The sequence below is a fragment of the uncultured Kordia sp. genome (assembly GCF_947489565.1).
Classification (GTDB): Bacteria; Bacteroidota; Bacteroidia; order Flavobacteriales; family Flavobacteriaceae; genus Kordia.
Genome location: NZ_CANLEA010000025.1, coordinates 1 through 57,671 on the forward strand (window position 1 = coordinate 1; position 57,671 = coordinate 57,671).

Sequence of the window (57,671 nt, forward strand, 5' to 3'; positions counted from 1 at the left end):
TACAATTTTTTACAAAAATCACTCGAAAAGACGTTTTGAGTTTATAATTTTATTGAATAAATCCAAGAACAAAGCAAATCCAAAAGCAAAAGCGCTTCTAAGAGCGCGAGCAAGTCTAACAATCCAAAAGCAAAGCGCGTCTAAAAATCTATTTCTCCAACGTACAAAAGAAATCCAAAGTAGCTTCCGAATGTTCCGAAAGTGTATAATCTTCCAACGTAATACTATTGACCAAATCAGGATTTTTGTTCAACAACTTCTTACGATTCATACGATTGGCAACTTCATACGGAATTTGTAACATCCAAGATGGAACTCTGCGTTCTAACTTAAAAATATCATAGCGTAAAAAGCGTGCCACAGATTTTCTGTTTTTTTCATAATAGGCATCTGTTTTTTCATTGCCACGAACCGCTTGAATGGTGAAGTTTGAAAACGTTTTTCCAATCAAATTTGATAAATCTTCAAAAGTATATTCTTTATAATGCCAAGGATTTCGCGCAATGGTTTTCAGTGCATTAGGCGTAGAAATATAAGCTTTTCCATTTGGTTTTAACACACGATGAATTTCATCTAAATACAATGCAGCTTCTTTAATATGCTCAATCACTTGAAAAGAAACAACCACATCAAAACTATTAGATTCTAATTGTGTTAATGGTGGAATCTTCTCTTGAATAATCGTTGTATTTGGATATTTATTATTGATCAATTCGGCTGTGTAAGGCGACTTGTCAATCAATGTTAACTGATCGGCATTTTTATACAATAATTCAACACCATAACCTTCGCCACAACCAATTTCCAATACATTCCCATGAATGTGTGGAGCGACCAAATGGTACGCTTTCAATGTGCGTTGAAATAGCGGATTGTCTGATATAATTTTTGAAGAAGTAACTTCGGTTGAAAATAACATAGTTAGGGGAATTAGTATGGCCAGTTTCGTTTTTGCCATGTTTGAAACGATTCGTCAAAACTACGAAAGGTTTGTTCACTTACAGGCGCATTTTGTACACCACCTGGAAATTGTTGCATCATCTGAAAATACATGTTTTTTAATCGATAGGCATGACGTAAATTAATGATTGGATAGGGCGGATCAAAAGAAATCATCCATTGCAATTCTCCCCAAATATTTTGCATAGCCGTTTTACAAATTTCAGTTCCTTGTTGCACATTTCCTGCACGCACATATAACTTTCCAATTGCATACGCGTACTGTTCGAAAGGAACCGTTTTATTTGGGAAAATCTTAATACATTTATCTAATACTTCAAGAGCTTTTTTAGTGTTTCCTTCTTCCAATAAAGCTTGTGCTAAGAAGTAATAATTCTGGCGTAAAATTTCACGTGCATAGGTGACATTTTCATCGCGAATAAAAACGGAATCGTCATGCAAACCATCAAATTTTACAGTATTCATCACATACGGATACATCATTTCAGTATCTACAATCTTCGGATTTAGTTTTGGATTCTTACGTTGAATAGGCGCCAAAATATTGACCATACCATGCTGAATTAGATATGGTTCTAAACCGATTGTATGTTGTTTTTTTCCATTGATTACAAAACAAATTGGACGTTCATTAATATTATTCATCACCAAGTTCATCAACACAATTTCATTGAGTCCATAAAACTTTTTAGGATGTTGCCAAGTAATAGCAGATGTATAAGAAACATTCAGTTTATTGGTGTCAAACCACTTTTTGATACGTGTGGTATCAATAGGAAGTGAAAATGAAGTTGATGGAATATAATGTCGCATACGACCATTCCAGTTGGTACGTGTTTCCTTTTTCTTAAAAAACTCGAACAGAATAGGTAAAACGGCAGCTTCTTTTGTTTCCTCTTGAAGCGGAATCAGTTTTTCAATACCACTCACATAAAAATCTGGATGAAGATTAAATTTTATAGGTTTTGAATCGTATGAAGCTTTCTTTAAGTTATTTACATGTGTGTCAATATTCAATTGATCATAATTGATGACACGCACATCAGTTCGATATCCTTCTACTTGTTGTAAATACCAAAGAGGAAATGTCATATTATCGCCGTTGGTAATTAAAATTGCTTGTTCCGGACAGGCATCTAAATAGGCTTTTCCAAAATTATATGCAAAATTATCATGTCCCCGTTGGTGATTGTCCCAACCTTTCGCTAATAATTGTAATGGTGCAGCTAATAATACGATTCCTGCAATAACACTGGTCCTAATTTTAGGATTTTTAATCGCTGAAGCAGCTTGTGTCAAAAGCACGACAGAAAGTCCAATCCACAAGGCAAAAATGACGAAAGATCCTATAAAAATATAATCGCGCTCACGGATCAAAATACTTGTAGGAACGGGATTTACATAAATTGTAATTCCAATGCCAAAGGTTAAGAATAGGAGCAAGGTCATCCAGAAATATTGCTTGTGTTTTCGAAGTGCAATAATGCCTAGAATTCCTAAGATAAATGGTAGAAAATAATATCCATCATTTCCTTTATGATTCTTGTAATAGTCAGGAATCACAGCAGTATCTCCAATTCGATTTTTATCCAAAGCATTGATGCCGCTCATCCAATTTCCATCTTTGATATAACCTAAACCTTGATGATCGTTTTGTCTTCCAATAAAATTCCAAAATAGATAACGAGCATTCAGCCAAATCACTTGATAATTAATAAAAAAGCTAATATTTTCACCAAAAGTGGGTTTATTTATGGTGACCATTTCACCGCGCACAGGATAGTTGATAGGTTCTCCATAAATTGTAGTCCAAGCTTTGTACTTATCAGCATCGCCTTTGTCAAACATACGCGGAAAAAACATGGTAAACTCATCTGAATAATTTACTTCTTTAAGTTTCCCGTCATGTGTAATTTCATATTTCTCTGAGTTCTTATTGTAATTATAGACTGGTTTTCCATCAACAAAAGCTACATCTTTATCTAAAGGCGCATTGTATACAGGTCCCTTTAACAAAGGAATGGCACCAACGCCAAACTGCTCTGCACGTACATACTGCAACATTTTATTACTATTTTGCATGCTATCAGCGATCAATAAATTTACATTCGATCGTTGTAGTGGCATAAAAAATGAGCTCATTCCGACCAAGAAAAAAATCACACCAAGTGTCGCATGATGAAGTTGAGTTTTGTGTCTTTTTTTAGAAAGAATCAATAGCATAGTTATTGCTACAGCAATGAATAGTAATAGGACAATAACTCCTGTATTTAAAGGTGTTTCAAAGGAATTTACGAGCCATATATCTAGTGAATTGGCAAGTTTGATGAGTCCTTGTACGATGAATCCGTAAATAATAAAAAAAGCTGCACAACCAAGTATAATAGCAATACAAAACGTTTTCAATGTAAGTCCAAATTTTTTGTGAGCAATAATTACAGAAAACGGAATTACAATTGCAATCGTGATCAAATGGACACTCGTAGAAATCCCTAACAGTAGCGCAATTAAAAATGCATATCTAATTTCCTTTCTACGATTTGTAGTTTTTTCCCATAATAACATTAAATAAATCATTCCGGTCATCAATGCAAAAGACAAAGTGTAAACTTCAGCTTCTGTAGAGGCTGTCCAGAAACTATCTGAAAATGCGAGAGTTAATGAAGCAACTATTCCTGAAATAATTGATATTGTAGGTGTGGTATTACTTTTTGTTAAAGAAAGTATCTGGTTGCTGATATTTAAAGTGATTCTATATAACAATGTACACGTCAATGCTCCAAAAAATGCAGAAATCAAATTACTGATCAATGCCGCCATACTTGCAGGGAAAAATGATAGGATAACTTTACATAAAATAGTATAAAAAGGAGCACCTGGCGGATGCGATGCTTGCAAGGTATAATTACTAGCAATAAACTCAGGACTATCCCAGAAAGCAATGGTGTTTGGCGCCGAAATTGCATATATTAAAAATATACATTTAAACAGTATCCAGCTACTAAATTTTTCAGCTTTTGGCATGTAGAGTTAGGTTAATTTTGATTGCAATATAATAGAATTATTCAATCTAAAAACTACCATCTATAAATAAAAAAGTACTGACGATACATATTTTTAGAAAACACGTATATCTACGGGGAAATCTTAATGATTAGTTAATTATTTTTGGCTATATGTTAAAATTAAATTCTTTATATTTGGCATAACCATATAAAATAAACTAAACATCAATTCTATTATGAGAAAACAATTACCCCTCGTAGTTGTGTTTCTCCTGTGTATATTAGGGCTCACAGGAATGCAAGCACAAACTTTGAATGAGACTATGGGTACTGGTTCCGGAGTAAGTATATCTTCGGGAGACTTCAACACATTTTATGGAGATAGTACAGGTAGTTTTATTACCTCAGGATCAAGAGTAACACTATTTGGATATAGTGCAGGACGAAGCGTTACTACAAGTGAGTTAGTAGCGATTGGATATCTTGCAGGATACTCAAATACTACTGGTTTTGACAATACGTTTATCGGATACGAAGCAGGTCGTTTGACCATCAACGGTGGAGATAACACCTTCATCGGAGCTGAATCTGGAGAAAACAATACTACTGGTTATGACAATACATTCGTCGGAGAAGAATCAGGAGCAAACAACACCACTGGTTACGAAAACACCTTCATCGGAGAAGATGCAGGTTTTAGCAACACTACAGGTTATAAACAAACATTCGTAGGAAACGAAGTAGGTATTTCTTCTGATGTAGGTTACCGAAATACGGGTGTTGGTAGTGAATCTATGAGTGATGTAGATGATGGTCACCACAACTCTGCTTTTGGAGATTCAGCAGGTATTGATGTTGGAGACGGTATATACAATACATTTGTCGGAGCTGCTTCTGGTGTGGCTACAGAATGGGCAGATTATAACACATTCGTTGGAGCACAATCTGGTTGGGACAACAACCGTACAAATAATACATCTAATGCAAACCACAATACATATGTAGGATTCTCAGCTGGTTTTACAAACCGTGAAGGTCAGTACAATGTAGGTATGGGATCGTTGGCAGATTTTGATAATACTAATAGGTCAAATACGATGTTCTTCGGGTATAATATTACCGCAAGTAATAATAACGTAATGGGATTTGGTAACGATTCGTTTATAGACGGACAGTACTCAATCTCTATGGGTATTGATCACGATATTCGTGGAGATTACTCTGTTATGATGGGATATTTAGGAAATATGGGAACGCTAGCTGATTACTCAGTTGGTATTGGTGATCGTGTAAATGTGGCAGAAAATGATGCCGTTGGTATCGGACGTTCTGTAGATGTTGATAATCAATATGCAATTGCAATTGGTTCAACTACAATAGCACAAAACGATGGAGCTATTGTTATGGGATATCAAGCTTCTTCTACAGATCCAAGTGCTTTAGATCCTACAAATAACATTGCTATTGGTAATGCTGCAAATGTACAAGGAACAAACGCAGTTGCTATTGGTAATGCAGCAACAGCAGTCAATGACAATACAATGGTACTTGGTGGAGCAACAAATCCATTAAGTGTGGGTATTGGTACAGATACACCAAATGCAAACGCAGCTTTAGATTTAACAGGAACGGCTAAAGGTTTACACTTAAACCGTATGACAACCGCGCAACGTACAGCGTTTGGAAGCTCATTAGGAGCAACTGATGAAGGTATGGTGGTTTATGATACAGAAACTGATAATTCATTCTATTGGGATGGAACACAGTGGAAAGGTATGATGGACACTGATACTGATACACAAGATTTATCATTGGTTACAAATACATTAAGCTTAACAGATGGTGGATCAGTAGATTTAACTCCATATTTAGATAATACAGATGCACAGGCAATTTCTGTAGCTTCTGACATTTTAAGTATTACTGGAGATGCTGGAACAGTAGATTTATCACCGTATTTAGACAATACAGATGGACAGGCAATTTCTGTTTCTAGTGATATATTAAGTATTACAGGAGATGCTGGAACAGTAGATTTATCACCATATTTAGACAATACAGACAGTCAAGAATTATCTGTAGCAGCAAATGTGTTAAGTATTTCTGGTGGTATGACAACTGTTGATCTTTCTGGCTATTTAGATAACACAGATAGTCAAGATTTATCTTTAATGGGAACTACCTTAAATATTAGCGGAGGAACTGGAGTTGATTTAGCTTCTTTACAAGATGGAACAGGAACTGATAGCCAAGACCTATCTTTAATGGGAACTACCTTAAATATTAGTGGAGGAACTGGTGTTGATTTAGCTTCTTTACAAGATGGAACTGGTACAGATGCACAAGCAATTTCTTTGGCTACTAATACCTTAAGCATTACTGGAAATGCTTCAACGGTAGATTTATCTGGATATTTAGATAATACTGATAGCCAAGACTTATCTTTAATGGGAACTACGTTAAATATTTCTGGAGGAACTGGAGTTGATTTAGCTTCTTTACAAGATGGAACTGGTACAGATGCACAGGCAATTTCTTTGGCTACAAACACATTAAGTATTACAGGAAATGCTTCTACAGTTGACTTATCAGGATATTTAGATAACACAGATAGTCAAAACTTATCATTAGCAGGATCAACCTTAAATATCTCTGGAGGAACTGGAGTTGATTTATCTACTTTAGCAGATGGAACAGGAACAGATGATCAGGATTTAACTTCTGCTACATTATCTGGAAGTACATTAACAGTTGCTATTGAAGGTGGAGCTTCTGTAGACGTTGATTTATCTCCAATTTTAGGAGCGTTAGAAGCAGAAAATACTGCACAGCAAGCACAGATTGATGACTTACTTACAAGAGTAGCTGCCATTGAAGTATGTGCGTGTGACGGAACGTTATCTGTAGTAACTCCTGACAATGCATCAAGAAGTGGAGCGATTTTATATCAAAACATTCCAAATCCTTTCAATGATACTTCATCTATCCGTTATTTCATTCCACAAGAATTAACTGGAGATGCTGCTATTGTATTTGTAAATACTGCTGGACAAGTAATTTCTACAGTAGATTTACCACAAAAAGGAGATCAGGAATTAGATATCAATACAAGATCATTATCTTCAGGTATGTACTATTACACATTATATGTTGATGGTAAAAAAGTTGATACTAAGAAAATGATTATTGAATAATATATAGCAAGATTCAATTCTTAAATTCATAAGGAAAAGCTTCGTAGTCTACGAAGCTTTTTCTATTTTTAGACAATACGAAACTAGCTGAGAGGAACCGAATTGCATTATTTAGAATTCCATCCAACACACTAGCCAATTAAAAACCAACAGATGAAAACTGGAACTATAGACCTTTTAAATACAGGATTAATTGTACTCTCTTTTCTGCTTGCCTATTACTTGCCTTTTGAACTTTTTCTTTTTGCGTATGCAGTATTAGGACCTTTACACTATTTGACAGAAATTAATTGGATTCGTGACAAGAAGTATTTTATAGCGAGTAAACTTTGGATTTACTTAGTGATTGTTGCAGCTTTTCTAGTATCATTTCCGCCTTTAGTAGGCGTATTTGTCACAGAAGAATACGCAACATCAGAAACCCTACTGTTCATCAAAAATACGCTTCCAGCATATTTTAATAGTTGTTTATTTATTGCCATCATAGCAGCAGTAGCGTTTACCGTTTTCAAAAATAAATTATATCAATACATCGCATTGGCAATAGGTGTTATTTTAGCTTTCTTATTTCACACAATATCAGTATATCATCTTATCATCGGTATATTGCTTCCCACAGTAATTCACGTATACTTTTTCACCATCATGTTTATGTGGTATGGAAATTTAAAGTCAAAAAGTAGAATAGGATATTCTAATATCATACTGATGTTTGTCATTCCTTTTGTAATTATTTTTCTCTCTGTTGACTCGTTGGATTATGTATTGGGATTTGAAACTAGAGCAATTTATGAGAACAATGCATTCTACGTTTTAAACGCGAAACTATCACAAGTTATAGGTGTGACAGATGGAACTCAGTTTTCATTTCAAAGTGTATTATTTATCAAAATTCAAATATTCATTGCTTTTGCGTATACCTATCATTATCTCAATTGGTTTTCCAAAACCTCAGTGATCGGTTGGCACAAAAAGCTTACACAAAAACGATCGTTAACTATTTTACTATTGTGGATCGGTTCTGTAGTATTATACATCTATGATTATAAAATTGGATTTACTTTACTTTTATTCTTAAGTTTTGTGCATGTTTTTATGGAGTTTCCACTGAATGTCATTTCAATAAGAGCCGTTGGTCAATCCTTAATTCCTTCTAAAAAATCCTAACTATGCGTCATATTCTTTTCATTTTTGTAGCGATATTATTTTTTTCTTGTGAAGAAAAGAAAAAAGAACAAAAGCCAACTAAAAAGGCAATCTCTAAGGTAGAAATTACGCCTATCTTTAACGATTCTATCAGTATAAGAGCTATTGCCGTTACACCTACAAACGATCTGGTTTATGGAGGAAACAAAACGACAATTGGACATTACAACGCAATAGCTGGTCAACATACAAATCTGCTCAAAGGAAAAGTGTCAGATTCGCTAAATGTCAGTTTTCGCGCGGTGGCACATATCAATGAAACTACTTTTGGAATCAGTATTGTGAATCCTGCCTTATTGTATAAAATTTCAAAAAACGGAGACGTAAACTTGGTGTACACAGAAACCCATGAAAAAGTATTTTATGATGCTATTGCTTTTTGGAATGCAAATGAAGGAATTGCCATGGGCGATCAAACAGACAATTGTATCAGTATTATCATTACACGTGATGGCGGAAATACGTGGTACAAAATTTCGTGTGACGATTTGCCAAAAGCAAAAGAAGGAGAAGCCGCTTTTGCAGCAAGTAATACCAATATTGCCATTGTTGGTGATGAAACGTGGATTGCCACAGGAGGAAAGGCAAGCAGAATTCTGTATTCTGCTGATAAAGGAAAAACTTGGAAAGTATACGAAACACCTATTGTACAAGGAATAGAAACCACAGGAATGTATTCTATTGATTTTTATGATGCTCAAAACGGATTTGCCATTGGTGGCGATTATAGCAAAGCAGACATCAATGAAGCCAACAAAATTAGCACTTCTGATGGAGGAAAAACATGGAAACTCGTTGCCGAAAATACAAATCCTGGTTATCGAAGCTGTGTACAATACGTTCCAAACAGTAACGCAAAAGAACTAGTAGCAGTAGGTTTCAAAGGAATTGACTATTCCAACGATGCAGGAAATACATGGAAACACCTTTCTGATGAAGGTTTTTATACTATCAAATTCATCAATGATTCTACAGCATACGCTGCTGGAAAAAATAGGATTGCAAAGTTGTTGTTTAAATAGTATTACAACCGTTCCAACACACTTTTTACGCTATCATGTTTTAACATATACTGCATAAAGTCAAAAGCAGGAGCAGCCATTACACGGCTCATTTCTGGTTCAATAATGGTATTGGTTTCTGCCAAACAACCTTCCATCAAACTTTTTATATATCGATTGTTCTCTTTTATGATAGCAGCGATGTTTTTGACACATTCTGTATTTTTTATTTTTTGCCCGTACATCATCTGTACATCCGCCAAATCAAACTTATGAGGCAAGTATATATTCTCAAATGTAAAATGCTCGTATTTAGCATCTAAAAGCTTTAGTTTATCCTTTATATAACCCGGAAACATTTCGGTAGCAGCGACTGAGTTTAAGATTGCAGAAATTTCACTGGATTTATTGATCACACCGCCGTCACATTCCATCATAATGGAATCCATCACAAATTTGATATAAGCCGATTTATCATTGATGACATTAATAAACACCGTTTTCTTGTCTTTTGCGGTCGCATCGAGTTCATTGATAGCTTCATACAATTTGTACGCAGAAAGCAATCCCGAATTTTCATAGATTCCACCATCATTATATTGTCCTTCGCCTTCAATGGTTGCAGCTGGACTAATCAACGGAAAACGATTGGTCGTAGAAGCTGCATTATAAAAACTCAAGGTTTTGTTATTTCCTAACTCCAAAATATCATTGGCGCCTAAATACAATACTGATTTTGCATGACTTTTTTCCATAGGAATAGAAACGGCCATTCCTTGTCGCCCTTTAATATTTGTGGTATTGCTGATAAGAATTGGAAAACGATTGTTTCGCTTTGTATACATATTGTACCATTGTTGTCTGTAGGAAGTTGTGTTGAATTCATTGAGTGAAATATCATCATTTACATATTGTGCATACGTCCACATAGCAGCTGTAGAACGATCTTTACCAATTAAATTTACAGGAGCCAATACATGCAGAAACCAATCGCGACCTAACAAATGCGCCAAATCTAAAGACAAAATATTCTCAGTACCAATTTTTCGTATGATGGAATCCCGAAACTGTAAATCATCATTTTCATGCTTAATGGCAGAATAATTAATCAATCCCATAGTTCCTCCAGAAGCGCCCGATAAACACACTGTTTTATCATAGAGAGTTCCGTCTTTATCCAAAGCATTCAATACAGTCATAGTCCAAGCATTTGCTTTCATTCCGCCGCCATAACAGCCAATATAATAACGTGTATCAGGTAAATTTTGAATGTACTTTTCTAAGTCAATCGTTTCAGTAGTAACCGTTTTTTCTATTTGTCTTAACTCGAATAGATTGTTATTTTTTGATAGAAAATTCAAAATAAACAACGCCAATACAGCCGCATAAACGATAAAGCTGAAATTTGGTTTATTCCTTTTGGCAAAATCTTCATCTGACAAATTATAATACATAAAATGCTTTAAAATCACGACCACAATTCCATACAGTAAGAAAAAAGCAGAAAGAATAATAATCACAGCATTTACGTGCATGGCGTAGGTTGGCCAAATATTGAGTGCTAAGAAGAATAGTAAATTGGCAGCGCCGAAATAAGAAATCACTTTTAAAAAGATGATATTATTACTGGCAGCACCTAAGCTGAGGTTGCGAATTCTCAGTTTGGATAGTTTTTTGAAAAATTTGCTTTGTCCAAAATGATGATTCTTTTCAAACATTTTAATAATGGCTTCCTTTTTTTCTTCACGTGAACGTGTATCTTTTTCATCACTCATCAATGGAAAGCTATTGATAACCGCGTCATTATCTTTATTAAAAAACGCATATTTGAATAAGGTTCTAAACGTTCTGTAATACGTGTATGTAATGGCTTGAAGCGTAATGCATACTAAACTTAAAATTACGGTGGTATAATTATACGGATGTTCAAACCAAATCAATAAAAAGAGCAAGGCAAAATGTGCTAATAAGGTAATAATTAAGATGATTACGTAGGTATGAATAGGATTGTTGACCTTCTGTTCTTTTTCTTCTATCATATATAAATCATTACCAGAATCTTTAGCTTCCTGTAATCCGTATTTATAATATAGACGCCATTTATCTTTTTGATTTTTTAATACATACAACCAAATAATCAATCCAACAATGAGCAATCTAACAAATCCGCTCAATTCTACACCAAAACCAAAATTGGTATCTGCGGTATAAGCAAGCATATAAAATAAAGCCGCATAAAAGAAAACACCAATAACACGGCGTAAAAAACTTAAATTACTCTCATACGCAATGCTTTCTAGGTCGCTTTGAGCATCTTTATTCTTATACCAAACAATTCCAAAAATGCTGAACACTTTTTCAATACGCCAGTCTTTATCTTGAAATTTTCGATTGGATTTTGAGAGTAAAAAATAATTCGGATAGTGTGAAAGTACAATACAATAGATAGGCGCAAAACCTAGCAATAAGACGAATACAAACCAATATGGATGGTAATACAAGTCTACAATAATCGAATTCATTTGTGGTGCTTTCGGCAAGGAAAGTCCAATGATGAACAAGAACAATAAACTCATCCAGGAGGAATAGATAAATTCCTTAAGCAACACCAATCTATTTTTTAAAGAAAAGCGCATCCAGACGAGCAAAACGGTAAGAAATGCAGCGGCATAAAAACCAATTTTAATCATCACAATGGTTTTTGGGTATTCTTTATGCCATAAATAATAGAAATTCTCAGTGCAATCAAATGCATAAGCAAGACTCGCTAATACAAGAAACAGCTTAAAAACAATCTTGATATTATGCTTTTTAGTTTTGCTGTGAACGTACTTTCCAACAATATAAAATAGGAGGAAAGCCCATATAAAATCAAAGATGAAAAACAGCGTGAATAACAATTGTTGGTAAAAACTCGTGTGATTCATAAACCAAGTTCCTGTGACTTCTTCGTGAGTAAATTGCGGATGCGTCACCCAATCGTAAATATGAAACATTTTTCCGCACACAACCATCAAAATACTTAATATGATAAATAAAATCACATGAAATTTTGGGGCATTATGTCGTTCAAAATGTCTAAAAGAACTAAACTGTTGTGTATTTGCGAGATTCATCTGTGTTAATTTTCCTAAAACTACAAATGAAATTTGAAAATAAAAATACTAATCAATATGTATTTTTTTAGTTGCAGAAAAAAAAGAAAAAGGAGCACTATAAAATGCTCCTTTTTACCAATCACCAAAAATTATAAACAGTGATATGCATCACTTGTTATTATGCTATATCTTTTAGACTTTACTTTTTAAAAAAGGTTTAAAATAAAAAGAGCATTTCTTTTGAGGGAAGTGCTCTTTTCTAATCAATGTAGGATTTTGAATTTAAAAAAATTCTAGGTTTTTTAGGACATTGATCAATTTTTTTTATGCTTATTACGAAACTGCTTCATTAATTTTCTATTGAATTCATGTTCCGCTTTTTTCAAACGAATAATTTTTGTTGCCGGTAGAAATTTACGCAGCTTATTGGCTAAATCTCTAGTGTTTTCATACACTTGCTTTTCAATAGATTGAATTCTATCCAAAATTGATGCCGCTTCTGTTTCTGACATGTTTGAATTGGATTTTACATCTCTTTTGATTTTATTCAAGCTTTGTCGCAATTCATGATTTTTATCATCATATACATTGTATACTGGCCAAAACTGTTGTGCTTCTTTCTCTGTGAAATTTAAATTTTCAGTAAAATAAGCGATTTTAAGTTTCTTAATTTTCTCTTTTCCGCCGCCTCTTTGAGCTATTCCTGAGAAAAGCCCAAAACAAACAAGCAATATTGTAATGTATTTTTTCATGCTATTATTGTTGTTCCGTTAACAAATCGTATGGATCTGTTGTGTTTTCTAAATAATCTATCGTGTCTATTTCGTCTAAATTTACTTCAAAAGTGGTGGTAATATCTACATTTTCTTCTTCATACACCGCTATTAAATCATAATTATTCAATGCGATTAAATCATTTTCAATAAACTCATTAATTTCACTATTTACAACCTTATCAATGGTAAGATTGGCATCAGAATCTGTATTTATAAGATTGATCGCTACAAAAAATAATATACAAGCTGCCGCAGCATAACTTAGGTGTTTTAGATAATTTCTTTTTCGCTGTAGCGGAATTACCTTAGGTGTTTCTTCTGTGCTGAATAACTTTTTTGAAAGCGAATCTTCCAAACTGTCAAAATACGCGTCAGGTGTTGTAAAACCTGTTTCTTTCGGAATCACAGCTTCGGTTTTCATACGATCAAAAAGACGCTCTTCAAACGTGTTGAAGTAATCTTTCGGAGTGTTGAATCCTGTTTCTTTGTTATGTAATTCGTTATTGTTCACAATAGTTAGACGCTAATTTATACAAAAGGTTTAATCGGTTAAAAAAGTTTCTATTTTTTTTACTGCATGATGATACGAAGCTTTCAGTGCTCCTACAGAAGTATCTAAAATTTCACTCATTTCAGCATACTTCAAATCATCAAAATATTTCATATTAAAAACAATTTGCTGTTTTTGTGGCAACGTGGCAACAGCTTTTTGCAATTTTAGTTGAATTTCCTCACCTTCAAAATACACATCAGCAGTTAAATTGTTGACCAATTGTTCTTGCAATTCTTCCGAAGAAACTCCAGCTTTCTTTGCACGCTGATTGATAAATGTGATGGATTCGTTCGTTGCAATACGATACATCCAAGAATACAACTTGCTATCGCCTTTAAAATTGTGAATGCTTCTAAAAACTTTGATAAATGTATTTTGAAGCACATCATCAGCATCATCATGACTCGTTACCATTCTTCGGATATGCCAATACAAACGTTCCTTGTAGGTAGACACAAGTTGTCGAAACGCTTTTTCTTGCGTTTGCGGATTCTTTAAGTCATCAATGAGGCTTGTTTCTATGACGTTCAATTGCGTTTGTTTTATTCTAAGACTTTTGAAAAGAATAAAGGTTTAATCTAAAGATAAAAAAATAACAAGTATTCCGCAATTAATTGATTTGTAATTGATTAAATTTTAACTCAAGCTAAATCCCTAATATCATAGATACCTCAAGAAGCAACTTTCAAAAGTCAAATTCTCAACTTCAACTTTTCAAGTTCATCTTCAATTTCAATTTCAATTTCGAGTTCACCTTCAACTTCAACTTCGAGTTCAATTTCAACTTCAAAGACTAAATCGTCTGCATCTGAACCAACTTAGAATAGATACTATTATTGCTAATCAATTCTTCGTGTGTTCCTTGCTCTACAATTTCACCTTTTTGCATCACCACAATAACATCTGCATTTTGAATGGTAGACAATCGGTGTGCAATAACGATAGAAGTTCTGTTTTTCATCATATTTTCTAAAGCAACTTGCACCAAACGTTCGCTTTCAGTGTCTAGAGCAGAAGTAGCCTCATCCAAAATCATAATCGGTGGATTCTTCAATACAGCTCTTGCAATGCTTAAACGTTGTTTTTGTCCGCCTGAAAGTTTTCCTCCAGAATCTCCAACATTATGATCTAAAAGTTCAGGCAAATCCTTTACAAATTCCCACGCATTGGCAATTTTCAACGCTTCAATCACTTCTTCATCAGTCGCGTCTTGTTTTCCAAGTTTTACGTTATTTCGAATCGTATCATTAAAAAGAATAGAATCTTGTGTAACCAATCCCATCAAGTCACGTAACGAAGCTTTTGTGAGCGATTTAATGTTTTCGCCATCTACTTCAATGCTTCCTTCATTCACATCATAAAAACGCGTCACAAGGTTGGCAATGGTACTTTTTCCACTTCCTGATTGACCTACTAAAGCCACCGTTTTTCCTTTCGGAACTTTTAGTGTGAAGTTTTTCAAGACATTTGCTTCTTCATATCGGAATGTGATATTATTTAAAGTAACTTCTTTATGGAAACCTTCTTTCGTTTTTGCATCAGGCGCATCTGCAATTGGACTTTTGGTTTCTAAAATTTCTAACACGCGCTCTGCAGCAGCGTTTCCTTTCCGTACTCCATAAGTTGCTTTGCTAATGGCTTTTGCAGGTGTAAGGATATTATACGCCAATCCCATAAACGCTAGGAATTTTTTTCCATCCAATGCAGGAGTCACACCATCTGCTAACTTATCCACCAATACCATGTGTCCACCATACCAAAGCAAGACACCAATTACTAAAATTCCTAAAAATTCACTTGTTGGTTTTGCTAAGTTTAATCGATTTAAAAGTTTGTTGGAATACTTTAAGAAGCGTCCAGTAGATTCTTGAAATTTCTGATTAAAGTGTGGTTCGGCCACAAACCCTTTGATCACTTTTAATCCGCCTAGAGTTTCCTCTAAAAGCGACAGAAAAACACCTTGCTCTTGTTGTACACGGTCAGACTGTTTTTTTAAGGATTTTCCAATTAATGAAATTATATAGCCAGAAATTGGAATAAAAATAAAGACAAAAATTGTCAATTTCACACTAATGGTAAGCATGAATAGAATTGTGAATATGATAGTAAGTGGTTCTCTTACTACTAATTCTAGAATAGATAAGAATGAATGTTGAATTTCCAATACATCAGTTCCTATTCGTGCCATCATATCTCCTTTACGCTTTTCAGAATAGAAAGAAAGTGGCAAATCTACTGTTTTCTTATACAAATCATTTCGAAGATCTGTCAATACACCATTTCGCAAAAATGTAATAAAATACATAGCGAGGTAATTGAAAATATTTTTTAGAAAAAATACAGTTAAAATTAGTGCAATTACGAATGTTAAGACTAAAGGCACATTCGTTCCAGCCATTTCAGAAATGTTATAATTAATATACTTTTCAAAATAATCTGCGAATTGTGTAAATCCTTCGTAAGTTGGCTCTATAGTTACTTTTTCAGTGTCTTTATCAAAAAGAATATTCAACAAAGGCATTAATACCATGAATGCCAATGCTGAGAACAAAGCATATAAAATGTTAAAGAAGATATTTAAAGCTGCATATCTTTTATAGGGGCGAATATAATGCGCAATTTTTTTAAAATAATCCATTAGTCTAATTTCATTTCTTGAACGATGCGATCTATTTTAGCATCGAGTTGATTTTCTACAGCAGCAAAATCTGCTTTGTTTGCTAATGGCAGATTTACACTAAAGTAGAATTTAATTTTTGGTTCTGTACCACTTGGACGCGCTGCAATTTTAGTGCCATCGGCAGTGTAGTATATCAAAACATTTGACTTCGGAATGGAGATTTCAGACATTGTACCAGTCTCCATATCAGTCATAATAGACGCTTGATAGTCTTCAATTCGTACTACTTTAGAACCATCGATTGTCGTGAGTGGATTTTCACGTAAATCAATCATGGTTTGCTTGATTTCAGCGGCGCCATCGATTCCTTTCTTTACCAAAGAAATCAGTTTTTCTTTGTAAAAACCGTGTGCTACATACATATCAATTAGAGAAGCGTAAAAAGAGCTTCCATTGGCTTTTGTTTGGGCAGCAATCTCACATGCCAATAATGCAGCTGTTACTGCATCTTTGTCACGTACAAAGTCTCCTGTCATGAATCCGAAGCTTTCTTCGCCACCACCAATAAATTCCAATGCAGGAAAATCTTTGATCATTTTGGCAATCCATTTAAAACCAGTCAAACCAATTTTACATTCCACTCCGTAAGCATTTCCAAGTTCTGTCATCATTGGAGTAGATACAATTGTTGAACCTATGAATTGCTTTCCGTTAATTTTATCGTTGTTTTTCCATTGTTGCAACAAGAAATCGGTCATTACAACCATGGTTTGATTTCCGTTCAACAGGATCATATTTCCTTCCAAATCGCGGACTGCAATTCCCAAACGATCACTATCAGGATCGGTTCCGATCACAATATCCGCATTGGTTTTTTCGGCCAATTGCAAAGCCATTTCCAAGGCTTCCGGTTCTTCTGGATTTGGAGAAACTACTGTAGGAAAGTCTCCATCTGGTGTTGCTTGTTCTTCAACAATATGTACATTATTATAACCAGCACGTTTTAAAACTTCTGGAATCATCGTAATAGATGTTCCATGTAAAGACGTAAAAACGATGGTTAAATCATCTTTATTTTCTGCTTTAAAATCTGCATTGGCAACACTTGCATTGATAAAGGCTTCATCTACATCCGTGTCTACAAGGTGAATTAAATCATCATTGGCATCAAACTGAACTTGAGCAAAATCGAGCTGATTAATCTCGTTGATAATCTCACCATCTTGTGGAGGAACAATCTGTCCGCCATCAGTCCAATACACTTTATAACCGTTGTATTCTGGTGGATTGTGGGAAGCTGTTAAGACAATTCCACAATGACAATCCAAATATTTTACGGCAAATGACAATTCTGGTGTTGGACGCAAATCTGAAAACAAATACACTTCAATACCATTGGCAGAAAACACATTTGCAACCACTTGTGCCAATGACTTACTGTTATGTCGGCAATCATAAGCAATGGCAACTTTCAAAGACGCATTCGGGTAGGTCTGTTTGAGGTAATTACTAAGTCCTTGTGTGTTTTTCCCTAAGGTATACTTATTGATTCTGTTAGTGCCAGGTCCCATAACACCTCGCATTCCTCCAGTTCCAAAAGCCAAATTAGTATAAAAGCTTTCGGTTAATTCTTTCGGGTTTGTATCTATAAGTTTTTGAACTTTCGCTTGTGTATCAGTGTCGAAAATCGGAGTGAGCCATGCAGATGCTTTCTCCAAGATTTTAGCGTCAATCTTTGTCATTTATAGGTCTTTTAAGCAACAAAAATAATGAATTCATTTGGGTTTCTATTTTGATAGGCAAAATATTTTGAATAACTTTAATGACCGATTATACCGCTATGAAAAAAAATCCTCTAAAATTTTTTTGCATACTTCTATTTTTCATTGTCTCGGTACAGGCGCAACGGGAAACCGCTAATTGGTTTTTTGGTGTAAATGCTGGTTTAAACTTTAATTCAGGAATACCAACAAGTTTAGATACGGGACAAGTAGATACCTTAGAAGGATGCTCATCAATTTCTGATGCCAATGGTTCACTGCTGTTTTATACAGATGGTGTTACTGTATGGAATCGGATGCATCAAATTATGCCAAATGGAACCGACTTGGCTGGAAGTTTGTCCAGTACACAGTCGTGTATTATTATTCCAAATCCGGGAAACGCTAACCTTTTTTACATTTTCACCACGGATGTTGTAGACGCTTATAACGATACGAATACAGGACCAAGTAATGGATTTAATTATTCTATTGTAGACATGTCGCTCGGCGGCGGAATGGGAAATGTAACCACGAAAAATGTAAACTTATTGGTAAATGGTTCTGAGAAAGTATCAGCAACGATTAGTTCCGATGGAGATTATTGGGTAGTAACACATCGTAGTTCTCAGTTTTTTAGTTTTAAGGTGACTACGGCTGGCGTAAATGCCATTCCGATTGTATCAAATACATCCAATAGTGTTTCTGATTTTAGAAATATAAGAGGAAACATGAAAATTTCACCTAACGGTCAAAAACTAGCTATTGCACATACGTTATTTGAGCCAGAACAAGCAGGTTCGTTATACTTATACGATTTTAATCCAACAACAGGCTCTGTGAGTAATGGAGAATTCTTAGCTGATGATATTACATTTTATGGAGTTGAATTTTCTTCAAATTCTTCACGATTGTATACGTCTGGAAAATTCTTTTTAACGACTACATTATCCAATATTCAGATACAGCAATTTGATGTTACTTCCGCAGATGTTCCAAATACAAAATATATAGTTCATAATTATCCAGCAGCGCAGGTAACGCCATCATTAGCCGGAAGTTTACAACTTGGATTAGACAAGCGAATTTACCATTCATTGCCGTCTGCTAAACTATCTACAATCAATACTCCAAATTTGTTAGAAGCTGCTTGCGGATTTGACTATCAAAGTGTTGATTTAGGCAATAACTTTGCACGTTTTGGTCTGCCAGCTACGGTGCAATCTTATTATGAAAGTGTTGCTACGATTGAAAATTTTTGTTTGGGCGATCAAACTACCTTTACAGTAGCTTCTGAAAATACAATCACAGGCATAAATTGGAATTTTGGCGATTTGGCTTCAGGAACTTCCAATACATCCAATGCAATTTCTACCTCGCATGTGTTTTCAAGCGCAGGAACTTTTACCGTTACAGCAGATGTGTCTTTTTCAAACGCTCCCAATCAAGTATTTACAGAAATTGTAGTCATTCAAGAAATACCAAATATCGCACCTTTATTTACGATTGAACAATGTGATGTTGATGATAATGACACGGATGGTTTGTCAGTATTCAATCTGCAAGAAGCCATTACTGTCATTGAAGAAGACAATGGAAATGATGATATTGATGTCATGTTTTTTGAAAACCTGAATGATGCGCAAATGAATGAGAACATCATCACAAATGATTTTTATGCCAATACTGTAAACAATCAAATATTGTATGCGCGTGTATTTGCTTATGTAGACTGTTTTACCATTACGCAAGTGCGATTGAGTGTAAATCCAGGAAGCAATTTAGGTGTGTATGATACCATTGATGTTTGCGAAGTTGATGATACAAATATTTCCATCTCACAGATAGAAGCTTCTTTAGGAGAAGACTTCCCAAGCGCTACGATTAGTGTATATCCTACTAGAAATGATGCATTATTGTTAGAAAACCAATTGAACGATTTTTCATTTGTAGATGTCAATACAACAAGTGAATTATTTTTTAGAGTTTCGTATGGAAGCAATTGTGGATTTATAGGAAGTGTAACCTTAAATATTGTGGCTCAACCTACGGTGGAAGATCAACAAGCATTATTATGTGGAGATATTGGCTCTGCTGTAGAATTGGCTTTTGAAGAATCTTTTTCAAGCTATCAATGGTCAACCAATGAAACTACGCCTTCCATTATGGTTACAGAAACAGGAACGTATACTGTTGTGGTAACGAATAGTGCAGGTTGTGAAAAAGAAGTGAATTATATAGTAATTTCAGAACCGCCATTAACTATTGAAAATATTGATATACAAGACTTTCAAGATGTAAATACTGTTCGAATCCTCTTGACTCCAGATACAGAACCAGAAAATATTAGTTATTCGGTGAATGGAGGAAATACATTTTCAACATCCAATGAATTTGTCAACTTGTATCCTGGAGTGTATGATGTGGTTGTTCGACGTGGCGAATGCGATGCTGCCAACGAGACAATTTTAGTTGGAGGATTTCCGAAATTCTTCACGCCAAATGGCGATAATATTAATGATACATGGCAATTATTGCAAAAAGAATACTATCCGAATGCGACCATTGAATTGTACGATCGTTACGGGAAAAATCTCAATTACATCAAAGCCGACAGCGAATGGGATGGAACCTACAAAGGAGTTCCATTACCATCTGGAGATTATTGGTATAAACTAACTTTAGAAAGCGGAAGAACCGTTACAGGAAATGTAACTCTAAAACGTTAAATAACAAAACTCAAGCTAAGTTTTAGTAATGACTAGCGGCAGTTTTCATATAGTTTGTTGTAGGTAGTGTTTCTAGTTTTTTTCAAGTAAAGTAATTGCTGAAATTTCACTTATTAAAATTCGAGTTGTTGATTTATATTTATAACCTTTTCTTTCTGGACAAGTTATTTCAATATAATTTCTGCTAACTTTTGAAACATAATCTATTCTATTATATCCATCTTTAGTACAAGATGTATCTAGAAATTTTTCATTATTTTTAAGTTTAACGTTTACTTGTTCATTCAAGTATTGCTTCAAGTCTTGAGAAGAAAAACTCTTCGATGTTTGACTAAACGCAAAATTGGTAATGCAAAATATAGCGATTACTACGATTACTTTTTTCATGATCAATTTATTTGATTTTATAGATTGGACTCTTTTTGAACAAATATGTTACGTTTGGGAAGTAATTAAAAGCTTTGTGTTTTCTCTAAATGTTTTCTGTTTCACTGATTTTGTAACGTTCCTTGTCGCGTTTGCTTCGCAATATAATTTCGCCCAAAAAGCCAGCTAAGAAAAACTGCGTTCCAATAATCATGGTGGCTAACGAAATGTAAAACCAAGGATTATCTGTGACAAGAATAGCTTTTAAACCGTACGCTAATTTGTACAGTTTCATAATTCCGATATAACCCGCAGCAGCAAATCCAATAAAAAACATAAACACACCCAAAGCGCCAAATAAATGCATCGGGCGTTTTCCGAACTTAGACAAAAACCAAATAGTGATCAAATCTAAAAAACCATTGATAAAACGATCGTAGCCAAATTTTGTCTTTCCGTACTTACGAGCCTGATGTTGTACTACTTTTTCGCCAATATTTTGGAAACCTGCATTTTTAGCCAATACAGGAATGTATCTGTGCATTTCTCCATACACATCAACATTCTTTACCACAATGTTCTTATATGCCTTTAAACCGCAGTTAAAGTCGTGTAATTTTAATCCTGAAGTGCGTCTTGCAGCCCAATTGAATAGTTTGGAAGGAATATTTTTAGCAATTACGGAATCGTAACGTTTCTTTTTCCAGCCAGAAACCAAATCAAATTTTTTCTCGGTAATCAATTTGTATAATTCAGGAATCTCATCTGGACTGTCTTGTAAATCAGCATCCATGGTAATCACGACATCACCAGCAGCTTCTTTAAAACCTGCATGTAAGGCTTGCGACTTTCCGTAGTTTTGTAAAAAGCGAATTCCTTTGATTTCAGAATGTTTTTGAGAAAGTTCGTGAATGATGTTCCAAGAATTGTCTGTACTTCCATCATCAATAAAAAGAATCTCATACGTAAATTGATGTGCTTCCATGACACGGGCAATCCATGCATGTAGCTCTTGTAACGATTCTTCTTCGTTAAGTAGTGGTATAACTACAGATATATTCATACAGGATTCTTAGGGTTTGTAAATATCTTTGACTTAATAGCTAAAGAGGCTAGTAAAGAAAAGAAAAATCCGCTTAATAAACTTTTAAATACATTTTCTATAAAAATACTGAATTTAAAATTCGATTTAAGAAACTTGATACTTTCTTGAATCTTCTCATCTGTAAAATCACTGTTCTTTCGTAAATCATCTTCCGCAACAACGGCTAATTTATCTACAAAATCAGGTTCTATATACGTAGCATGAGTGATAATGTATACCCAAAGCATCAAACTTCCCAACAGAATAACACCAATTCCAGTTTTTAAACCTTCTCTGATAGAAAATGGCTCTCCATTGCGACTCACTTTGATAATGGCAAAAATCATAAACAGCGCCATTACTGGAAACATTGCTAAAGAATATACATTTTGTGGGTTCGTATGAACATTTAGTTTATATTGCAGTACGAAAGAGGTGATGAGGATAATTCCCAACGCAATTCCGAAATGTGATGTTTTTGAAAACATGAAAACGAATTTTATGTAGGACACAAATATAGAAATTCAAGCTTAGAAAATATCAAAAATATTTTTATTTTAATGTTGCACATTCGGAAATAATAATTAAATTTGCACCTCGAAAATTGAGAAAGTTATAAAAGAATACAAAAGATGAAACAAGGTATACATCCAGAAAATTATAGAGTAGTAGCTTTTAAAGATATGTCTAACAACGATGTATTTCTTACGAAGTCTACAGTAGATACTAAAGAAACTATCGAAGTTGATGGTACTGAGTATCCATTATACAAATTAGAAATTTCTAGAACTTCACATCCATACTACACTGGTAAGTCTAAGTTAGTAGATACAGCAGGTCGTATTGATAAGTTCAAAAACAAATACGCAAAATTCAAGAAATAAGAATTTTGATTACACTACACAAAATGTCTTTCAGGAAACTGAGAGACATTTTTTTTTGAAAAATAATCACATTCACAGATTCAAACGCAAAGTTTTTTTACATTTACAAAAATTCAGCAATCATGAACTATATTCTCTTTGATGGAACGGTACGCAACGCATTATTACCATTTACCTATACAAAACCAGTTGCCGATTTACGAGTTGGAATACTAACGATTAGAGAAAAGTGGGAAGCACATTTAGGCGGAACTACTACGACAATTACAGAAGAATATTTGTCTGACAAGTATCCAATGGTAGAGTTGGAAGAAAATGTAATGATCAATGCTTCTTTTTTGCCAAATGCAGAATTGGTAGCACTGATTCAAGGATTAACAGAAAAACAGGCTATTTTTTCAGGAGATGAAATTATAGCATTTCATGCCACAGATGAACAAGATGAGGTTGATTTTGATACTTATGATGTGATTTCGTACGAGGAAGATTGTTTGCGAATTGAGCATACTTGGGATATTTTCTCAAAGAATGCAGAAGCTATTCAGGCAGATTTTGATCTCATTACCAAAGATAGAACCTCACAACCCATTCCGGCAACAGTGAACGTAATTGCGCCAGAAAATATATTTATTGAAGAAGGAGCAACGCTTAACTTTTGTACGCTAAATGCAAGTTCTGGACCTATTTATGTCGGCGAAAATGCTGAAATTATGGAAGGTTGTGTGGTGCGTGGAGCATTAGCAATGTGTGAAAACTCCGTGTTAAAACTTTCTGCTAAGATTTATGGAGCAACTACATTAGGTCCATATTGTAAAGTTGGTGGAGAAGTGAATAATTCAGTATTAATGGGCTATTCGAACAAAGGACACGATGGATTCCTAGGAAATTCTGTCTTAGGAGAATGGTGTAATATTGGAGCTGATAGTAACAATTCGAACCTAAAAAATAATTATGCACCTGTGCGTTTGTGGAGTTATGAAACAGAAAACTTTGCCAAAACAGGATTGCAGTTTTGTGGACTCATGATGGGCGATCACAGTAAATGTGGCATCAATACCATGTTCAATACAGGAACAGTTGTAGGTGTAAATGCAAACATATTTGGCTCTGGTTTTCCAAGAAACTTTGTGCCAAGCTATAGTTGGGGAGGCGCAAGCGGATTTACTACGTATTTAACCAAAAAAGCTTTTGAAGTTGCCAAAGTCGTAATGGCAAGACGTAAGGTAGAATTTACTTCGCAAGACGAAGCTATTTTAACACATGTTTTTGAAAGCACCAAAAAATGGCGTAAAGACTAAAAAAATAATTACTCTTATTAAATATCAAAGCCGCTACTAAAAAGTAGCGGCTTTTGTATGTGTATATTTAGTATAAACTATAATAAAATTCTAAAGCTACCATTGGTAATTTGTATATTAGAACCTGGATTTGAAGCTTCTCTAAGTTCGCCTGAAAAAGTACCTTCAATCTTTTCTGAATTGTTTATGGTGACATTAATGGCAATTGTTCCATCGGAATCACTATAATCTACTCCGTTGTAGAAGACTCTGATTGGCAAATCAAAAAGAGCTGCATTAGCGCCAGTTTCATCGTCAATAATGTTTAAAAGAATCGTGTTGTTGGTAGTATCAGTATTAATAGTTCCTGTAATGGAATAGAGTATTGATGAACCGCCATTTGTAGTAGAAGTGCTATACCCAATAATGTCAGCATTTTGTTCTGCATCATCTATAGTCGCACGTATAAAAGATTCTTCAGGAGTAGGTTCTTCAATCGAATCATCTGAAGACGAACAAGAAGTGAAAAAAGCTGTTGCACATAGAAATAGTAATAAAATTGTTTTATTCATGATATAATTATTTGTTTTATATCAGATAGGGTATTATCGTAAAATATATTACCCAAATAATTGCAAAAAAAACCGTCTCAAAACTTGTTGAAACGGACTTAAAATATGATGCTATTCTTTAGATTAAAAATTGATCTAAAGAGTTTTAGTTTACACCTGGTATACAAACAAAAAGTAGTACATGGAAACTGCAAGAATACAGCCTACAATCGAAAATATAATAATTGTTTTTCGACGCGATTGACGATTTTGTTGTTGCATACGAGTTTTAATTGTATTCAATAAACGTTGAGAAACTTTCTTATCTGATGGTCTAGAAATCTTTGTACCAATATAAGCTCTAATACGATCAAATTTATTGATGCGTTTACGTTTATTGTTGCGTAAAGTACTGATAGCGAAAAATGAAAAACCAGACATAATAAAGTGTTTTAAAGGTTGATACTAATTTTAATAATGACGATTTAGAAATTTAAAAAAGTTCCCAATCTTAATATTCCAGAAATTATCCCAATAGTCAAGGGAATTGCAATGATAAAAGCGATAATAAGTTTGTCTCGCTCTTTGCGCTGTTGCTTTTTAATTTTTTCTCGAATAGCGCTTAATTGTATTTCTGTAATTTTTGGAGAATTACTTTTCTTCCTGTAGTCTTTGTAATAACGACGGTTCTTATTGAAAGGATTCCGTTTGTTACGCCGTACTCTTGTTCGGTATAAATCTCCATGAACGTAAAATGCTGCTCCTGATCCCATAATCTTCTTCTTTTAAATTCAACATATATACCATATTAGTATATAAAAGAAGAAAAATGTTACATATGTAACAATTAGTTTGTTTTTGAAACACGCTTTAGTTCTAGTAAATTCTGAGCATTGATGCCCAAACCTTGTACGTTTTTTTGGGTAAATCGTACGACTTGATCGTAGTATAAAGGAATTAATGGCGCTTCTGAAATTAGTAGTGAATCCATTTTAGTATATAGCTTTGCGCGAAGATTTGCATCCGTTTCTCGAAGTGCAGTTTCATACCATTCGTCAAACTGTGGGTTTTTAAAATGTGTATAATTTGGACCATTAGGCGCGAAGTTTTTACTATAGAAAAGTGATAAATAATTCTCGGCATCTGGATAATCGGCAATCCAACTAGCTCTAAAAATTGGCAATTCTCCTTTCGATCGTAATTCACGAATCGTAGAAGCAGGAATCACATTGACACTGGCTTTGATGCCTACTTTTTCAAGCTCTCGCTGAATGTACTCACAGAAGTTTAAATATTGACCATTGGTGGTAATAGCAACCTCTGGAGTTGTATTTCCAGTTTCTTCAATATATTGATTGACTAAATTTTTAGCGAGTTCTGGTTCATACTCAAACCCTTTGATATTGTCAAAACCAGGCAATCCTTTCGGAATAAAACCATGAATAGCTGGTGTTCCAATTCCGCTTCGCAAATACGTAATCATCTTTTTACGATCAAAACTGTAATTCATTGCCTTTCGTAATAAATGATGACTAGAAACATTGGTACTATCACCAATAAAAATTCCTAAATATTCTGTGTTTAAATACGGGCCAGAAATCATATTCACATCTTCAGCATATGTTGCACGTAAGTGTCCGGTAGCATTTAAAATCTCATCTTGGTATGAAGGATCAAGTGAATTTAAAAAGTCAATATTTCCTTGCACAAACTGCAAAAACTCACTTTGTTTATCAGGCAAAAAAGTAATGGCAACAGCTTCTAAATATGGAAGATTATTTCCAGCTTCATCTTTTTCAAAATAAGTAGGATTCTTTCGTAAAACCAGTTTTGTATTCTCTTCCCAAATCTTAAACTGAAAAGGACCTGTTCCAATTGGATGCGCTCTAAAATCATTGCCGTAATGTTCCACAATTTCTTTAGGAACTACCGAACAATATTTCATAGTAAGTAAACTCAAAAAAGCTGGAAATGGTTGTTTTAGCTGAATTTGAAATGTTTTTGCATCAATCGCTTTAAAACTTTTTACGCTTTTAAAAATCCAACGTCCGCTAGAAGCTAACCTGTCATCTAAAATTCGCCCAAAACTATATTCAAAATCCTGTGCAGTAACGATTCGTGTACTATCTTTCCCGAACAATTCATGTTTATGAAACTGTACATCGTCACGCAATGTAAAAACATAGGTCAAGGCATCATCGGATACTTTCCAAGAAGTAGCAATTGCTGGAATGACATTCAAATCGGAATCCATCTCAACCAAACCATTAAACAGTTGATGTACAGCCCAAATATTACGCTGATCTTTCGCAAAAGCAGGATCTAACGAAGTAATATTGGCATGCTCATTATAACGAAAAACTAAATGATCTCTACTTTCAGAAGTGTCTTGTTGGCACGAAAAAGAAATCAACAACAAACAAAGAATTGATATATAAGTGATTACCAATTTAAAATGTTGCATTGTTAATTTTATCATATTCTGAATTAATTGTAAATTTGCTGGCTTTTATAATAATTTTGTCAGTTCGAGCGCAGTCGAGAACAATTTGATAATTTCTGTTATTATAGAATCTCAACTGTGATCGATTTCACATCGTCGCACTTAAATAAAAGATACAATATCTTAATTGCTTTTTTGCTAAATTAAAGGTTTAAAAGTACATAATAAAAAACACAAATCGCTACCGTTTTGGTAGAAAAGTACAGGAATGAACGATAGAAAAAAAGTCGCTTTTTATACGCTAGGTTGCAAACTGAATTTTTCAGAAACTTCTACAATTGCACGAAACTTTCAAGAAGAAGGTTTTGAAAAGGTAGATTTTTCAGAACATGCCGATATGTATGTTATCAATACATGCAGTGTTACGGAAAATGCTGATAAACGCTTTAAAACGATTGTCAAACAAGCGCAAAAAGTTAATCCTGATGCGTTTGTGGCGGCCGTTGGTTGTTATGCACAATTAAAACCGGAAGAATTAGCGGCTGTTGATGGTGTGGATTTGGTACTTGGCGCGACAGAAAAATTCAAAATCACAGATTATATCAATGATCTTACAAAAAACGATTTTGGAGAAGTACATTCTTGCGAAATTGAAGAAGCCGATTTTTATGTGGGAAGCTATTCAATTGGCGATCGTACACGTGCGTTCTTAAAAGTACAAGATGGTTGCGATTATAAATGTACCTATTGTACCATTCCATTAGCAAGAGGAATTTCTCGAAGTGATACTTTAGAAAATGTATTAAAAAACGCCAAAGAAATCTCTGAAAAAGACATCAAAGAAATTGTGCTAACAGGCGTAAATATTGGTGATTACGGAAAAGGAGAGTTTGGAAACAAAAAACACGAACATACCTTTTTAGAATTGGTGCAAGCGTTGGACAAAGTTGAAGGTATTGAGCGTTTGCGAATTTCTTCAATTGAACCAAATTTGCTAAAAAATGAAACGATTGATTTTGTTTCAAAGAGTAACACATTCGTACCGCATTTTCATATTCCATTGCAGAGTGGAAGCAATACTTTATTGCGTTTAATGCGCCGTCGTTACATGCGTGAACTGTATGTAGATCGTGTCACGCAAATCAAAAAAGTAATGCCAGATGCCTGTATTGGAGTCGATGTAATTGTCGGATTTCCTGGGGAAACGGACGAGTTGTTTTTAGAAACCTATAACTTCTTGATGGAATTAGATATTTCATACTTACACGTATTTACTTATTCAGAGCGTGAAAATACCGTAGCTGCCGAAATGGAAGGCGTTGTACCTCAGAATGTGCGTAAAAAACGTAGTAAAATGTTACGTGGTTTGTCTGTCAAAAAACGTAGAGCGTTCTATGAAAGTCAAATCGGGAAAACGAAAACGGTTTTATTTGAAGGCGAAAACAAAGAAGGATACATTCACGGATTTACAGAAAACTATGTAAAAGTAAAAGCACCTTGGAATCCTGAGTTGGTCAATACACTTCATCAAGTAACATTGACTAAAATTGACGACGACGGAATGGTTCGTTTTGACTTTGTAGACGAAAAAGTTGCGTTTAGTTAAATGTCGAGAAGCATTCATATCACAAAGAAAAATTTTGAAGGTTTAACGAAAGCTGAACTTGACGAACAGGCAAATGACCCAAATTCTGAGCTGAATCAATGGGCAAAAAAAAGCGCATTAAAAAAAGAGGTAAAGAAGAGTCGAAGCAAAACAATCAACACATGAAATACTTAGTACGATTAGTATTCTCTTTGCTATTAATGTCTTGTTCAAGCGAGCAAAAAAGTAATATTGAAGGACTTATTATTGACCCAAATATCAAAAATGAAGTTGAAAAATATATTACGGAAGCTCCAGAGTTGGCTTCATTGAATCAAGACATGCAAGCGTATCACAATAGTTTTCACATAGAAAGTTATAAAAATGATAGCTTGGATGTTTCATCTACCGATTTTTCTAAAAAAGCACCTTTTAAATCGTTTTACTATTGGCATGATGGTTCACTTAGAATTGATGGCGCTTATGGTATTTTTGGTGGATTCGGATTTAATATTCAAATAAGTGATCAGAAAGCAACGTTATATCATATGCTGAGTTCAGACGACTTTGCAACGTATGCATATCAGGAAAATGATGACTTTATTTTGAGACTAGATGTACCTTGCACAGCTACAAAAATAGTGCTCTCTGAAATACCCGATTCATCAAAACAGCAATTGATCTATGGATATGTAGAATTTAAAAGTAATGACTTTTATTCCATGTCAGACTCTTCTACCGGAGAACGAAATAAGATAAGAAACAATATGAAAATCTATTTCAAAAGCGGTTTTGTCAATTTATAGTAAGCACATTTTCTTTTACAGCTTGATTAAAATTGATACGCAACAATACAGTTAACTGTTCCAAAAGTACTGTTGTCTTTCTGTAATTATGATTTCACGCAGTTTGAAGCGTCTTCTTTTGATGTTCATTCAGATTTTTCTAGTTTTAACAACATAAAAACTATGTTTTCCATAAACAAGTACAACGTTAAAACCACTAAATTATAATGAAAAAACTACTATTATGTACATTCGTAACGCTTCTTAGTTGTCAGATGTACTCACAAAAAATGCTACTTTCTTGGAGTCAGGCTACGATTGAGAATTACACCATAGAAATGTATGATGCAGCACAAAAACTTACTCAGAAAGAACTTCTAGAAAAGTGCTTGCAAGATGCCAGTTGGAGTGAAGTTTTCCTAACGATGAATGCTTCTGTAAACAATTATAAAGATAATGTGGAATATAAAAAAGCATTAGCTGCGCAAATAACAAATACAAAAGAAACCAAGTTAAAAGGCACTAGTAGATTGATTATTTGGGATAGAATTATCAATGGAGATATTACTTTTGAAGGAAAAGGCTTGGTCTTTAAAAATGATTTGTTTTTAGTGAGTGGAAGAGTCAATCAGTTACTTGAGATATTAACAAGTAAAAGGTTTGGTATTGTAACGAGCCGTTCGACAAGTGATGAATTACAAGCACTACAGAAAAATTGGCAAGATTATTTATCGGGAGAAACGGTAGAAGAATTTACACCAAAAACATATAAAAATGCGGAAATTCCAGAAATAACTAGTAAAAAAGCATTTCAGGCGTTTGTCATTTCATTACAAGACAATCCAGAAAAGGAAAGAATTACCAAAAAGTGTTTGAAATTGGTGTATAAACTAGATGAAATGCCAGAAGATGAAGAATCTATAGCGCACAATTGCAATCCTGATACGTATACGTTTACCTATTTAACGCTCTTAACGAAAGATGAAACGGTAGATAAAAAGAAAGATGCCAAATGGTGGTTAGATTTTTGGAATAAAAACAAAGATCGGCTAGTGTGGAATGATGAACTTGGTCATTTCGAAGTTTCAAAATAATGATATTTTATTGATAGATAGCTTGTGTGTTTACTGTTTTTAAAGATTAGAATACAATACACTTCACCGTTTTTATAAGCGTTTGGTACGATTCATGTAATTATGAGGGTATAACTATTTATAATTACAAATAGATACTTATATTTAACTATTAAAAATGCCCAGATACTATGAAAACAACACTACTCTCTATATTAGTTTTGACTTTGATAAGTTGTGATGCTTCTACCAAAGAACTTATTGGAAGTTCATGGAAGGTTACGGAACTTAAAACAAACGGAACTATTGCTAAAACCACAAATGATGTGATTTTAACCATTAAAAGTGAAACTGATTTTTCACTACAATTGGACAAAAATAATTGTTTTGGAACGTATGCAATCACAGGAAAAAACAACATTAAACTCGAAAGTATAGGCTGTACAGAAATGTGTTGCGATTCAGATTTTTCGATGGCTGTTGTGAATGCATTGTATAAAGTTTCCAACATTAATCTTAACAAAGATCGCGTAAGCTTATCTTCAGATGAGGTTGAAATTAAATTTTTAAAAGTGAAAACTTCATCAGAAAATCAATCTAAAACAATGAATACCAACGAAAAACTTTCAGGAAAAGAAAAAATTCCAACAGAAGAAACGACGAATGTTGGCATGTTTGAAAATCCAGATAAAACTCAGAATGCAAGTGATGACGTTCCAAAAGGTGATTATATCGAATTGTACAAATCGCCATGCAAAGGAAATTGTGAAGAGTTTACCATGAAGTTTTACGAAGATGGAACGGTATATTACACAGGGAAATTCAATGCGCAGGTACAAGGAAAACATTCTGTAAAGTTAACGACAAGCAAATCAAAATCGTTGTTCCAAGACTTTGAACAGTCAAATTTCAGTAGTTATCAAGATAAATATGATGATGAAAAGATTATGGATATCCAAAATACATACTTAACCTATAAAGGGAAAAAGATTCATATTCGTTACAAATACAATGCGCCAAAAGAATTACAAGCATTACTTGAAAAAGTAGAAGCACAGGCAAAAGAAGCATTGGAGAAACTGAAGAAGTAATAAAGAAACACACATTTAGACATAAAAAAAAGGGAACTGATTAAGTTCCCTTTTTACTTTTAGATTCGGACGCCTACAGGCAATAAATCTTTATACTGTTTGTTCTTGCGTAAAAAACTAGCAATCTTAGGACTAGTTGGTACGACTCTCAAATTTCGCTCTTGAATGCTATCAAGAACTGTTTTGATAAATGCGTTTTTAAAATCTACATCGTCGAGCTCCTCAGGAACGATTAATTTCGTTAAAAATATTTTACGTTCTTGTAATGAATACTCAATCTTAGCGATCCCGTGATCTGTCTTGTGTTCAAATTGACGTAAAAATTCGTTATCATTGATAACAATTGCATTGTCCATAGCAGTTTAATTTTAAATTAATCTTAAAAAAGTGGTGTGTTTAGAAGAAATGTTGATTTAACTTTGCAAAGATAAGAAATTTAGAGTAGATTTCCGAGTTTTTAATGTTACTATCTGTATGAATGTAAGTAAAATACAAGTTTATTTTATGCCCGGAATGGCCGCCAATCCTGCAATATTCAAGCACATCGTACTACCTGAAGACGAATTTGAAGTACACTATTTAGAGTGGTTTTTACCTGAAAAAAAGGAGACTTTGGCGCATTATGCAGCAAGAATGGTAGAAAAAGTGAAGCATGACAACGTGATTTTAGTAGGTGTTTCCTTTGGTGGAATCTTGGTACAAGAAATGGCACGCCTCATCAATGTAAAAAAGATTTTTGTGATCTCAAGCGTCAAAACAAAACGCGAATTACCTCGTAGAATGAAGTTTGCACGTGCTACAAAACTCTATAAACTCCTTCCTACAGGCTTAGTCAATAATATAGAAGTCTTGCGTAAAGTTGCTTTTGGAAACTTGGCAACGAAACGTTTGGATTTGTATGAAGAATATCTTTCAGTTAGAGACAAACACTACATCGATTGGTCTATTGAGCAAATTGTCAATTGGAATCAAGAAAAACCATTGCCAAACACAATTCATATCAACGGAGACAAAGATTTGGTATTTCCTATACAACATATTTCGGACTGCATTCCCATCAAAGGAGGCACGCATATTATGGTACTCAATAAATTTAAGTGGTTTAATGAAAATTTACCGAGATTGATCAAAGAATAAAAAACTTTCCTTATCTTAACAATAAAATACACAGATAGCAGGATGATTCAAAATCAGTTTGTTATTTTTGTAATCCCTATCCGACCATTTTTACAATCACAACCAATAGTTAACGAAAATCGATTACGAAAATTTAAAAACAAGATACCATGCGTAAAATTAAAAATGGATTTGCTTTTTTAGGATTAATTTTCCTCGGAGTTTTATTGATGAATGCGGTACAACAAGACAAAGTCTTAACAGCTGAAAATGATGCTGCAACTCCAAGTCAGGCGACAAAAGCGACAATGAATGATACAAATGATTACAATGTATACGCTTTGGAAGTTCCGGAAACCTTAGAATTTGCAGGAGAAAAAGTTCCGTTGCATTTACCAGACATTAAGGAACGTATGGACAGAGAATTGTTGGTAAATACTTATTGGCAATCCAATGGTTTATTATTGTTTAAACGCGCGAATAAATATTTCCCGATTATTGAACCAATTCTAAAACAATACGGAGTTCCAGATGATTTTAAATACTTAGCTGTGATTGAAAGCGGATTGCAAAACGTAACATCTCCAGCAGGAGCGAGAGGTTTTTGGCAAATTATGAAAACGACTGGACGTGAAAATGGATTGGAAATCAATTCAAATGTAGACGAACGTTACCATTTAGAAAAAGCAACACATGTTGCCTGTAAATATTTATTGGCTGCTAAAAAGAGATTTGGAAATTGGACATCGGCTGCCGCAGCATATAATGCAGGAAATGGAGGCATTGGAAGACGTATGGAAGACCAACAAGTAGATTCGTATTACGATTTATTATTAGGACAAGAAACAGGACGTTACATTTTTAGAGTAATTGCTTTAAAAGAAATCTTTAGCAATGCTAAAAAATATGGTTTCAACTTTAATGAAAAGCATTTATACAAGCATATCCCAACCTACAAAGTAGAAGTAGATACAGCAGTCACGAACTTTGCAAGTTTCGCGAAAAAATTCAATATCAACTATAAAATCTTAAAAATTCACAATCCGTGGTTGCGCGAAAACAAGTTGAACAATAAGTCAAGAAAATTATATAAAATCGCGATTCCTGAAAAAGGATACTATCCAACGAAGTAATTCTGAATTGAATAAATATATAATAACAAATCTCCCAAAAAGTCGAGTTAGACATTTTGGGAGATTTTTTAATGTATCAATCATTCCAATCCAGAGAATGCTCTATCTGCACCGCCAAAAATGACAAATGTATCTTTATGCATTACAATGCCAGCGCCATGTTCTGGATCCCAAGGACATTCACATTCAAAGCCAATGGTACCGTAAATATCATCGCCTTTTTCATGGATGTGTAATGTGTGAATTGCCAAATGTTTTTTGACATCATTAATATCGTTCAATTCAGGAAAAAAAGTGTCGTCAAATGCTGTTTCTCCATACAATTCCATCAGTTTAGGATATTCCTCAAGAAAACCTTTACACAAGGCGTCTAACACTTCTTTTTGATGTGTAAAAAAGTATTCTAAAGCGTTTTTATATTGTGCCGCGTATTCGGTTTCATAACAGGAAATATGAATATTCAACCAGCCATCCGAACGCTCATAGGAATCATCATGAACGGCTTCTGTATCCCGAAATTTTTTGATTTCCTCAAAACATGCTTCTAAATATCCTTCTTCGTCTTCTTCAAAATTTAAATCAAACATATATCATTTTTAATTATCGTAAATAGCTGTCCAAACTAGAACTTTTTGAGTCAATTACAAAATTGACATAACGTAAATCAGTAAAAAATAAAGAGTATAATAACGCAATCCAAAAGTCAAGTTGTTGCATTGAGCACAGTAGAAATGTAGAACTATCACATTGAACGAAGTCGAAATGCAACCCTAAAAATTGCTTCTTCCATATAATTTTCGTTCTTTTGAGTAGTTACCAACCAATACATACGCTGCATATTGCGCATTCAATCTCTTGAGCTTACAAAATAACATACTACAAACCATTCATCACTTACGTACTTCTGGACAATTTGTTTTATACACAAACAAGCCCAAAGTAAGTACAAGTGAACTGAATGATTTAGCCGATTTTTTAGAGCAAGAATATGAAAATGAATCACTTAACTATCCGTTTGCTGCGCCAGAATTTCATAAAGAAGCGGCAGTTTGGGCAGCAAAAACGATTTACTATGCAGCACAGTTTTTAGCACATCGTATGGAAGAACCGAAAAATCTTGGGAAGTTTTTTGAAGACTTTAAAGGTGAAATATCGCCATCAGTCATACTTTCTACAGATATCTCACTACGATTTTTGCCATTCATTATCAAAGAATTAGAACATATTGACTTTGAAGATTGGTTGGTAAAAATCCTTAAAAAACAATTACAAACCTTTTCATATTCTGCAATTGGACACGATATGAACGAGGAAATTCAAGAAGAAAAACTTGCGAAACTCTTTCAAAATGACTGCTTTCGAACACTATTTACAGACAGAGTCATCGCAAAAAAAGATATCAGTCTTACGGCACATAAAATCATTCAAGAAAACGTTGCCATTCAATTGGGAGAACATTCCAATCAATTTTGGAGAGCGTTTGTACCTGAAGCATAAATACTATGAACGAAACACAAAAAATACGAACCATACTCGATGAAATCAAAAATGTCTTTGTTGGAAAAGATGAGGTGATTGATTTGTTGGGAATTGGACTATTAGCAAGAGAAAATGTATTCCTTTTAGGACCTCCAGGAACGGCAAAAAGTGCCATTGTAAAACAATTGTCGAGTCATGTGATTGGCGGAATTAACTTTGATTATCTCTTAACGCGATTCACGGAACCAAACGAAATCTTTGGTCCGCTAGACATTCGATTGTTAAAAGAAGGAGAATTGGTCACCAATACAGACGGAATGCTTCCAGAAGCTTCTCTAGTATTTTTGGATGAAATTTTCAATGCGAATTCTGCCATATTAAACAGTTTGCTGATGGCGTTGAACGAAAAGATATTTCGTAGAGGAAAAGAAACCAAAAAACTACCTGCGTTGATGTTTATCAGTGCAAGTAACCAATTGCCAGAAGATGAAACCTTGGCAGCTTTGTTAGATCGTTTCCTAATCCGATTAAAAGTAGACAATGTAAAACCCGATCGTTTGGAAGAAGTATTGCAAGCAGGATGGAAGTTAGAACGAAAAGAGAAAACATCACAAACGCAAATCTCTCCAGAAGAAATCAAAGATTTGCAAAAACAAGTAAAAGAGGTAGACTTAGCGCCGATTCGCAGTTCGTATATTGAGTTAATTCACAGTCTGCGAAATACAGGAATAGAAGTATCTGACAGACGTGCTGTAAAAATGCAAAACCTAGTCGCAGCAAGTGCCATGTTATGTGATCGTGATGTGGCGATTTTATCAGATTTATGGGTGTTAAAATATATTTGGAGTACAGAAGAACAAATAGAAACACTGCAAGCAACGGTAAATGCATTGATAGAGAAGGAGCAAACTGAAGCAGCAGTGCATCCGCAAGCATTTTTCAACAAAGCGCCAAATCCAGAAGAATTGATGAATGAAGTTTCAAACTTGCAACTAAAATTTTCAAATGAAGAAATCTCGTTGCAAGAACTCAATGTAATCAAAGACAAATTGCGCTATCTGCAAAACAGAACAGATTGGGTAAAAGATCAACAGAAAAAACAATACATAAATACGGAAATTGATCAATTGTGGAAAGAGATCTTACACAAGGTGTAACCGAATATTGGTTGCGATTGCCTTCAAAATATAAAGAAAAATTAGCGCAAATTCGTGTGTGGAAATCATTGCGAATGTCGACTGATATGGACGATATTTGGGTACGCGGAATTGCACCAAGTCAATTAAATAGTCCAGAAATACGTAGCATTCCATTCAAAAAAATATACTTTCAACATGAAAATGCTTTATTTCTCTTAGGAGGAAATTTACCCGAAGAACGTTTAAAAACATCTTTGCTTTGGTCGCCAATTCACAAAGCATTGCCAGTAGAAACGCCTGAATATAATTTCAATTTTTTTGAGTTGGATGCAAAAATAGGATTCAATATGGTGCCATCAAGCCAAGAGCGATTGGCAGTTGCACAATTAATTCCTTTAGATGTACTAGATGAAATAATTCCCAAAATGCCCGCAATTCGCTTACAATGCCTGAATTGGGTTATTATTGAAGACAAGGCTTTGCTCATTGGTTCACCATTACTTTCCATACCCGGAAAAACCTATTGGCAAAATCAAAACTTTTTGTTGCCAGCAGGATACGATTTTGAACATCCAGAATTGAGTACTTATTTTAACAAAAAAGTCAATCAAAACGGGAATGACATGATCGTTATGCAAACGGATCATAGCTATTTTAAGATCACAAAAGAAAACATACAAAAACTCACAATCAGCGGATACCGATTGTCACGATAACTCATGAACGAAACGCAGTCAAAAGCCATCTATTATTTTCAATCATACCAAAACTATTTTTGGGAATGGGAAGTTGACCATATGTTTCACGGAAGTGTAATAGAGAGTGCACAAGATTATCATGGCGGTTACAATTGTATTAGCATTCCCGATGGAATGACCATTGCGTATAAAGAACAAATTACGGAAATCTTAAAGTTACTTTCAGACACAGGATTTCCACCATTTGGCGCATTGATCCTCACATTTTTGGCAACAAACTCTGGAGAAGTAAGCGCTGCCATAAAAGAAATATTTGAGGATATTTTAGAACGACATATAAATTTCCCAGCGGTTGATCATATTGACTTTGCAGCAGCAGAAACATTTTTAAAAACCTTAATTGCATTACCATCAGTATATACAAAAGGGAAAAATAGAATTGATTTATTTGTGTTTTTGTTTGAAACGGCAAATCACAGTTTATCTCCAAAATTCTCAGGAGAAATTTTAGATTTTATAGAAAATCATAGTTTTCAACTCAATCAATGTAGCGTAAAAAAGGAGATGACTGTGACGGCTCTGAGTAAGGATATCAATGCTTTGGCGTTATTACATCACAGATATCCTACCGTAGATGATTTGTTGACAGCATGGTTTAAAATGACGGAAGTTCCTGTAGATCCTGAAGATACAGAACTAGAACACTTTAGCGATGATCCAGATTTTATTCAAGAATTGATAGAAGACCCAAAAACGTTCTTTATGGGAAGTTTAATCAAGCGTTTATGGTCTGGAATTCAATTGCCAATGCATTATGTACATCCTGGAGAAATGCCTTTGGGCGGAATTTCGGATATTACCAACAAAGGAAAGTTTGACAATATTCTGATCTCTGAATTTGCCAATGACGATTTGATATTTTTACACAGAATAGCCAACAAAGAAGCCTTATTCATTCGCCGAGAAACCACGCCAGAAGAAGATTTACGCACACGTATATTTTTAATAGATACGACGATTAAAAACTGGGGAACACCAAAAATATTGTCATTTGCAACAGCTTTTTCATTCATTCATCATCCAAAAAATGAAATGAACTTTCAGCCGTATGCTTTAGGGGAAACCTATACGCCGTTGTACTTTGATGCCAAAGAAAAAATTATAAGCGGATTGCAACGTACATCGCCTTTGTTAGATGCTGCAGCAGCGATTGAACAGTTTATTGAAGAATGTAAAGAAGATACTATAGAAATTACCTTGTTTACAGCAGCTAAAACGCTGGAACATCAAAATATAAGACGTTTATTCAACGTACATCATAGCAAATTTGGAGGTGTCATTACATCGGACAGTCAAGGAAATATTGACGTGTATAAAATAAAGCAAGGTTCAAAACGCTTGACAAAGCATATTCAATTGCCGTTGGCTGAGTTATGGGCAAATCCACCGAGAAAGAAAAAGTTAAGACCGAAAAAAGATCCAAAAATTGATCCTAAAGTAATTAACTATCCTTTATTATATGGTTTTCCAACGCGAGGAACCATCAACTTTGCTGACGATACATACGCGTATGTATTACAGAAAAATGGAGATTTATTCCGTGCCGAAAGTCATAAAAAAGGGTTCAGAATGATCAAGCGTGACATTCGATTTGTGACAGGAATTAAGCAAAACAAATTAGCAGCCATGTACGAAGATGAGTTGATGATAGTGTATTGGACGACAGATCATCACATGATTTTTAAAACGACTTCGATGACCTGTAGTTATAAGTCAGATCTGTCAAAATATGAAAAAGCTGTTTTCAAACATCTCATCATTTATGACGAAAGTCTGTTTCTAGTGACCAAGAAATATTACAGTGACGAACCTTTATTTACCTATTTTGATTTTGATGATTATAGTTACTTTGATGTAGACAATCCAAATTCTGAACTCAAAAGAACATATCAAGCATATCTAAAAAATCAAGCCACTTATTTTGAAGGTTCGGTGTTTACTAAAATCAACGCAATAACCATTACCAAAGATTTAGAAATTGTATTCAATCATAAACACCGTTTAGACCTTATTGGAGAAACGGGTTATTTTGAAATGATTGATAGAGAAGCCGCTGGTTTGGATGAAGAATTTACCAAGCATCTTCACAAGCGAAATCAACGATTAGAATACATAGAAGGAAGTGTCATTACGATCGATAAAAATGGTATTATTACTTTTAAAAGTGGCAATCCAAACATTCCAACATTTTACCTGTCATCCTACATTGGGATTGGAATAGGGATTGCAACTGACGAAGAATTTGCTGGAAACGATTATTTTAAACCTGAAGACGCATCGCTGAAAAAAATAAAAGTATTTGAATTTGATGCAAAATACATGGAACCTTTCTTAGAACACATACTAAACACATGAAGTTAGCATTACAACATACCGATAACAGTCCGTACGCACGTTGCGGAATCTTTATCAAGCATGCTTCGCCAAAAGTATGGTTGGAAGAAATTACGCGGATGCAACTAAAGCTTTCAGAATGCAGATTATATCCATGTCCGGGAACGGAAGCAAATAGCATTTCGGGTGTTTTAATCATTTTTAAAACGGAACAGAAAAAAATAGATACGCATGCGAATGTATGTGTGCAAAAAGTTCAAACGGGCTTTTATATTCCTGAAAACACAAAGCTGAATATGGCGCTGACACAGGAAGAATTCACAAAATTATTGCAAGGAAAACCACATTTCTTTCATCATCAATATGGTTTGATAGAGCTGATCTCGGAAGTGCAATGGGAAACGATTATTCAAGTGCCTAAAGAACAATTTCCAGCAATAGAAACACCTGCAAAAGGCGTCAACATTCCAATGGAAGTCACAGCGTTTAGTGTAGAAATTGAAGAAAAAGAAACCGAAACAACGCTCGAAAACCCGTTTAGTGGTCAAGAAGTAAATCCGGAAGATTTGCCTTTTGATATGAAAAAAGTACTACAAGGGAACAACAAAGAAGTTGATAAATACTTAAGATACTTAGAAAAAAATCCAGAAGCCGCTTTAAAAATGGCAGTGCCGTTGGATATGATGGGAACTTCTCGCGGGAAAGCCTTTGCGAAGTATAAATTTAAAAGTAATTTCTTTGATAAAATTGGATTTGGAGATGTTTCTGAAGGAACAAAAACAAAGTTCAAAACAATCGTTGGAATCTTGGCAATCATTGCTATTTTTTGGGTTGGATACTATGTTGTTGATCAACACAAAAAACAACAAATAGAAGTAGTAAGAGGAAAAACACAAGTGCGTTCTCAAAACGGTACAGAGTTAACGAATGAGGATATTGTTGACGTAAACAATGAACTAGATTCAGAAACCTTGCTTACAGAAACAGAAATCAACGATTTTAACAATACTAGAAGAACAAGCAACAAAAATAGAGTAGCAGAAGAAACCGCCGACAACTATCTCACTAATGGTTTCATCATTTTTATAGCGCTTGTATTTGGATTTATTTTGTTTGGATATTTAATCACATCAAGAAAAAAAGTACGTTCAAAATCACAACCGCAAAATGATAATAAACCAAGTTCTTGGATGGATTTACCAGAAGAAAGCGAAGTATTCTCTTTTACAGATGAAGAAGCATCACGTGGCTCTAATTTTTATTTTGGAGGAAACGAATTATCGGCACAAAGCAAAGTACTCATTGTATTCATACTCATTGCTTTGTTGGCGTATCTTTTCTATCCAATGTTAACGACGCCAGGCATAGGAACCGTATTTTTTATCATGACTATTTTTATTGTGATTCGACTTTTATATTTATTAATCAGTAAAAATAAAACCATTCTAGATGACTAACACACAAGGAAGTAAGTTTCACGCAAAGCTGATGTACTTCATGATCTTTGTGTTATTCTTAAAATTTATATATCTCATTATAACCTCTATAGTTGCAGGTGATTTTCCAAGCTTTTTATTTGGAATCATCATACTTGGAATCGTGTTTTTTGTGCTTTCCTATATGATAAATTCATTGTTTGGAGAAACATTATCTAACAGAGATGGAGCAGGAGGAAGAACTTCTACCATTGGCGATAATCAGTTCAATAGTCTGATGCAGCGTTATGAAAAACTCACAGACGAATTCATAGAAAAAAAGCAATACAAAAAGGCAGCCTACATTCAACTAAAATTATTGCGAAACCCATACAGAGCGGCTAATATTTTAAAAGAAGGACATTTGTATAATGAGGCAGCACACATCTATCTAAAAAAATGCCATCGAAAAGAAGATGCTGCGGAATGCTATGAACTTGCACGTTCGTACACAAAATCTATCAAACTCTACAAAGAGTTGGAAATGAACGAAAAAGTAGGTGATATTTACTCAAAAATAAAAGATACAGAGAAAGCGCATCATCATTACCAAATTGTAGTGGACGATTATGTAAAAAACTATCAATACGTAAAAGCGTCATTGATGTTTCGTAAAAAAATGGACAACATACCAGCAGCCAATGAATTATTGCTACAAGGTTGGACAGATAATAAAGATGCGGTGAATTGTGCTAATAACTACTTTGCCAATTTCAAAGACAAAGAAAGATTGCAACAAGAACTCAATGAATTCAAAGAAAACCGTGTAAGTAAAGCAAACGAACGGAATTTCCTAAAAGCATTAACCTACGAATACAATAAAGACATTGCACCAAAAGAAGACGTGCAAAAAATGGCGTATGAATTAATCTCAAAAAATAGTCAAAACGATGAAATGATGTCGTTGCTAAAACATTTTGTAAATGACGATATGCAATTAACCAAAGACGTCTTGCGACACAAAACCAAGCGATAGACTAGATTTGCAGATAATATCAAACTTTGTATGTCATATCGAGCACAGTCGAGATATACTGTAAAATAGAAAATATCAAAAGATACTTTTCATTCAAGCAAGCACAAAAAAAAGCGACTCTCAAAAGTCGCTTTTTCAATTTTGTTATCTTCTTCGCATATTCTGACGATTGCCATAATGTTGTTTTGGAGCACTAGAAGCACGTTTCATTTGCTGCTCCATCATTTTAATCTGTTCAGAGAGCATTCCACGTTTATCCAAAGCCTTAGCTTCCTTCATTAAGTTCTTAGCTTCATTCTTACGGTTCTTCTGCGCTGCAATGCCTGCTAGGGTCATTTTTACCATTGCCATGTCGTGAGACATGCTTAAACCGAGTTTCTCCGCTTTGCGTAAATGTTTCTCTGCTTGTGTCAAATTACTTTGCGAAGCCATAATTCCGTGTAGGTAATAATAATATCCTTGTTGCTTTCTTGTCAAAGCAGTTGCCGGATTCTTAATTCTTCCTAAAATACGTTTGGCACCATCAAAATCTTGTTTACGTAACTTTAAGAATGACAATAAGATAAATTCGTTCTTAAAGTAAAATAAAACAAAAATGGCTGCCAATAAAATTAAAAAGATTCCATTACCTATTTCTCCATCGTAAAATTGGTAAATTGCGTAGGCAAAAATTCCTCCCGCTATAATGAGTTTGATATTTTTGTTGAACATAAAAACTGTATATATTTATAGAGGTTGCAAATGTATAAAAAACAATCGAAAATATTTTTTAAAATCTGTTTGTTAAAGTAAAAACTCTTTGTATATTTGCGCCGCACTTTTAGAAAGGAATCTCGCGTGCACTTACAATTATTTTCAAGAGAAATTAAAGATATAAAAAGTAATGAAAAGAACATTTCAACCATCGAAAAGAAAAAGAAGAAACAAGCACGGTTTCAGAGAAAGAATGGCTTCTGTAAACGGTAGAAAAGTGCTAGCTCGTAGAAGAGCAAAAGGAAGAAAGAAAATTTCTGTGTCATCTGAATTAAGACATAAGAAGTAATGATATAGATAATATATAGAAAAGGTGTTGTTTTTTTAAAGCAACACCTTTTTTGTACCCAAACGTTTTTTTATTTTTACGCAACACAACACACACACAAACTAATGCCAAAAAGAGAAGACTTAAAATCAATTTTAATTATTGGATCAGGACCAATCGTAATTGGTCAAGCTTGTGAGTTCGATTACTCAGGATCGCAAGCATTACGCTCATTAAGAGAAGATGGAATTGAAACCATTTTAATCAATTCAAACCCCGCAACTATCATGACCGACCCAACTATGGCGGATCATGTGTATCTAAAACCCCTTACAACGCGTTCTATTATTGAAGTGTTAAAAAAACACCCAAATATCGATGCTGTTTTACCAACAATGGGAGGACAAACTGCTTTGAACTTATGTATAGAAGCCGACGAAAAAGGAATTTGGGAAGACTTTTCAGTAAAACTGATTGGAGTAGATATTGAAGCAATCAACATCACAGAAGATCGTGAACAGTTTAGAGAATTGATGGGGAAAATTGGTGTTGGAATGGCACCACAAGCAACGGCAACTTCGTTCTTAAAAGGAAAAGAAATTGCACAAGAGTTTGGTTTCCCGTTAGTAATTAGAGCATCGTATACACTTGGTGGAGCAGGAGCTTCTATTGTATATGATCCAGCTGATTTTGACGAATTATTACGTCGCGGATTAGAAGCATCACCAATTCATGAAGTCATGATCGATAAAGCGATGATGGGTTGGAAAGAATATGAATTAGAATTATTACGTGACAAAAATGACAACGTAGTAATTATCTGTTCTATTGAAAATATGGACCCAATGGGAATCCATACGGGAGATTCTATTACCGTTGCACCAGCCATGACACTATCTGATCGTACGTATCAGAAAATGCGTGATATGGCGATTAAAATGATGCGTAGTATTGGTGATTTTGAAGGTGGATGTAATGTACAGTTCGCTGTAAGTCCAGACGATCAAGAAGAAATTATTGCCATTGAAATCAATCCACGTGTATCGCGTTCTTCTGCATTAGCAAGTAAAGCGACAGGATATCCAATTGCAAAAATTGCGGCAAAACTAGCTATCGGATATTCGTTAGATGAATTAGACAACCAAATTACAAAATCAACGTCGGCATTATTTGAGCCAACATTAGATTATGTAATTGTAAAAATACCACGTTGGAACTTTGATAAATTTGAAGGTTCAGACCGTGAATTAGGGCTTCAAATGAAAGCCGTAGGTGAAGTAATGGGAATTGGCCGTTCGTTCCAAGAAGCCTTACACAAAGCTACACAATCGCTTGAAATTAAACGTAATGGTTTAGGAGCTGATGGAAAAGGATATAAAAACTACGATCAAATCATTAGCAAACTTAGACATGCATCTTGGGATCGTGTTTTTGTGATTTATGATGCGATTCAGATGGGAATTCCATTAAGCAGAATCTACGAAATCACAAAGATTGACATGTGGTTCTTAAAGCAATACGAGGAATTATATCATCTTGAAAAAGAAATCTCTTCACACAACAAAATAGATAGTATTTCAAAGGATTTACTTTTAGAAGCAAAACAAAAAGGATTTGCAGACCGACAAATAGCACATATGTTAGGTTGTTGGGAAAGTGAAGTCTACAAAAAACGTGAAGATTTAGGAATTAAGCGTGTATACAAGTTAGTAGATACCTGTGCTGCTGAGTTTACAGCAAAAACACCATACTATTATTCTACATTCGAAGCTGAAATTGAAACTGCCGATGGAAACCGATATGTACATAACGAAAGCATCGTCACTGATAAAAAGAAAATTGTCGTATTAGGTTCCGGACCGAACCGAATTGGACAAGGAATTGAGTTTGATTACTGTTGCGTACACGGAGTTTTAGCTGCGGCTGAATGTGGATACGAAACAATCATGATCAACTGTAATCCTGAAACCGTTTCAACCGATTTTGATACAGCAGATAAATTATACTTTGAACCAGTTTTCTGGGAACATATCTACGATATCATTCGCCATGAAAAGCCAGAAGGTGTCATAGTACAGCTAGGTGGACAAACGGCGTTGAAATTGGCTGAAAAGCTAGACCGTCACGGAATCAAAATCATAGGAACTACCTATCAATCGTTAGATTTAGCGGAAGACAGAGGAAGTTTCTCAACCTTATTAAAAGAAAACAACATTCCGTATCCAGAATTCGGAGTTGCAGAAAATGCTGATGAAGCTTTGGCTTTAGCTGATGAATTAGATTTCCCAATCTTAGTACGTCCATCGTATGTATTAGGAGGACAAGGAATGAAAATTGTGATCAACAAGCAAGAATTGGAAGAAACGGTAGTTGATTTACTACGTAAAATTCCAAACAACAAACTCTTACTAGATCACTATTTGGATGGAGCTATAGAAGCAGAAGCAGATGCTATTTGTGATGGAGAAAATGTATACATCATCGGAATCATGGAGCATATTGAACCTTGCGGAATTCACTCTGGAGATTCAAACGCAACCTTGCCACCGTTTAACTTAGGTGAGTTTGTGATGCAACAAATCAAAGATCACACAAAAAAGATCGCCTTAGCGTTAAATACAGTGGGATTGATTAACATTCAGTTTGCTATTAAAGATGATATGGTATACATCATTGAAGCCAATCCAAGAGCTTCTCGTACGGTTCCTTTCATTGCAAAAGCATACAAAGAGCCATATGTAAACTATGCGACTAAAGTAATGTTAGGTGAGAAGAAAGTAACGGACTTTGATTTCAATCCGCAATTAGAAGGATACGCCATCAAACAACCTGTTTTCTCTTTCAACAAATTCCCAAATGTAAACAAGCGTTTAGGACCAGAAATGAAAAGTACAGGAGAAAGCATCTTATTTATTGATAGCTTAAAAGATGACGAGTTCTATAACTTATATTCACGAAGAAAAATGTATTTGAGTAAATAACATTTCGATAGCTTCGCTAGGTATTTTCAATCAAAATATATTTTGATTTTAATAATGCCCAATATAGCGAGTTACTCAAATCATTCTCACATATCAAAACTTCCCAAAACCTAATGGCTTTTGGGAAGTTTTTTTTGGTTTATATTTATAAAAAAATCTTAGAAACTATTCAACATTGAGCGAATTAAAAAAAATAATAGACGACATTACTGCATTTGGAGTGCATCCAAAAGTAACAATGACAACCAAACATGAGCATTTGAAAAAACTATTGGTACGAATGTATTCAGAGTTTTTAAATTTGAATCAACCGGAAGCTGATGATACAGATTATGGAGAAACACCTGATTTTGATTACGAAGAAATTCGGAAAAATGTAGTATCAAACTTTCCTGAATTGGGTTGGTATGGAACTGTTATTGAAATGGAAAATATTGACGAAAAACCTACATTGATTGGAGATGCTGTTGACGATTTGGCAGATATTATTAAAGATTTATTAGCCGTAAAATGGAGGTTTGAAAATACCAGCGAAGCAGATGCAATTTGGTATTTTAATTTTTTAATGTATGCACATACAGAGCAACATCTGGTAGACTTATTAAAGTATCTAAAGTATAAGTTTGGGTAAAATATTTTTATGCTTTAGTTAAGATTTAATTATCGACTCCTTAACAGCGATTCGTATGAAATAAAGATAGTTTAGTTGCCTAAAACAAACTATCTATGACTAAAAAACTACTTTTAACACCTTTACTTTTAGTACTTTTTCAAGCGGCAAGTTTCGCACAAACAGAACCCAGTACTGACACGAATGATAAACTAGAATTTTCAACAGGGTATACTTTTGGAAGTTTAAAAAATTTAGAATTCTCACCTGTTTCTCGATACGATTACAATGCTTTTACATACAAATTAGGATACGAACGCACCAGTAAAAATCATAATTTGTTTAACATACGATTAGCATATTTAACAACTACATTAAAATCGGATCGTATTCCAGCATTAAATTCTGATTATAGTAAAATTGGACTTAGTTTTTCATATCTAAAGCGGATATACAACAAAAACAAACTGTCAATTCATCTAGGATTACAATCGAACACCAATATTTCGTTTAGTGATGAAGGTGTAAATTCGTTTCCTATTTTCAATCAATCATTTGGCATTGCGAGTCAATTCACCTATCAAATCAATGAGAAGCATGCGTTGTACTCAAAATTGACCATTCCGATGCTATTATTTAGGCTTACAGATTCGAGTTCAGATACATTTACCTTAAAACGCAATCAGAGTATATTTTGGGAATTTGGATATAACTATTCACTCTCCAATGACTTTGATTTAAAAGCGAGTTATCAATTCAATTACGACCGATTGCAAATTCCAAATGCATTTCGCGAAGTTCAATATCAATTCAATTTAGGCGTTCAATACAAATTCTAATCACATCATGAAACATATTTACACACTTACAATCATTAGTATCATCCTATTTTCTTCTTGTACAGATGCTTTACTAGGCGATCAAGGAAAACAAGATGAAGACATTTACTTGAATTATCAAACCAAAACAGACTTAGAATTACCTTTTGAAGGCGAATGGTATGTTTCCGTTGGAGGACGAACACATGCGCAAGGTCAACATCACTTTATAACGCGCGGCACAGGACAACGTTATGCCTATGATATGGGTAAAATAGTAGACGACAGCTATTACTCAGGAAATGGTGGAGAAAACGAAGACACATATACATTTGGAGCACGTTTAAATGCTCCTGGAGCAGGAAAAATAATTGCGCTAGAAAACAATATTGATGACAACACTAGACCTGGCGTTTTAAATGATAATATTGACAATAGCAATCTTGGTGGGAATTATATTATGATAGATCATTTAAATGGAGAATACTCTTTCTTAGCACACTTAAAAAAGGGAAGTATCATTGTTGTTGTAGGAGACATGGTTGCAAAAGGACAGGAAATAGGACAAGCTGGAAATAGCGGAAACTCCTCGGGTCCGCACTTGCATTATCATTTACAAAACTCACCAAACTATTTAGATGCCATTGGACTTCCTGCGCAATTTACAAACTATTTAAAAAATGATGATCCTATAGACAGAGGAGAACCTGTACAAGGGCAATTGGTACGGAAGAATTAGGTTTTCTTGAAAAGAGTATTGGTATTTGTTTTGATTTCAGATTGTTAGCTTAAGCGTAGTCAAGATAAGATACAGTAAACTAAAAAACGCTCCCAAAAACCGTAATGGCTTTGTGAGAGCGTTTTTTGTTTTTAAGGTTTTCATCAACGTCTTCTTTTCTTCAATTTCAAAAAAGAATCCACCAACAAAAAAACTTCCACATAGTTTTTATACATTGTAGTCATAAGAAATATACTTATGAATCATACGCTACGCATTATTCTGTTACTATTATTTTTTGCTGTAATGTCTATGGTTGTCCATGCGCAAGAAAAACCTTTTGAAGTTGCTAAGCCCGAATCGGTAAAGATGTCAAGTGACAGCTTACAAAAGATGAATGCACATTTTCATAATTTAGTAGATCAAAGGCAATTGGCAGGCATTCAAACTGCGATTGTTCGGAATGGTAAACTTATTCATTTTGATTCCTATGGATATGCGAATCTTGAAGAGAAAAAAATATTAAACAAACAAAGTATTTTTCGAATTTTCTCCATGACCAAACCGATTGTCTCTGTAGCATTAATGCAATTGTATGAGCAAGGAAAATTCAAACTAGAAGATCCATTACACAAATACCTACCTGCGTTCAAAGAAATGCAGGTCTATACAGATTCAACACTAATTCTTGCCAAAAACCCCATTCGAATTATTGATCTTTTGCGACACACTTCTGGCTTTAGCTATGGAAGAACTCAACATGCCAAGTTGAACCAAATCTATGCCGAAGCGAATTTATACAGTTCTCAAAACAACAAGGAATTCGTAGCCAAACTAAGCAAACTTCCTTTATCCTTTGAACCTGGAACAGATTGGCAATACGGACTTTCAACAAATATTTGCGGGCATTTAGTAGAAGTCCTTTCAGGAAAATCGTTAAAAACCTATTTAAAGGATCATATTTTTACGCCGTTAGGTATGAATAATACCTATTTTCAATTACCCAAAGAAAAAATAGAACACTTTACTGTTGGCTATCGCTGGCAAGCAGAAACAGGATTATTCGTGTCAGAAAGTCAACGAAACAATAGTTATACGCAAGAAGTTAGCTTATACAATGGCGGCGGCGGATTGGTGTCAACGACTATAGATTATTTAAAATTTTGCCAGATGCTCTTGCAAGAAGGTACATTTAACGCACATGTTATTTTGCAAAAAGAAACGGTAAAGCTCATACTAAAGGATCATTTACAGGAAGTGAGACAGCACCAAGAACGATTTAGGCTTCCGTTAGGTGAATATGGATTTGGATTTGGATTTGCTATCAGAGGCACCAGCGAGACTGAACTTGACAATATATTTGGTTGGGGCGGCGCTGTTGGAACTTATTTTAAAATAGATACCGATCATAACATAGCGTATGTCATGATGATACAGTTATCTCCTTACAGACACTTAGGTTTGCGACACTTATTTCAACAATATGTGAAGTCAGCTACTCTAAAGTGATGGAACGCAGGATTTTTAAAAATATATTGCAAAACAAACAACAAACTCTCATTCCCGAATCTTTTCGGTATTTTTATAGGAAAAGAAAAAGCTAGTAAAAACTCTACCAAAAGATTGAATTTAGGGAAAGAAAAAGCCAAAATAGAACTCAAATCGAAATGTAAATAATAGGATAAAACCTAAATTTGAAGAATGAAAAAAACACTACTACTTTTTATCCCATTACTTTTATATGTAAGCTTAGGAAAAGCTCAAGAAAAAAGAACGTTACTTGAGTTTTCAGGAGACGTTCAAGCAGATATTACCAGATTACTTTCTAATGCTAGTTATGAGGTTGATATTATGGATGGAATTAAAAGCCAATCAAGACAGACTGAATTGACTTTCAAACTTCAGCAAGAGATTATGAAAAATTATGAATGGTTTACTGAATATATGAAAACAGTACCAAAAGGACAACCAATGCCTTACCATCCAAAATTAGGATTAACCAAAGAAGAGTATGAAGAGTTTTTAAAGCTAGTTAAAAATGTTGAAGTTATGTCTACAGATACAGAAACACTCATCATTACCAAACTTGATTCATTAGTCACATTTAAAGGAAAAGGAAAATTAAAGCCATTAGATGATGTAAAACTTGACTTGAAAAATAATAAAATAATGTATAAAGATTATGTACTTCCTTTTGCGAAAGAACTCATTATTAAAGACGCTAATAATGGTTTTAAAAGTAAGTGGAGAGGTTATAATTGGACGTATGAATATCCTAGCGATCCAGAAAATTTAGATATATCTAATCTTCAAAATATAAACATAACTATTGTTGAATTCACAGTAGGGCAACTTGAAAACGGAGGGAGAATTTATATAAAATTGGAAGAAAGAGTCGTGAAAAATGGAGTGAAAATAAAAGACACTAAAATTCCTATTTTATTTTAAACTTACCATAAGAACTTATCTCGATATAAAACTCTTATTCACCATTTTTTTTGCCTATTTTTAGTATGAAAATAAAAACCTAGTAAAAACTCGGTTCGTCTTTAATTGAATGATAAGTTGTTGTTTTTCATGCTTTTGTTCTAATAAAAAATGATCCATAATTTGAAAAATGTTGAGAATAAAAACCATACTTCTGTTTCTATTATTCATAAGTTGTAAAGAAAACAAACAGCATGTAAAAAACACAACGACTGAAAACCAATCAGCTGAAGTATTGGTGAAATTACCTGAATTTGAAAATTGGAAAGAATTATACTCTGATGAATTAGTGAAAAACAAGTTTGATGAATACTTAGAGAATGGAACTACAATTTTAGCAGTGTACCTTAACAACAAAATAGCAAAACAAAAAGATAGTCTATTGAACATGGATTTTGATGACTATGCTTTGTTTTTTGTCATTGATAAAGAGCAAAAACGAAAAATTGAAAATAGTGACCTAGAAAAAATATTCTATGAACAAACAGAAAAGTCTGCAGCAGAAGTTTTAGATTTTGCAGATGTTATAAACAAGGCACTTATAGATTCTACTTTGATTAAAGCAGAAAAACCATATTTATTGTTCGCTAATCAAAATTATGAAAACGTATATACTGCCATAACAATAACGAAACCTTATAAAAATGATCATAACTATATTGTATTAAACACGTTTAATTTAATGAATATAAACAATCATCTTGTGTATGGTGGATATTACCTGAATTATAATGGACTTGAATCTTTCAATTTGGTTAAAAAGAATAACGATATTATAATCTCTAAATTTATAAAGCAGAATGAAAAGAAGCCATGATAAAATTGTGACATCTATAAAATATTGTTAGCGTAACTTTAAATGCTAGTAAAGAAAAAAAACGAGGACTCAAACTATAATCCAAATGATACATCGACTAAAATTTTCTATTGATATACAAGCTGAGAAATCTACTATTTGGAAAACGCTTTGGGATGATAATTCTTATCGCGATTGGGCAAGTGTTTTCTTTGAAGGATCGTATGCGGTATCTGATGATTGGAAAGAAGGAAGCACCGTACATTTTCTTGCTCCTGATCAAAGTGGAATTTACAGTATCATAGAAAAACACACTCCAAACCATATAATACACTTCAAACATATCGGAAATGTAGTAGAAGGAAAAGAGCAACCGATTGATGAAGAAACAAAAAAATGGTCTGGAGCTACAGAAATATACACACTCATTGACGGAAAAGATGCAAACACACTCACGGTAGAAATAGATGTCATGGATGAGCATCTAGAATTTATGACCGATAAACTTCCATTGGCATTAGAAAAAATAAAGAACAATTGCAGTTAACAACTTGGAGAACGATTAAAACTTCCTATTTTCAACTAGAAAGCCCGAAAAGAGAAAACATTCACTAAATTTTACTACTTTTATATAAGTTTAAAGTTACGCATGGATACAACAGCACAAATAAAAAACAATCTGATTCGAAGAATTCAAGACTCTAAAGATTTGAATTTTTTGAAAGCATTGCAGACTATTTTTGATTCTTCAGAACAAGCTTTGTATCAATTATCTTCAGAAGAAACAACATCTATTGAGGCTGGACGAGAAGATATTAAAAATGGAAATTTTGTCACGAACGACGCTGTAATTTCTGAAATGAAAGAATGGCTGACAAAAAAGTAATTTGGTCTTCTCGCGCAAAAAATGAATTAAAAGAAGTACTCGAATTCTTTTTTCAAAGAAATGGTAATCCTGATTATAGTTTAAAAATCGTATCAGAAGTTAATGATATCACCAACACACTCTCTCAAAGTGAATTCATCGGTAGATTGACGTCAAATAAAGTAACCAGAGTCATTCCAATGAAAGTGTATTTGATTTTTTATGAAGTAAACAACGATACCATAGAAATAGTTTCATTTTGGGATAATAGACAAAATCCAGAAAAATCTCCTTAAACCCAAATACGCTTTCTCCAATCTTTTCCGTATTTTTATAGGAAAAAGAAAACCTAGTGAAAACTTCTTATTTCAACTAGAAAACCCGAAAAAGAAAGGAACCATAAATGAATAGCATGAACTTTAACTATGGAAAAGGCTTTACGTTTAGTAAGCATATTCCAGAAGAAGTATCGCATTTTGAACGTGTATTTGATATTTTTAAAGATATTCTCACACATACATCAGGCGATATTGAAGAAGCTTTTGATTGGCTCGAAACCTTAGACACCGAATACAATATTTTCACGGACGAATACACTTTACAAGATTTTGAAGACGATCTGAAAAAACGCGGATATATTAAAGAAGAAATCGATCCAGAAGAAGGAAATGATGGAAGCGAACCCGGAACAGGAAAGAAGATGCTCACTGCTAAGTTGGAAGCTGCTTTGCGTTCGTATGCGTTGGATCAAATTTTTGGAAAACTAAAGAAAAGCGGATTGGGAAATCATCGAACTACCAGGCAAGGCGTAGGAGATGAACGTGTGGGAGATCATCGTTCGTTTCAATTTGGAGACGATTTGGCAATGATCAACATGACGGAAAGTATCAAAAATGCACAGGTCAATAACGGAATTGGCGATTTGCGCATTACAGAAAATGATCTCATCGTTGAAGAAACCAAACACAAATCGCAAATGAGTACGGTTTTAATGATTGATATCAGTCATTCCATGATTCTCTATGGAGAAGATCGTATTACGCCTGCTAAGAAAGTTGCGATGGCGTTGGTGGAATTAATTCATCGTAAGTATCCAAAAGATTCCATTGATGTGATTGTCTTTGGAAACGAAGCGTGGCCGATAAAAATCAAAGATTTACCGTATTTAAAAGTCGGACCGTATCATACAAATACGGTAGCAGGTTTGGAATTAGCTATGGATATTCTCCGTCGAAAACGAAATACCAACAAACAAATCTTTATGATTACCGATGGAAAACCGAGTTGTTTAACCTTGCCGAATGGCGAATTTTACAAAAACAGTTTTGGGTTGGACGAACGCATCGTATCCAAATGCTTAACCAAAGCCGCACAAGCACGAAAACTCAAAATTCCAATCACAACGTTTATGATTGCCAAAGATCCTCACTTACGTAGGTTTGTAGAAATATTTACCGAACAAAACAGAGGAAAAGCATTTCTAACAGGTTTGTCAGGTTTGGGACAAATGATTTTTGAAGATTACGAAAAAAACAGAAAACGAAGAATACGATAATATGAGTTTAGTTTTTTAGTTGAATTTTCAAAGAAAGAATAACAAGATAGTTGTCAAATCGAGCGCAGTCGAAATTATTAGAAACCGTATTTTTCTCTAGCTTCTAAACGATATACGAAGCGACAAAATATGAACATAAAAAATATAAGAGTCATTTAATAATGAATCAAATTATTAAATGAAAAAGAACAAAATATAATATGCAAAAAGACATCACATTCAAAGAGTTAAAAGATTCTGGATATACAGACAAAACCATTAACGAAGAAATTCAAGCAAATTTAATTGCAAAAATAAAAGCGAATGAACCTATTTTTCAAGGACTATTAGGTTATGAAGACACTGTAATTCCGCAGCTAAAGAAAGCATTATTGGCAGGTCATCATATCAACTTATTAGGTTTGCGCGGACAAGCGAAAACTAGAATTGCACGTAGCATGATAGATTTGTTGGATGAATATATGCCGATCGTAAAAGGTTCTGAAATCAATGACAGTCCGTTTCAACCTATTTCAAAATATGCCAGAGATTTGATTGCTGAACATGGTGATGAAACGCCAATTTCTTGGGTACACAGATCGGAACGTTTCTACGAAAAACTTGCTACGCCCGATGTAAATGTATCTGATTTAATTGGTGATATTGATCCGATAAAAGCAGCAACGTTAAAACTACCATATTCGGATGAACGCGTGCTGCATTACGGAATGATTCCGCGTGCAAACCGTTCTATATTTGTAATCAATGAATTGCCAGATTTACAAGCACGCATTCAAGTATCTTTATTCAATATTCTGCAAGAAGGTGATGTACAAATTCGTGGTTTTCAGCTCAGAATGCCATTGGATATTCAATTTGTATTTACGGCAAATCCAGAAGATTATACGAATAGAGGAAGCATTGTAACGCCGTTAAAAGATAGAATTGGTTCTCAGATTTTTACACACTATCCAAAATCAATTGCGCTATCACGTGAAATTACGGAGCAAGAAGCAAATGTTTCTACGGAAGACAAATCAGCGATCAAAATTCCGAATTTGGCTAAAGATTTACTAGAAGAAGTCGCTTTTGCAGCAAGAAACAGTGAATATGTAGATGCAAAAAGTGGTGTCAGTGCACGTTTAACCATCAGTGCGATGGAAAACCTAATGGCTGCCGCAAAATTACGTTTAATCGAAACAGGAGCGGAGCAAACTACCATTCGTTTGGTAGACTTTATGTCTATTATTCCATCGATTACAGGAAAAATAGAATTGGTCTATGAAGGCGAGCAAGAAGGTGCAGACGAAGTTGCTAAAATTTTGATTGACAATGCAGTCATGACACAATTTGAAGATATCTTTCCACGTGTGCCTAAACTAGAAAAAGAAGGTGTAAAAACGACGTATACAGATGTTGTGACTTGGTTTGAAGACAACTTTATTGAATTGAATTATACAGATTCAGATGAAGAGTTTTACGCAAGTATCAATTCGGTAAAGCCTTTACAAATTATTATTGATGAATACGCTTCGGATTATAGCAAAGAAGATCAAGTTTTTTGCAAAGAACTGATATTGTGGGCACTGACAATTAATAACAAACTAGACAAATCTGAAAACAGTACCGCTTTTACCTTTGATTCTGTTGGATTTGGGAAGCATTTTTTATAGCTGATTTAGAATGACACCATTTTTATTGATAATTCTCTAAAAGATTTTTCTGCAACTCAGAAGGACTCAATCCTGTTTGAGATTTTACAAACAAACTAAAATTAGAAGGAGAATCGAAATTGTAATTATAGGCAATTTCTTTATGACTCAACTCTTTAAATGTAAGATCGCGTTTAATTTCGATGAGCAATTGTTTGTGAATATATTTTAATGGTGTCAGTCCTAATTGCTTTTTGGTGATTTGAGCCAGTTTTTTGGTAGAAACATGTAACAAATCTGCATATTCTTTTACGGACAATCTTGTCATATTCGTTTCTATAAGATTGGCAAAATTGGAAATTAAATCACTGGTAACACGAGTTTTTCTCTCTGTGTTCTTTTGTAAAGACTCTTCAATATTATACAAAACAGAGCAAAGTTCGTGTGCTATTTTTTGCTTATAAAACATAGATTTTTCATCAGATAACTGCTTGATATCTTCTAAAGCAATGATAAAAAAATCGGTCAATACTTTATTGTGTTCAAAAATAACGGGTTCATTGTGAAGTCTATCCAAAACAGATAATGATTTCTTTAATACATCCGAAAAAATCATCGGCTCCGTAAACTGAATTAACAAACCATCTGCTTCTTCTTCTCGTCGTATTAAGTGTACTTGTCTAGGTTTTACAACATAACAACTATTGTGCTGAATTGGATGCTTTTTAAAATCTATAATTTGATAACCGCCACCATTTTTAAAGAATAAAATTTCATAATAATTATGTCTGTGAATGGCTTTGTAATCATAACTATTGGTGTGCGAAATAAACTCAATATTAATACTATCTATGGTAGATAAATTATGTATTGGGATATCATTTACGGCATTAAACATGGTATTGAGGGAATAAATTAATATGTAAAACTCTTTTTTTCATATCACGATACTACATGTGAACAAATAGCTTTGTGTTATTAGTTACTTATACCCAAGCAGCTAAGAGATTATTTCTAATAGAACAGTTAAAAATCAATTTACCCTATGCATAAAATCATAACCATTCTTTTTCTAGCAAATGTAGTAGTTATTCAAGCACAGCAAGATGTGTTTAATGTAGCTAGAAACGGAAGTAAAGCAGAAATGGCAGAAATCTATAAGAAATCACCAGCTTTAATTAACTCAAAAAATGAAGCTGGATATACGCCATTTTTACTAGCATGTTACAATGGAAATGTGGAAGTTGTTGAGTTTTTAGTAACGAAAGTCGAAAACATCAACGGAGTTAGTACTTATGGAACTCCACTAATGGCTGCGGTGTATAAAAAGGATGAAAAAATTATAGACATATTATTAAAAAATAATGTTGATGTAAACAAAGCGGATGCTAATGGCACAACAGCATTACACTACGCAACATTATTTAACAATACGAGTATTGCTGAAAAATTGATTAATGCAGGAGCAAAAGCTAACAAAAAGGATGGAAGCGGAAAGACAGCTTTAGCGTATGCAATCAATTTCAACAATCAAAAAATTATTACACTTATCAAAAACAAAGCACTATGAAAAAAATTACACTTTTTATTTTCTTATTATCCATCAGTTTCTGTTTTGGACAAGCATGGACTACAGGAACCGTATCCTTAGATTCGGATTTTACGGTAAAATTTGACGTTGATGCTTCCACATCATTAGTGACAATGACTTTAATTGGTCCTTCAAATGTATGGTTAG

At 34.1% G+C, this 57,671-nt stretch carries 51 protein-coding genes (1 of these 51 running past the window's edge); 33 read left to right on the forward strand and 18 right to left on the reverse strand.

All coding sequences use genetic code 11. The annotated features are described in order from the left end of the window. Positions 1-148: 148 nt before the first annotated feature. Both Q0845_RS24145 and Q0845_RS24150 read right to left on the reverse strand, forming a co-directional pair. Positions 149-958, reverse strand: coding sequence for a bifunctional 2-polyprenyl-6-hydroxyphenol methylase/3-demethylubiquinol 3-O-methyltransferase UbiG (locus Q0845_RS24145; protein WP_298519345.1), 810 nt, complete (start codon positions 956-958; stop codon positions 149-151). After that, positions 931-3,984 carry a DUF2723 domain-containing protein gene (locus tag Q0845_RS24150; protein ID WP_298519348.1) on the reverse strand — a complete coding sequence of 1,018 codons (3,054 nt, stop codon included), beginning with the start codon at positions 3,982-3,984 and terminating at the stop codon, positions 931-933. The genes Q0845_RS24145 and Q0845_RS24150 overlap by 28 nt, the downstream gene beginning before the upstream one ends. Positions 3,985-4,201: 217 nt before the next feature. Between Q0845_RS24150 and Q0845_RS24155 the strand changes: the two genes are divergently transcribed. From Q0845_RS24155 to Q0845_RS24165, 3 genes are all read left to right on the forward strand, one after another. Then, the gene (locus Q0845_RS24155) at positions 4,202-7,159 is read left to right on the forward strand and encodes a T9SS type A sorting domain-containing protein (RefSeq protein WP_298519351.1); all 2,958 of its coding nucleotides are present in this window, start codon (positions 4,202-4,204) and stop codon (positions 7,157-7,159) included. 153 nt (positions 7,160-7,312) lie between these two features. After that, positions 7,313-8,326, forward strand: a complete 1,014-nt coding sequence (locus Q0845_RS24160; RefSeq protein ID WP_298519353.1) for a hypothetical protein — start codon at positions 7,313-7,315, stop codon at positions 8,324-8,326. 2 nt (positions 8,327-8,328) lie between these two features. Next, positions 8,329-9,387: a YCF48-related protein gene (locus tag Q0845_RS24165; protein ID WP_298519356.1), complete on the forward strand. Its 1,059-nt coding sequence runs from the start codon at positions 8,329-8,331 to the stop codon at positions 9,385-9,387. A 2-nt stretch (positions 9,388-9,389) separates the two neighbouring features. Here Q0845_RS24165 and Q0845_RS24170 read toward each other — a convergent pair whose 3' ends face one another. From Q0845_RS24170 to Q0845_RS24195, 6 genes are all read right to left on the reverse strand, one after another. Further along, positions 9,390-12,482 (reverse strand): hypothetical protein, encoded by a 3,093-nt coding sequence (locus Q0845_RS24170; RefSeq protein WP_298519358.1) that lies wholly within the window; start codon positions 12,480-12,482, stop codon positions 9,390-9,392. A 296-nt stretch (positions 12,483-12,778) separates the two neighbouring features. After that, positions 12,779-13,216: a hypothetical protein gene (locus tag Q0845_RS24175; protein WP_298519360.1), complete on the reverse strand. Its 438-nt coding sequence runs from the start codon at positions 13,214-13,216 to the stop codon at positions 12,779-12,781. A 4-nt stretch (positions 13,217-13,220) separates the two neighbouring features. After that, positions 13,221-13,751 carry a hypothetical protein gene (locus Q0845_RS24180; protein WP_298519363.1) on the reverse strand — a complete coding sequence of 177 codons (531 nt, stop codon included), beginning with the start codon at positions 13,749-13,751 and terminating at the stop codon, positions 13,221-13,223. Between the two features lie 30 nt (positions 13,752-13,781). Continuing rightward, on the reverse strand, positions 13,782-14,324 hold the full coding sequence (locus Q0845_RS24185; protein ID WP_298519366.1) for an RNA polymerase sigma factor: 543 nt from the start codon (positions 14,322-14,324) through the stop codon (positions 13,782-13,784). Positions 14,325-14,586: 262 nt separating this feature from the next. Further along, the gene (locus tag Q0845_RS24190; protein ID WP_298519372.1) at positions 14,587-16,431 is read right to left on the reverse strand and encodes an ABC transporter ATP-binding protein; all 1,845 of its coding nucleotides are present in this window, start codon (positions 16,429-16,431) and stop codon (positions 14,587-14,589) included. After that, complete coding sequence (locus tag Q0845_RS24195; protein ID WP_298519375.1) at positions 16,431-18,155, reverse strand: phospho-sugar mutase; 1,725 nt, start codon at positions 18,153-18,155, stop codon at positions 16,431-16,433. The genes Q0845_RS24190 and Q0845_RS24195 overlap by 1 nt, the downstream gene beginning before the upstream one ends. A 98-nt stretch (positions 18,156-18,253) precedes the next feature. On the opposite strand from Q0845_RS24195, the gene Q0845_RS24200 reads away from it, so the two are divergent. Beyond that, entirely contained in the window at positions 18,254-20,902 is a 2,649-nt protein-coding gene (locus Q0845_RS24200) for a T9SS type B sorting domain-containing protein (protein WP_298519378.1), read from the forward strand. 72 nt (positions 20,903-20,974) lie between these two features. On the opposite strand, the gene Q0845_RS24205 is transcribed toward Q0845_RS24200, so the two are convergent. The 3 genes from Q0845_RS24205 to Q0845_RS24215 form a co-directional block, all read right to left on the reverse strand. After that, a complete protein-coding gene (locus Q0845_RS24205; RefSeq protein ID WP_298519381.1) occupies positions 20,975-21,289 on the reverse strand; it encodes a hypothetical protein in 315 nt (104 codons plus the stop codon). 85 nt (positions 21,290-21,374) lie between these two features. Next, on the reverse strand, positions 21,375-22,331 hold the full coding sequence (locus Q0845_RS24210) for a glycosyltransferase family 2 protein (RefSeq protein WP_298519384.1): 957 nt from the start codon (positions 22,329-22,331) through the stop codon (positions 21,375-21,377). Next, positions 22,328-22,840, reverse strand: a complete 513-nt coding sequence (locus Q0845_RS24215; protein WP_298519387.1) for a DUF4199 domain-containing protein — start codon at positions 22,838-22,840, stop codon at positions 22,328-22,330. Before Q0845_RS24215 ends, Q0845_RS24210 begins: the two co-directional genes overlap by 4 nt. Before the next feature lie 144 nt (positions 22,841-22,984). On the opposite strand from Q0845_RS24215, the gene Q0845_RS24220 reads away from it, so the two are divergent. Continuing rightward, entirely contained in the window at positions 22,985-23,236 is a 252-nt protein-coding gene (locus tag Q0845_RS24220) for a type B 50S ribosomal protein L31 (RefSeq protein WP_007094320.1), read from the forward strand. A 122-nt stretch (positions 23,237-23,358) separates the two neighbouring features. After that, complete coding sequence (locus Q0845_RS24225) at positions 23,359-24,534, forward strand: GlmU family protein (protein WP_298519392.1); 1,176 nt, start codon at positions 23,359-23,361, stop codon at positions 24,532-24,534. A gap of 77 nt (positions 24,535-24,611) precedes the next feature. Here Q0845_RS24225 and Q0845_RS24230 read toward each other — a convergent pair whose 3' ends face one another. From Q0845_RS24230 to Q0845_RS24240, 3 genes are all read right to left on the reverse strand, one after another. Beyond that, on the reverse strand, positions 24,612-25,085 hold the full coding sequence (locus tag Q0845_RS24230) for a hypothetical protein (RefSeq protein ID WP_298519397.1): 474 nt from the start codon (positions 25,083-25,085) through the stop codon (positions 24,612-24,614). Between the two features lie 464 nt (positions 25,086-25,549). Next, positions 25,550-25,837: a hypothetical protein gene (locus tag Q0845_RS24235; protein ID WP_298519400.1), complete on the reverse strand. Its 288-nt coding sequence runs from the start codon at positions 25,835-25,837 to the stop codon at positions 25,550-25,552. 74 nt (positions 25,838-25,911) lie between these two features. Further along, a complete protein-coding gene (locus Q0845_RS24240) occupies positions 25,912-27,543 on the reverse strand; it encodes an ABC transporter substrate-binding protein (RefSeq protein ID WP_298519405.1) in 1,632 nt (543 codons plus the stop codon). Between the two features lie 232 nt (positions 27,544-27,775). On the opposite strand from Q0845_RS24240, the gene mtaB reads away from it, so the two are divergent. The 4 genes from mtaB (at position 27,776) to Q0845_RS24260 (ending at position 32,041) form a co-directional block, all read left to right on the forward strand. Then, the gene (mtaB, locus tag Q0845_RS24245; protein WP_298519408.1) at positions 27,776-29,113 is read left to right on the forward strand and encodes a tRNA (N(6)-L-threonylcarbamoyladenosine(37)-C(2))-methylthiotransferase MtaB; all 1,338 of its coding nucleotides are present in this window, start codon (positions 27,776-27,778) and stop codon (positions 29,111-29,113) included. A gap of 161 nt (positions 29,114-29,274) precedes the next feature. Beyond that, complete coding sequence (locus tag Q0845_RS24250; protein ID WP_298519411.1) at positions 29,275-29,898, forward strand: hypothetical protein; 624 nt, start codon at positions 29,275-29,277, stop codon at positions 29,896-29,898. Positions 29,899-30,104: 206 nt separating this feature from the next. Beyond that, a complete protein-coding gene (locus Q0845_RS24255; protein WP_298519414.1) occupies positions 30,105-30,971 on the forward strand; it encodes a hypothetical protein in 867 nt (288 codons plus the stop codon). A gap of 170 nt (positions 30,972-31,141) precedes the next feature. Next, positions 31,142-32,041: a DUF6438 domain-containing protein gene (locus Q0845_RS24260; protein ID WP_298519417.1), complete on the forward strand. Its 900-nt coding sequence runs from the start codon at positions 31,142-31,144 to the stop codon at positions 32,039-32,041. A gap of 59 nt (positions 32,042-32,100) precedes the next feature. Here the strand turns inward: Q0845_RS24260 and Q0845_RS24265 are convergent, their stop codons facing one another. Then, positions 32,101-32,397 carry an N-acetyltransferase gene (locus Q0845_RS24265; protein ID WP_298519420.1) on the reverse strand — a complete coding sequence of 99 codons (297 nt, stop codon included), beginning with the start codon at positions 32,395-32,397 and terminating at the stop codon, positions 32,101-32,103. 118 nt (positions 32,398-32,515) lie between these two features. On the opposite strand from Q0845_RS24265, the gene Q0845_RS24270 reads away from it, so the two are divergent. Then, positions 32,516-33,178, forward strand: coding sequence for an alpha/beta hydrolase (locus Q0845_RS24270; RefSeq protein ID WP_298519423.1), 663 nt, complete (start codon positions 32,516-32,518; stop codon positions 33,176-33,178). A gap of 149 nt (positions 33,179-33,327) precedes the next feature. Further along, entirely contained in the window at positions 33,328-34,290 is a 963-nt protein-coding gene (locus Q0845_RS24275; protein WP_298519426.1) for a lytic transglycosylase domain-containing protein, read from the forward strand. An 80-nt stretch (positions 34,291-34,370) separates the two neighbouring features. On the opposite strand, the gene Q0845_RS24280 is transcribed toward Q0845_RS24275, so the two are convergent. Continuing rightward, on the reverse strand, positions 34,371-34,877 hold the full coding sequence (locus Q0845_RS24280; protein WP_298519430.1) for a hypothetical protein: 507 nt from the start codon (positions 34,875-34,877) through the stop codon (positions 34,371-34,373). Positions 34,878-35,145: 268 nt separating this feature from the next. On the opposite strand from Q0845_RS24280, the gene Q0845_RS24285 reads away from it, so the two are divergent. The 6 genes from Q0845_RS24285 to Q0845_RS24310 are packed head-to-tail and all read left to right on the forward strand — an operon-like array spanning position 35,146 to position 42,451. Continuing rightward, on the forward strand, positions 35,146-35,787 hold the full coding sequence (locus Q0845_RS24285) for a hypothetical protein (RefSeq protein WP_298519433.1): 642 nt from the start codon (positions 35,146-35,148) through the stop codon (positions 35,785-35,787). Between the two features lie 5 nt (positions 35,788-35,792). Then, positions 35,793-36,926, forward strand: coding sequence for an AAA family ATPase (locus Q0845_RS24290; protein ID WP_298519437.1), 1,134 nt, complete (start codon positions 35,793-35,795; stop codon positions 36,924-36,926). After that, positions 36,899-37,624, forward strand: a complete 726-nt coding sequence (locus Q0845_RS24295; RefSeq protein ID WP_298519440.1) for a hypothetical protein — start codon at positions 36,899-36,901, stop codon at positions 37,622-37,624. Before Q0845_RS24290 ends, Q0845_RS24295 begins: the two co-directional genes overlap by 28 nt. Positions 37,625-37,627: 3 nt before the next feature. Further along, positions 37,628-40,021 carry a hypothetical protein gene (locus tag Q0845_RS24300; RefSeq protein WP_298519443.1) on the forward strand — a complete coding sequence of 798 codons (2,394 nt, stop codon included), beginning with the start codon at positions 37,628-37,630 and terminating at the stop codon, positions 40,019-40,021. Continuing rightward, a complete protein-coding gene (locus tag Q0845_RS24305; protein ID WP_298519446.1) occupies positions 40,018-41,457 on the forward strand; it encodes a hypothetical protein in 1,440 nt (479 codons plus the stop codon). The genes Q0845_RS24300 and Q0845_RS24305 overlap by 4 nt, the downstream gene beginning before the upstream one ends. Continuing rightward, the gene (locus tag Q0845_RS24310) at positions 41,450-42,451 is read left to right on the forward strand and encodes a hypothetical protein (RefSeq protein WP_298519449.1); all 1,002 of its coding nucleotides are present in this window, start codon (positions 41,450-41,452) and stop codon (positions 42,449-42,451) included. The genes Q0845_RS24305 and Q0845_RS24310 overlap by 8 nt, the downstream gene beginning before the upstream one ends. A 144-nt stretch (positions 42,452-42,595) precedes the next feature. Here the strand turns inward: Q0845_RS24310 and Q0845_RS24315 are convergent, their stop codons facing one another. Further along, a complete protein-coding gene (locus tag Q0845_RS24315; RefSeq protein ID WP_298519452.1) occupies positions 42,596-43,162 on the reverse strand; it encodes a DUF2892 domain-containing protein in 567 nt (188 codons plus the stop codon). A 172-nt stretch (positions 43,163-43,334) separates the two neighbouring features. Here Q0845_RS24315 and rpmH point away from each other — a divergent pair, with 172 nt between their 5' ends. The 13 genes from rpmH (at position 43,335) to Q0845_RS24380 (ending at position 55,954) form a co-directional block, all read left to right on the forward strand. Continuing rightward, positions 43,335-43,493, forward strand: coding sequence for a 50S ribosomal protein L34 (gene rpmH / locus Q0845_RS24320; protein ID WP_083777297.1), 159 nt, complete (start codon positions 43,335-43,337; stop codon positions 43,491-43,493). A 104-nt stretch (positions 43,494-43,597) separates the two neighbouring features. After that, positions 43,598-46,453, forward strand: coding sequence for a carbamoyl-phosphate synthase large subunit (gene carB, locus Q0845_RS24325; protein ID WP_298519455.1), 2,856 nt, complete (start codon positions 43,598-43,600; stop codon positions 46,451-46,453). A gap of 175 nt (positions 46,454-46,628) precedes the next feature. Beyond that, a complete protein-coding gene (locus Q0845_RS24330; RefSeq protein WP_298519458.1) occupies positions 46,629-47,084 on the forward strand; it encodes a DUF5063 domain-containing protein in 456 nt (151 codons plus the stop codon). A gap of 95 nt (positions 47,085-47,179) precedes the next feature. Continuing rightward, positions 47,180-47,902 (forward strand): hypothetical protein, encoded by a 723-nt coding sequence (locus Q0845_RS24335; protein ID WP_298519461.1) that lies wholly within the window; start codon positions 47,180-47,182, stop codon positions 47,900-47,902. 7 nt (positions 47,903-47,909) lie between these two features. Beyond that, positions 47,910-48,620: a M23 family metallopeptidase gene (locus Q0845_RS24340; RefSeq protein ID WP_298519464.1), complete on the forward strand. Its 711-nt coding sequence runs from the start codon at positions 47,910-47,912 to the stop codon at positions 48,618-48,620. Positions 48,621-48,857: 237 nt separating this feature from the next. After that, positions 48,858-50,108, forward strand: coding sequence for a serine hydrolase (locus Q0845_RS24345; protein ID WP_298519467.1), 1,251 nt, complete (start codon positions 48,858-48,860; stop codon positions 50,106-50,108). Between the two features lie 192 nt (positions 50,109-50,300). Next, entirely contained in the window at positions 50,301-51,047 is a 747-nt protein-coding gene (locus Q0845_RS24350; RefSeq protein WP_298519470.1) for a hypothetical protein, read from the forward strand. A 169-nt stretch (positions 51,048-51,216) separates the two neighbouring features. After that, positions 51,217-51,903 carry a hypothetical protein gene (locus Q0845_RS24355; RefSeq protein WP_298519472.1) on the forward strand — a complete coding sequence of 229 codons (687 nt, stop codon included), beginning with the start codon at positions 51,217-51,219 and terminating at the stop codon, positions 51,901-51,903. Positions 51,904-51,988: 85 nt separating this feature from the next. After that, entirely contained in the window at positions 51,989-52,429 is a 441-nt protein-coding gene (locus tag Q0845_RS24360; protein WP_298519475.1) for a hypothetical protein, read from the forward strand. Positions 52,430-52,531: 102 nt separating this feature from the next. After that, on the forward strand, positions 52,532-52,768 hold the full coding sequence (locus tag Q0845_RS24365) for a hypothetical protein (protein ID WP_298519478.1): 237 nt from the start codon (positions 52,532-52,534) through the stop codon (positions 52,766-52,768). Further along, a complete protein-coding gene (locus Q0845_RS24370) occupies positions 52,750-53,043 on the forward strand; it encodes a type II toxin-antitoxin system RelE/ParE family toxin (RefSeq protein ID WP_298519481.1) in 294 nt (97 codons plus the stop codon). Before Q0845_RS24365 ends, Q0845_RS24370 begins: the two co-directional genes overlap by 19 nt. Before the next feature lie 107 nt (positions 53,044-53,150). Further along, a complete protein-coding gene (locus Q0845_RS24375; RefSeq protein ID WP_298519484.1) occupies positions 53,151-54,302 on the forward strand; it encodes a VWA domain-containing protein in 1,152 nt (383 codons plus the stop codon). Between the two features lie 200 nt (positions 54,303-54,502). Next, positions 54,503-55,954 carry a sigma 54-interacting transcriptional regulator gene (locus tag Q0845_RS24380; protein ID WP_298519487.1) on the forward strand — a complete coding sequence of 484 codons (1,452 nt, stop codon included), beginning with the start codon at positions 54,503-54,505 and terminating at the stop codon, positions 55,952-55,954. 22 nt (positions 55,955-55,976) lie between these two features. Here the strand turns inward: Q0845_RS24380 and Q0845_RS24385 are convergent, their stop codons facing one another. Beyond that, positions 55,977-56,831 (reverse strand): AraC family transcriptional regulator, encoded by an 855-nt coding sequence (locus tag Q0845_RS24385; RefSeq protein ID WP_298519491.1) that lies wholly within the window; start codon positions 56,829-56,831, stop codon positions 55,977-55,979. A gap of 147 nt (positions 56,832-56,978) precedes the next feature. On the opposite strand from Q0845_RS24385, the gene Q0845_RS24390 reads away from it, so the two are divergent. Both Q0845_RS24390 and Q0845_RS24395 read left to right on the forward strand, forming a co-directional pair. Further along, positions 56,979-57,503, forward strand: coding sequence for an ankyrin repeat domain-containing protein (locus Q0845_RS24390; RefSeq protein WP_298519494.1), 525 nt, complete (start codon positions 56,979-56,981; stop codon positions 57,501-57,503). Beyond that, on the forward strand, positions 57,500-57,671 hold the beginning of the coding sequence (locus Q0845_RS24395; RefSeq protein ID WP_298519496.1) for a T9SS type A sorting domain-containing protein. Its footprint extends 590 nt past the window's final position; the window shows 172 of its 762 coding nt (coding positions 1-172); its start codon is at positions 57,500-57,502; its stop codon lies off the right edge, out of view. Before Q0845_RS24390 ends, Q0845_RS24395 begins: the two co-directional genes overlap by 4 nt.

What these genes read in the sequence shown, in the direction of transcription:
- Q0845_RS24370 (WP_298519481.1), top strand. Translation starts at nt 52,750, where the DNA reads ATGGCTGACAAAAAAGTAATTTGGTCTTCTCGCGCAAAAAATGAATTA.
- Q0845_RS24230 (WP_298519397.1), bottom strand. Translation starts at nt 25,085, where the DNA reads ATGAATAAAACAATTTTATTACTATTTCTATGTGCAACAGCTTTTTTC.
- Q0845_RS24150 (WP_298519348.1), bottom strand. Translation starts at nt 3,984, where the DNA reads ATGCCAAAAGCTGAAAAATTTAGTAGCTGGATACTGTTTAAATGTATA.
- Q0845_RS24235 (WP_298519400.1), bottom strand. Translation starts at nt 25,837, where the DNA reads ATGGGATCAGGAGCAGCATTTTACGTTCATGGAGATTTATACCGAACA.
- Q0845_RS24340 (WP_298519464.1), top strand. Translation starts at nt 47,910, where the DNA reads ATGAAACATATTTACACACTTACAATCATTAGTATCATCCTATTTTCT.
- Q0845_RS24265 (WP_298519420.1), bottom strand. Translation starts at nt 32,397, where the DNA reads ATGGACAATGCAATTGTTATCAATGATAACGAATTTTTACGTCAATTT.
- Q0845_RS24300 (WP_298519443.1), top strand. Translation starts at nt 37,628, where the DNA reads ATGAACGAAACGCAGTCAAAAGCCATCTATTATTTTCAATCATACCAA.
- Q0845_RS24365 (WP_298519478.1), top strand. Translation starts at nt 52,532, where the DNA reads ATGGATACAACAGCACAAATAAAAAACAATCTGATTCGAAGAATTCAA.
- Q0845_RS24385 (WP_298519491.1), bottom strand. Translation starts at nt 56,831, where the DNA reads ATGTTTAATGCCGTAAATGATATCCCAATACATAATTTATCTACCATA.
- Q0845_RS24175 (WP_298519360.1), bottom strand. Translation starts at nt 13,216, where the DNA reads ATGAAAAAATACATTACAATATTGCTTGTTTGTTTTGGGCTTTTCTCA.
- Q0845_RS24305 (WP_298519446.1), top strand. Translation starts at nt 40,018, where the DNA reads ATGAAGTTAGCATTACAACATACCGATAACAGTCCGTACGCACGTTGC.
- Q0845_RS24345 (WP_298519467.1), top strand. Translation starts at nt 48,858, where the DNA reads ATGAATCATACGCTACGCATTATTCTGTTACTATTATTTTTTGCTGTA.
- carB (WP_298519455.1), top strand. Translation starts at nt 43,598, where the DNA reads ATGCCAAAAAGAGAAGACTTAAAATCAATTTTAATTATTGGATCAGGA.
- Q0845_RS24310 (WP_298519449.1), top strand. Translation starts at nt 41,450, where the DNA reads ATGACTAACACACAAGGAAGTAAGTTTCACGCAAAGCTGATGTACTTC.
- Q0845_RS24350 (WP_298519470.1), top strand. Translation starts at nt 50,301, where the DNA reads ATGAAAAAAACACTACTACTTTTTATCCCATTACTTTTATATGTAAGC.
- Q0845_RS24215 (WP_298519387.1), bottom strand. Translation starts at nt 22,840, where the DNA reads ATGTTTTCAAAAACATCACATTTCGGAATTGCGTTGGGAATTATCCTC.
- Q0845_RS24220 (WP_007094320.1), top strand. Translation starts at nt 22,985, where the DNA reads ATGAAACAAGGTATACATCCAGAAAATTATAGAGTAGTAGCTTTTAAA.
- Q0845_RS24205 (WP_298519381.1), bottom strand. Translation starts at nt 21,289, where the DNA reads ATGAAAAAAGTAATCGTAGTAATCGCTATATTTTGCATTACCAATTTT.
- Q0845_RS24360 (WP_298519475.1), top strand. Translation starts at nt 51,989, where the DNA reads ATGATACATCGACTAAAATTTTCTATTGATATACAAGCTGAGAAATCT.
- Q0845_RS24155 (WP_298519351.1), top strand. Translation starts at nt 4,202, where the DNA reads ATGAGAAAACAATTACCCCTCGTAGTTGTGTTTCTCCTGTGTATATTA.
- Q0845_RS24160 (WP_298519353.1), top strand. Translation starts at nt 7,313, where the DNA reads ATGAAAACTGGAACTATAGACCTTTTAAATACAGGATTAATTGTACTC.
- Q0845_RS24380 (WP_298519487.1), top strand. Translation starts at nt 54,503, where the DNA reads ATGCAAAAAGACATCACATTCAAAGAGTTAAAAGATTCTGGATATACA.
- Q0845_RS24260 (WP_298519417.1), top strand. Translation starts at nt 31,142, where the DNA reads ATGAAAACAACACTACTCTCTATATTAGTTTTGACTTTGATAAGTTGT.
- Q0845_RS24335 (WP_298519461.1), top strand. Translation starts at nt 47,180, where the DNA reads ATGACTAAAAAACTACTTTTAACACCTTTACTTTTAGTACTTTTTCAA.
- Q0845_RS24170 (WP_298519358.1), bottom strand. Translation starts at nt 12,482, where the DNA reads ATGAATCTCGCAAATACACAACAGTTTAGTTCTTTTAGACATTTTGAA.
- Q0845_RS24270 (WP_298519423.1), top strand. Translation starts at nt 32,516, where the DNA reads ATGAATGTAAGTAAAATACAAGTTTATTTTATGCCCGGAATGGCCGCC.
- Q0845_RS24240 (WP_298519405.1), bottom strand. Translation starts at nt 27,543, where the DNA reads ATGATAAAATTAACAATGCAACATTTTAAATTGGTAATCACTTATATA.
- Q0845_RS24250 (WP_298519411.1), top strand. Translation starts at nt 29,275, where the DNA reads ATGAAATACTTAGTACGATTAGTATTCTCTTTGCTATTAATGTCTTGT.
- Q0845_RS24255 (WP_298519414.1), top strand. Translation starts at nt 30,105, where the DNA reads ATGAAAAAACTACTATTATGTACATTCGTAACGCTTCTTAGTTGTCAG.
- Q0845_RS24315 (WP_298519452.1), bottom strand. Translation starts at nt 43,162, where the DNA reads ATGTTCAACAAAAATATCAAACTCATTATAGCGGGAGGAATTTTTGCC.
- rpmH (WP_083777297.1), top strand. Translation starts at nt 43,335, where the DNA reads ATGAAAAGAACATTTCAACCATCGAAAAGAAAAAGAAGAAACAAGCAC.
- Q0845_RS24375 (WP_298519484.1), top strand. Translation starts at nt 53,151, where the DNA reads ATGAATAGCATGAACTTTAACTATGGAAAAGGCTTTACGTTTAGTAAG.
- Q0845_RS24165 (WP_298519356.1), top strand. Translation starts at nt 8,329, where the DNA reads ATGCGTCATATTCTTTTCATTTTTGTAGCGATATTATTTTTTTCTTGT.
- Q0845_RS24280 (WP_298519430.1), bottom strand. Translation starts at nt 34,877, where the DNA reads ATGTTTGATTTAAATTTTGAAGAAGACGAAGAAGGATATTTAGAAGCA.
- Q0845_RS24200 (WP_298519378.1), top strand. Translation starts at nt 18,254, where the DNA reads ATGAAAAAAAATCCTCTAAAATTTTTTTGCATACTTCTATTTTTCATT.
- Q0845_RS24225 (WP_298519392.1), top strand. Translation starts at nt 23,359, where the DNA reads ATGAACTATATTCTCTTTGATGGAACGGTACGCAACGCATTATTACCA.
- mtaB (WP_298519408.1), top strand. Translation starts at nt 27,776, where the DNA reads ATGAACGATAGAAAAAAAGTCGCTTTTTATACGCTAGGTTGCAAACTG.
- Q0845_RS24390 (WP_298519494.1), top strand. Translation starts at nt 56,979, where the DNA reads ATGCATAAAATCATAACCATTCTTTTTCTAGCAAATGTAGTAGTTATT.
- Q0845_RS24355 (WP_298519472.1), top strand. Translation starts at nt 51,217, where the DNA reads ATGTTGAGAATAAAAACCATACTTCTGTTTCTATTATTCATAAGTTGT.
- Q0845_RS24145 (WP_298519345.1), bottom strand. Translation starts at nt 958, where the DNA reads ATGGCAAAAACGAAACTGGCCATACTAATTCCCCTAACTATGTTATTT.
- Q0845_RS24290 (WP_298519437.1), top strand. Translation starts at nt 35,793, where the DNA reads ATGAACGAAACACAAAAAATACGAACCATACTCGATGAAATCAAAAAT.
- Q0845_RS24195 (WP_298519375.1), bottom strand. Translation starts at nt 18,155, where the DNA reads ATGACAAAGATTGACGCTAAAATCTTGGAGAAAGCATCTGCATGGCTC.
- Q0845_RS24275 (WP_298519426.1), top strand. Translation starts at nt 33,328, where the DNA reads ATGCGTAAAATTAAAAATGGATTTGCTTTTTTAGGATTAATTTTCCTC.
- Q0845_RS24210 (WP_298519384.1), bottom strand. Translation starts at nt 22,331, where the DNA reads ATGAATATATCTGTAGTTATACCACTACTTAACGAAGAAGAATCGTTA.
- Q0845_RS24190 (WP_298519372.1), bottom strand. Translation starts at nt 16,431, where the DNA reads ATGGATTATTTTAAAAAAATTGCGCATTATATTCGCCCCTATAAAAGA.